The organism is Vibrio sp. OPT24 (assembly GCF_015163545.1).
Taxonomy (GTDB): domain Bacteria; phylum Pseudomonadota; class Gammaproteobacteria; order Enterobacterales; family Vibrionaceae; genus Vibrio; species Vibrio cyclitrophicus.
On sequence record NZ_JADDYI010000020.1, the window covers coordinates 174808 to 232478 of the forward strand.

Below are 57671 nucleotides of genomic sequence, written 5' to 3' on the forward strand. Positions count from 1 at the left end.
ATGTGCGCCCCCATCACTTCTGGTGGGAAGAAGTAACTCATGCCTTTCTGAATGGTTTGGCGTTCTAAGGCATCATTACAATCTGATGCCCAGAAACGATGTGTTCGTTTTAGAATTTCAAAATCGATACGACCACCACCTGAAGAGCAAGATTCAATCTCGACTTCTGGGTGCGCTCGATTTAACTCATCAACAAGACGGTATAGCGCTTTAGTCTGACCATGCACCGCAGCTTTACCTTGATGCCCAGGTTGAACCAACTCTCGGTTCATGTCCCACTTAAGGTAAGTGATGTTGTATCGAGTCAGCAGCGCATTGAGGCGTTCATACAAATAGTTAAAACACGCTTCATTTTGTAGGTCTAACACGTACTGCCAACGACCAGATGGTTGATGATACCCTTGTAAACCAAGCACCCAATCAGGGTGATTTCGGTAAAGATTAGAATCTTGGCTTACCATCTCAGGTTCAACCCAAAGGCCAAACTCCATACCCTGTTGGTTTACATGTTCAATCACAGGTTCTAAGCCATTTGGATATTTCACCTCATCCAAATACCAGTCGCCCAGTGCGGTACGTTCACCATCACGCCCCACAAACCAACCATCATCAATAATGAAACGTTCAACGCCCATCACACCGGCCTCGGTAGCCATCTGCATGATGTATTCAGGTTTATGGTCGAAGTAGATCCCCTCCCAAGTATTTAAATGTACAGGGCGAGGCTTATCGGTAGGGAATTGAATAATATTGTCACGAACAAACTGCTGGAAACGCTGAGCAATACCGTTCAAACCAGAATTGCTGTAACAGCCATAGAGCCAAGGTGTTTGGTAAGTACTCTCAGGTTCTAGAATCGATTCACCCGCAAGCAATAACTCTCCTGCTTGTACAAAACGTCGACCATCACTGCGGACATCAGCACGCATTTGATGGTTGCCACTCCAACCTAAATGGAAGCCCCAAACCAAACCATTTTGCTCTGAGAAACCTTGCGTACCTGCAAACATTCCTGGGAAGTTTTCATGTGAAGTACGACCGCGACGGTTTTCTTGCATGAAGCCACCGTGTTCAAAGCGCTGGCGTTGCGTTTGAAACTCATGACACCAGCGGCCATGGAACGTCATAAGCTCATTAGCATGATTCGGCAATGGCAGCGTTGAAGAAAGTTTATTCAGGCAGTATTTATTACTGCCTTTATTGGTGACGGTTACACGCTTTTGGACGACGTCAGATTCGAAATCCAGTTTGATCTCAACCTGGAGCTCCAATAGAGCAATCTTGTCTTCAAGGAAAAAACTCACTTCTTGCTCTTGAACATCGTAACGAACGGTCTTAAACACGGGTGCCCAATCAAGTCCTTCTCTATGACCTTCAATGCCCGGAGCGTTAAAGTGTCCACTGCCCAACTCAGGGCAAAGAGAAAGTGGCACATCCACATCCAGTCGCGCTTGGGAAATCGGTCTCTCTGTCGAAAGCAGAAGATCTTCATCAATACTTGCGATCTTTGCTCCCCAATGCAAAACCTCTGGAACACGCCCTGATTTAATGATCAAACTATGATTTTTACTCTTTAAGTGAATAAATTCGTTCATTACTAATCTCTATTGTTTTCGTAAACATAATATAAAAATAATAGTGAACTCATAACGCCAAATTAGTATCTAAAATCGACAAAAACGTGATTTAAATTGGCTTTAACATTCGAAAAATTTGCACAAGATCGACTGTTTACGGAAACATTTTTAATGTTTTAAAAGACATTTATTTGAGAGTGCGCAGAGTTTAGTTTGGTAAATTTCGGTAGGCTTATTTCACCCTAAAATATTCGATGAGTAGAGCGATGAGTATCACCTTTAAAGACGTAGCAAAACTGGCAGGGGTATCCACCCAAACAGTATCTCGAGTAACCAATGGCTCACAAGACGTCGCGGAATCCACCCGCAATAAGGTTAACGCCGCCATAAAGCAACTTGGCTATGTGCCCAATAAAGGTGCTCAAATGCTCAGTCGAGCCAAGTCCACCAGCGTTGGCTTAGTCACTCTCGATATGGCCTTACACGGTGCCGCAATGATCGCAAATGGTGTGCGAATGCAGGCTCACGATATGAGTTATGGCGTTGCTTTCTCTGTTGTTTCCGAGCCCAATCTCGCGAATACCCGAGAGGCAATTCGTGAACTGATAGCCCAACAAGTCGACAGCATCATTCTCAATGTGCCTTTAAAGAGTGCCGATGCAGAATTGTTAGTGGATCAATATCAACACCTCAACCTCATTTTCATTGATGTTCCTTCTAACAGCCAAGTGAACTATGTTTGTGGTGACCATGCGGAGGGAGCAAAACTGGCGGCTCAACATCTACTTGAGAGCGGACGAACGGACTTTTTGTTGATCACAGGTCCGAACGAATCCAGCGCCTCAAAGATTCGTCATCAAAGTTGGTTAGCCGCGTTATCAGATGCAGATAGTAAGGTGAAGTATCAATATCAAGGAAACTGGCAAGCAGAAAGTGGTTATCTTGGCGTTCGAGAAGCTGTCGCTAAACAAACCCGATTTGATGCCGTGCTAGTCGCAAGTGACCAAATGGCGTTAGGAGTATTACGCGCGCTACAAGAACTGCAAATCAAAGTGCCCGAAAAAGTCGCGGTCGTCGGCTTTGATGGCATCGAAGACAGCGCTTTTTTTAACCCGCCACTCACCACAATCAAACAAGACTTTACCACGATAGGTCGACAAGCTGTGGTTATTGCAGAGAAGCTCAGCGCGAACTCACAAGATGCCCTATTACAGCAACATATTGAAACTCAACTGATTCACAGAGAGAGTAGCCAATCTAAAGTCACTGCTCACTATGAAAAACAACAGATAGAACAACTATTGAGTAAAATTCACAGCTTACTGCCTGAATAGATGTCAGGGAAAAGAAAAAGCGCTAGGGGGAGCTAGCGCTTCAAGACCAACTAAGTCCGTTTAGCCTGGTAGTTTTTTAAGCTACATCATAAGGATATAACCATTTTTTTACTTAGGTAAATCAAAAAGCCTATTCTTTACGACTGCTTTGAGTCGTAAATTAAGTATAGTCGGATTCTTATAATAAATCGGATTTTTCTAAAATTAATTTATATAAAATTGAAGACTACCCTGCACTATAGACTATTCGGAAATCACAGAAGAGATCGCATTCACAATCAATTTTCTAAGTCGCTTATTTTTATCATCTAAATGTTTAGCCTTTCTATAAACAAGCTGTATATCAAAATCCGGAACATCAATAGGTGGTTTCACCGCCAGCAAAGTTTCTTCGCTGCGCGCGACTAGCTTGGGGACAATACACAACAATTCTCTCCCACGAATCAATCGCTTTACTGTTAAAAAATTACTTGAGGCTATAGCGACCTGTCGACTAAAACCCACTTCTGCCAGTCGACTATCAACGCCCGTTTTTAAATCACCAGAAGGCGACACAAGAGCATGCTCCACAGAAACAAATTGCTCTAAAGACATAGGTAAATCAATAGACAAGACCGATTTATCAAACAAGCAAACATGTTCCTCAGTGTATAAATGCTTTGTTCGATAATGCTTTGGTACCTGACCAAAACTACCGATCGCAATGTCGAGTTTGGCATCTTCAAAAAGTTGTTGATAGTTGCTCCGGTTTACATTGAACAACGCGACTTGGGAGTAAGGAGAAGATTGCTTAATAAGGTCAAACAATATTGGAGCGAACATCTGCTCAGCATAATCAGTGAGACCAATCTTCCAAGTCCCTTTATAAGTCGCGGCATCAAACGATTTAGACAGTAACACCTCTAACTGAATGGTATTGAGTAAAGTCTCTACCGTACTGGATAATTCGATGGCTCGATCGGTCGCCTCCATCCTGCTACCAACACGCTCAAACAAAGGGTCATCAAACAACTTTCGAAGCCGTTGTAAACTATGACTCATTGCTGACTGGCTGACATAACAACGTTCAGCTGCCTTGCTAACGCTATTGGTTTTATACAGCGCCTGTAATGCAATCAACAAGTTAAGGTCGATCCCTTTCCAGTTAAAATCAGCCATAAAACAAAACCTATATTATTCATAGTTATAATTAAAACAATTAATTTGAATCATAGTTTAACTCCACCTAAATTACGCTAAACATTTATCTGGAATCGATCATGCTTTCAATTTTTAAAACCTTTTTCTGGCTTGGCTGGATTAGCTTCGGTGGACCAGCGGCGCATATTGGCTACTTCCGTAAAACATTTGTTGAGAAACTGAATTGGTTGTCCGACGAAGAGTACGGGCAAATAGTCGCACTCAGTCAGTTTCTACCGGGCCCAGGTTCAAGCCAAGTTGGCTTTGCGGTTGGCTACAAAAAAGGAGGCTTGACTGGTGCGATAGCTGCTTTTATCGGCTTCACATCCCCATCGGTCATTCTGATGCTGATATTGGCTTTAGTGAGCAACCAACTATTGGAAGCGCCGTTGTTCAACTCAATCATCCACGGACTAAAGCTGCTCGCAGTTGTGGTTGTAGCTGACGCCACTTTCGGCATGTATAAAAACTTTTGCCAATCAAAGATAGCAACAGCATTGTGTGTGATTACAGCGATTGTCCTGCTGTTAATTCCAGGGATCTGGCCGCAAATTTTTGTACTTCTGTTTGCAGCTATCATTGGCAGCACGTTTTTGACTTCACAAGAGTTAAAGACAGTCCCATCGACACATAAGATATCCATAACGCCGCTTGTTATTTTTGTAGCACTATTGGTTGGTTTACCTCTGTTCAGTGCATATTCTCAAGGCATCGAAGTGTTTGGGTTATTTTACCAAGCAGGCAGCTTAGTCTTCGGTGGCGGTCACGTGGTTCTTCCGTTGCTACAGAATGGTATTGGCGACCAACTGTCTCAAGATACCTTCCTAACAGGCTATGCTGCTGCGCAAGCGGTTCCCGGCCCGATGTTTACGTTAGCTACTTATCTCGGTTATATGTTAATGCCATCAGCACCGATTACAGGTGCACTGCTCGCAACAATTGCCGTGTTCTTACCGGGCTTCTTATTGCTACTAGGTGTACTGAAGAACTGGCAGGCAATTGCGAGTAAACCTTTGGTGGCTGGTGCTCTTACCGGTGTGAATGCAGCAGTTGTTGGTCTATTACTTGCAGCCCTGTATCAACCTATCTTCACCAGCGTAGTAAGTAGTGGCTTAGATTTCGCATTGATCATTGTTGGTGTTTGGCTATTGAAAACCGTGAAGATGCCGATTGTAGGTTTAGTTGGGATATTCATGTTATTTGGTGCCGCTACTGGCCTGTAACATTAAACAGGAAGTAGGAAGCTAACTGCTAGCTTCCTACTCTAATGCTTAGAAACAATTTTAATTCCATGAAAATTGAAGAATAAATTACAATCGATAAGGGGGGCAAAACTCAACGGCCAAAACGAGTTTTGATTGTCAGGAAGGTAATAGTTTAAAAAGGCAATTAAGTTATTACATGGATTAACATGTTCTCTCGCCATTATGTAATCGTAATTCCAGCCCTTTTTTAAACCGTGTTTTCTTGTCGTCATATAACGCCCGATCTTCCAAGCGATTCCTGGATCGGTAGGAATCAAAATAGACAGAGTTCCCCCTGGTTTTAACACTCTTAACCACTCTTTGATCACCAAATGAGGCTCGTATAGGTACTCCAATATATGAGTTGCGATCACGCGATCAAAACTGTTACTTTCAAAATCTAACTCACAAGCATTAGTTACGTTAAAAGTGAGTTTGTCATAAGAATTGATATGGCTGAGTTGCTTATCTGCTACTTCTAGTGCTGATGCATCACCATCACTAACAGGCTTTGTTGCGTAATTCAGTTTAGAGACAGAGCAGCCCCATTTCGCGTATTTCTTAGTCAATACGACAAGTTTCAGGCATACCTAATCCAGTAAGCTTGTTCAACGCTTTTATCATCGCGTAAGTTTCACCCACCTGTGCATTATAATTTATTAAGCTCAATCGTCCTCCTAGTAACTGTTTAACTCGATACATCGCCGTTTCTGAGAGTGAACGTTTGTGGTATCCATACCGCTCTTTCCAATACTTATTTGAGCCGTATAACTTCTGACAACCCACGGCAATATTTCGAGGGTGACCACGCTCCCAGAAGGCTGCTCCTTCTCTTGGGGGAATAAGCGCAATGGCCCCCTTAATCTTAATAGCAGCGTGACACGCTCTCGTGTCGTAAGCGCCATCACCAGACACCTCAAGGATACTTCGGCGTGTTTGTTTCAGTAAGTTCGGGAGTACTTCTCCATCTGTAACCGTCGATAAACTTAGCTCGGCGGCAATGACCTCATGAGTGTTGGTATCGACGGCAATATGAAGCTTTCGCCAGACTCTACGCTTGCCATCCGTCCCGTGTTTTTTGACTTTCCATTCACCTTCGCCATAAACCTTAAGGCCAGTAGCATCAATAGCTAGGTGCTGTATTGCTCCTCTCGCTTTAGTCTTAAATGAAACCTCAACTTGCTTGGCTCTACGACTGATGCAGGTGTAATGCGGACAACTTAACGGTACATGAGCTAACCTAAATATCGAGTCGATAAATCCTTGAAGCGCTCTCAATGGCATAGAAAAAACTCGTTTGACCATAAGTGCTGTCGTGATAGCTAAATCACTGAACCGACGCGGCCTCCCGCGCTTATTCTGTTTGCTTTGCGCCCACCCGCTTATTGCTTCTTCATCAATCCAAAAGGTCAGAGAACCACGGTTAATGACTGATTGGTTGTATTGCTTCCAGTTGGTTGTTTTGTAACGTGGTTTAGGCATAGGGCTACGAGATAGAGTGAACGTAGCTGATCAGATCGTAGGTTCTTGATTGAGTTCCATTGAATTACGCAACAAAGCCCAACTTAAGCACAAAACGCAACATATCTTCGAGACCCATTTCGATCTCGACAGGGACATGAACAACAACAATCAACTGCCAGCCAAACTGTTTACTTCAGAAGTCGTCAACTTTGTTATGGACAACATAAACAAAGAGATCAGAGAAAAAGAAATTGCAGAAAAATGTCACTGTTCAACGACCTACTTTTCTAAAAAGTTTCATCTACACTTTGGAGTAAGCTTTAGGGACTTCGTGTGCGATAAACGAATCCTACTAGCAAAAAAATTGATTGAGGCAGATACCGAATCAAAAATAGCCGTTATCGCTTATCAATGTGGATACAAAGATGTCTCGTATTTCTCAAGAATCTTTAAGAAAAGAACAGGTGTGACACCTGCGAGCTATAGGCGTGCCTGCATGGATAACATAAAACGCTAATTTTACTCCCTAAAAGAAAAAATCATGGTACATTTAACATGATTTTAACAAAAAATAATAACTTAGCGAAAAACATGGAGTTAGACAATGATTCAGCCTAACGAGTTTAGCCAAGAAAAAGCAACAGCTCTCCCTACACCCAATGACATGATTTTAAGATGGGCAGAAGAACGTCCAGATGAAGTCTACTTAAAACAAATAATTAACCGCCAATTTGTTGAGTTCACTTATAAAGAAGTGGCCGACAAAGCACTAAAACTGGCATCAGCATTAGAGGGACTCGGAGCTCAACCCGGTGACCGAGTCGCTCTCGTGTCTAAAAACTGTGCAGAGTGGTTTATCTGTGACCTTGCCATGATGTTAGGAGATTTTGTCAGCGTCCCAATCTTTCCTACTGCTGGCACAGACACCATTCAGTATTGTATTGAGCACAGTGAAAGTAAGATTGTGATTACAGGCAAACTTGATGATCCTGCGGCAACTCAAAAAGTACTCGATGACAATCCGAACTTAGTGAGCATTTCGCTACCATACGATAGCGCTGCGAAGTGCCAACACACTTTTGAACAGCTCATCGATACACACGAGCCATCAACCAAACGTCCTCAACATCACGATGATAAGCTAATGTCACTTGTCTATACGTCTGGTACATCAGGACTACCAAAAGGTGCTATGCTCACCTACGGCGCCTTTACGTGGTCTGTACAAAGGTTGATCGATCATATTGGTATTCAACCTGGCGATCGTTTGTTTTCTTATCTGCCGCTCGCCCATATCACAGAACGCGTTTATATCTTTGGCTCTTCAGTAGCCGGTGGTGTGGTCACCGCTTTCCCAGAGTCGTTAGACACATTTATTGATGATGTAAAAATGCATCGTCCAACTTTGTTTATTTCAGTGCCTCGTTTATGGACTCTATTCCAACAACGAATTCAAGATAAGTTACCGCAGAAAAAACTGAACTTCTTACTTAAAATTCCGTTCGTGAATAACCTCATTAAGAAGAAACTGGCTGATGGTCTGGGGTTAGACCAAGCTCGCGTTCTTGGCTGTGGCTCAGCTCCGGTATCACCAGCTCTACTTGCATGGTATGAGAGTGTTGGCCTACACATTACCGAAGCTTGGGGAATGACTGAGTCTTTCGCCTACAGCACGATTAACTACCCGTTTAGAGCAGACAAAATTGGCACTGTGGGTAATGCTGGTCCGGGCATTGAACTCAAAATTGCAGAAGACGAAGAGATTTTAGTTCGAAGCAAAGGCATGTTCTCTGGTTATTACAAAAATGACATTGCAACTCAAGAATCTTTTAACTCAGAAGGTTGGCTTCATACGGGTGATATTGGTGATATTGACAGCGAAGGCTATTTAACGATTCGTGGGCGTAAGAAAGATACCTTTAAAACCGCGAAAGGCAAGTTTGTCGCTCCTGTACCAATCGAAAATAAACTCTTTGAGTACAGTCGTGTCGAAATGATGTGTTTGATAGGCTTAGGCTTACCTGGCCCTATCCTGCTCGTAGTGCCGCATGACTTCCCTAATTTTGATCGGGCTCGTTACGAAAGAACAAGCAAACGCGTCATTGAAAAAATGAACGAACAGTTAGCTTCGCATGAGAAGATCAAAGGCGTACTGATGATTAAAGAACCGTGGAGTATTGAGAATGGCGTGTTAACACCAACGCTTAAAATCAAACGACATATCCTTGAGCAGAAATATCATGAGGTCGGTCATAACTGGCCGAAAGATAAATTAGTGGTTTGGGAAGAATAGTCAAAATCGAGAAGGAGCCATTTTGGCTCCTTTTTTGTAAGCTTACATTATAAGTACTTAGTACAATCAACAGAATCACTACTCTTGCAATCTAAACCGACGTCATTTCTCATTAGATGACTTAACGATTATGAGCAAACAAGTTGGATGGAAATAGATATCTTTGATATAAGCATGACACCTGGCGTACAAGTTAACTTATGTTTTGATCCTAGCTCACCGAGGAAAGAGCGTATTGCGGCGTTTACTGAATGGCTACATGAAGAAGTTTCTGATATCTCAAAGATCTAGCGTTGGTTTTGGTGTAACTCTTCCTAAGAAGAAAGAGTTCGTCTGATCATCTGAATCACTCCCAAAATGACTTTCTCACCTCTTCATTAGCCTGACCTCGGGTAATACCAACATCTTCAAGTAAATGATCTGACAGTTCAGCTAGGTGCTTTCTCGTTCTACGGTTCTGAAAATAAAGTCTAAATTTAGAATAGAATTCCTTAACTGATAATGATGAAAACAATGCTTGATGACGATTTGTTCTCGCAGTTATCGTGTTCATAACCTTTCTCCTATTGATTCACCGCTTTGTTATGGTCAATAATCGACCAACAACACACTCGCGACAAACGATAGATACTGGTATTCAGTTAAGGAAAACTAATGTGAGAGAGCGAACCCCACCTTTTCAAGGGATCTACTATTTTTATACTGCAGCTGAAACAGGCAGTTTTAAACTCGCGGCTGAAAAGCTGTTTGTCACGGCAGCTGCCGTCAGCCAACAAATTCGTCAACTTGAAGAGTGGTTAGGTGCAGACTTGTTTATTCGTCAGCACCGAAAAATAGTATTAACCCATGAAGGCGAAGTACTGTACCTGCAAGCGAAGAAAGGCTTTGCCCATATTCAAGATGGAGTAAGACGAATTAACCAAGATCCAAACCCTACTCAGCTGTCGATTTCTACCGTGCCTTCCTTTGCTCAGCATTGGCTAGTACCGAGAATTGGCGACTTTCGCGATCGCCACCCTGATCTATCCATGTTAATTGAGCCGACTAACAAGCTAGTCACGTTTGAAGATTCTAATATCGATATCTGCGTTCGATATGGTCATGGAAATTACCCAAATATCGAATCACGCTGGTTGATGGACGAAGTAATTTATCCTGTCTGCCATCCTATTTACCAAGAAACGCATGGAATTCATTGTATAGATGACCTTCACAAAGCCGAACTGATTGAAGATCGCTGGCCAGATATGGATTGGAGTCTCTGGTTACAAGTAGCCGGGGTAAAAGCTGGCCGCACATCATTACAATTTGATGGTTCGCATTTCGTTTTAGAGAGTGCGCTATCTGTTCAAGGAGTCGCCCTTGTTAAGCACAGTTTGGTGTATCGCTATCTACAAGAAAGGAAATTAGTTCGGATAGGTAACATCGCACTTCGGCCTAAATACAATTACTATTTATGTGCACCCGCTGGTTACTTTAACCGTGAAAAGATAAAACGTTTTGAAGCATGGATGCAAAGCCAGGTTCAGCTATTTGGTTATAAAGGGCGGGAGGAGCTTTCTATTATCGATACCGACTACCAGTTGAAATGGTCGGATAATTCACCTGATTAACCTGATATACTTAGCCCAAATAAATGGCGAGAACATCTCATGACACAAGAAAACAACCCACTTCACGGGATCACCTTACAAAAACTACTGACTGAATTAGTTGAACATTACGGTTGGGAAGAACTGAGTTATATGGTGAACATCAACTGTTTTAAAAAAGATCCGAGTATCAAATCTAGCTTAAAGTTTTTGCGTAAAACGGACTGGGCACGTACCAAGGTAGAGCAAATTTACGTACAGTTGAAAACCAATTAATTACCTTTAACACAGCGCACTAATTATGGTACGAAAGTATGAGTAATTAGTGTTCGCTCCAAGCTAAAACTTAATTTCATATTAAAAATCAAACACTAAGAAAATATCGCGTTAGAGTTATTGAATAATATTCAATAAATACTACTATTATTTAACCTAAGATAGCGATATCAAACCCCCTAGCTTACGGATAATTATAGACTTTATGTTTGAATAAATAGAGAGGTCATCATGGAAGCTGGTTCTGAACTCGGTTTGGACATTCATGTACTTACCCGTAATAACTCATACTTACGGGTGATAAAAGACCTACTTGGTTTATCTCTTCCTAATGCTCAAATAACCCATGCTCAGTGCTTCATGCAAATACCCAAACTAGCACCTGAAACTGTAGTTTTATTTGATATTCAGACTATGCCTTGCCCCAAAAGATACGGGTTTATTCTCCATGAACGACACGAGTTCTGGTTAGCGGTAAATGTCAATGACAATACATCGACAATATGGCTAGAAAAAGGTTTTTCGGGACAAGTAGGTCAAAATTTCGAATTCATATCGAAGGCAATACTCTGTGTTTATCAAGAAGATATATGGTTTCCTAGAGCTATTCTAAATAAGCTTGTCTCTTTTTATCAAAATAATGAACCAAGCTTTGAATCTGCTTGCGAAAATTTAGTTAATTATAAAGAGTTAACAAAAAAAGAAAGGGATACTTGCTCATTGATCCTAAAAGGGCTGTCAAACTCTCAGATAGCATCTCAGCAACACGTCAGTATCAACACAGTGAAGACTCACTCATCAAACTTACTTCGTAAATTACACTTACGCTCCAGGTATGAACTTCTTGCTCAGGTAAAAAGCTTTAATTAGATTCCATATAGCAAGGTCACAAGAAATTAGTAAGATCACAAGAAAAGTGGAATATAACAAAACTCATTCTAAACTCACCCTATGTAAGCGATATTTTTCACTCTATGTGATGAGGTTTGGCACTTTGTTCCCTCGTAACCTTTAAAGGTGATGCACGGGTATGCATCTTAAATCAACGAGGGATTGAGTTATGAAAAAGTTACTTCTTGCTACTGCTGTAGCAGCCGCTTCACTTTCTTTTGGCGCTTCTGCGGTTCAATTTAACAATGCGGTGGACTTTACGACACTGAGTAAAACGGACCAAAAAACGATTCGAATCGAAGGGCGAGTTCCGAAACGCTGTCTATTACGAATAGGCAAAAAAGACGTGAAGAATAACGTTCTACGCAAAGCGAACAAAGTACACGAGGATTCATGGTCAAATGGATTCAACAATAAAGAAGTATTAGTGGGTAACTTACGTGCATGGTGTAATTACGGTACTGATTTGGAATTTTCAGTAACGGCTTACCAGCTAAACGGTGTAACCAAGCACAATATGAGTGAGAAAATTGACTACCAAGTAAAAATTGGTTCAGAATCGGTCGCGGATACCGCAAGCGACCACGGCTTGGAAATGACGGCGTCGCCAATACCATCATTGGGCGAACACTTGGTGAACAGCATCAACAAACATCCAATTTATGTTCAACCTGAAGATTCAGGCTTTGCACGAGCAGGTAAATACAAAGGTAAAATTAAAGTGAGTCTTGCTGCGGCAGGTCCAGCAAGCTAAAAGCCGATGACACTTTAAGGATGATGTCTTTTAGACAAATAAAACTTGGCTCGGTTATCGAGCCAAGTTTATTTTATGGAGAAATATCAATGACTAGGATTATAACTCTTCTATTTTCTTTATTTTTCAGCTCAGCCCTTTTCGCGTACGAAGTCAGTCCAATCTATCTAGAACTCGATGATGTTGGTCGAAATGCACAAGGCTTGTACAAAGTGACTAATGTGGAAGAAGAACCAATCCTTCTAGAAGTAAATGTCTACCAAACTGATTTTTCTACTGGCGAAGAAATTTTAACACCAACGGAAGATGAGTTTCTCGTCCTCCCACCTCAAGCTAAAATTGACGGGCTAAAGTCTCAGACTTTCCGCGTACGTTACATGCCAACAGGGCCAATAAAACAAACTGTCACTTACCGTATCGTCTTTTCACAAATTGAACTAGAAAATCAAATAGAGGAAGATGAGGACAGTTCTATTTCCATGTTGCTAGAGTTTGCAACTTTGGTTTTTGTCTCTCCCACATCCAGTAAATCGATTCCAACCACGACAGTTCAAAACAGCCAGGTCGCTATCCGCAACGATGGCAAACGAGTACTGAATATGAATGGTATGGAGTTTAGCTTCTCTGGTGGCAAAGCAAACAAAACAGTTGATTGGGAAGTATTAAGTAAAAAGACAAGCGCTTATTTAATGCCAGGAACGACCGTCAAGTACACTTTACCAAGTGAATTAGGGCAGCCAAAGAAAGTTTCTGTTAAAACAATCGATTAACGAGACTCTCGTGAAGAATCTCATTTTATGCCTCACATTAGTCACAGCCATACAAACCGCGTTTGCGCAAAGTTGGTTATTCCCATTTCCCCTGACTTGGGGTGAGAACACTATAGGTGAAGTGAATGCGTATTCTGATGGTATGACTGTTGGCTCTATTAACGTGGAACAGCTTGCTCAGTCAACTCAAAAGCTGATCAACCCTGAGACACTGACAGCGTTACGAAATTTATCCGAAGAATACATTACGATCAAACAACTGAACCATATGGGCATCAGTGCAACCTTCAACTCTTCCGATCAAAATATTAATTTAGTCATTGATGAAAAGGCTGCAGCTGAGTTCTTGCTGTCGTTTGGTAGCAAGTATGAACCGGCTAAATATTCAGAAAGCACTTTTTGGACAATACAGAATACACTGAATGCGAGTACGGACTACTCCTTATTCAGCGACTCTAATACAGAGGACACGCAAACGTGGCTTGGTGAGTGGTTATTAAAAGCCAATATTGGTGGCGTTCGAGGCGCCAATCTTGACATTTCCGGTTTTGTTAGCGGTGGTAACGATATCAACTCTGATGTGTATCGTGGCGAAGCTCGTCTTTTCTTTGATGAACCTAATACCCCTTTTCGACTAACCTTTGGTGATGTAACCCAAGCAAGTGCTGGACACCTTCCTAGTACACCTCTCGGAGGCATTGCTTTTGAACGTTTGTATCAAGACTTACAACCTACCCGAAATATCCAAAATGGAGGAACTCAACCACTGGTATTGAATGAGAGCGCTGATGTCGAAGTCTATATTAACGACGTTTTTCTCACTGAAATTCGCTTACCCCCGGGGCGATATACACTTGACGACTTGCCTCTCGTTTCTGGTACCAATGACGTTCGATTGGATATAAGTTATCAATCAGGTAGGACCGATACCATCGTTTATAGCCAGTTCTTTAACTCACGTTTGTTACGTGAAGGCATTTCTGATTTTGGCTTCTACTCTGGTTTAACGTCGACGATTGAAGATAACAACTTTAAGTATGACGACGAGCAATGGGTAACTTCTGGCTATTACGACTATGGTGTCAGCGATACCTTAACAATTGGCGGAAACGCTCTGTATCACCCCGAAGGGCAACAAGTCGGCATAATTGCAACAATTGGTTCTGATTGGGGGAACTTGGGGGTTCGAGCCTCTGCACAAAACAACAAGCCCAGTAATGATACAGGTAGTATCTACAGCTTAGATTACTCCCACCAATTATGGGGAACAGACAGTTACGGCTCCCCAAACTTTCGTCTTGGAAGTGAGTATCAAGATAATTATTTTGCATTGCCTTGGCAGATTACGGATGCAAATACTGGGCTCCGCGTCTTTTCAAACTACGTTTTCAGTATTACGGATAACCTTAGTTTAATCCTGAGTGGTGACTACCGTGACTTTGAAGAGTCAGAGGTGCAATGGCAGGCTTCTACGGAAATTGCTTGGCAATTTTACAATCTAGCACTTTCTGCAGGTGTAGAAAAAGAAGAGAACCCAAATGAAAACATTGACGAAACTCGGTTTACTTTTTCTGCAGATTGGGATTGGAACTCTGACAATGGAGAATACAATGCAAATATATCCTACTCCAATGAACCAGATACCTATCGAGCTCAATTTCAACGCCCTTCAGAGGACTATACAGGCAGTTACGGCTATGCGGTGACAGCAGAAGGCGATACTGATTCTCAAGCTTACTCAGTCGAAGGTAATTATGTGGCAAACCGTTTTATCACAGATGCTAAGGTTTCTCACCTAGCATTTGATAGCTCAGCAAGTTACCAAACCGCTTCTTTACGAGCAAGTACAGCGCTTACGTTGGCTGACGGTAACTTAGCTTGGTCACGACCTCTCAATGGACCAGTGGCAATTATTGCCGTCCATGACTCGTTAGATGCTGATGTAGAAATAAATGCGGTTGCAGACGATCCTGCAGAATCGATATCTACCTATACTATCAGTAATGCCGTTCAGTTGTCTGGAGGCCACCAACTGTCCACTGTCTACATTGATGCGCCAGATGCACCTATAGGGTATGACTTTGGCGACCACGAGTACAACATTACGCCAGGAACACAAACGGGCCATCTAATAAAAATCGGTTCTGCAGCATCGAAAACCATCATAGGTAAGATTGAGATCGGGCAAAACAAACCATTAAAACTCATCCAAGGTCAGTTGGTTGGACAACAGAAAACGTATGAATTTTTTACTAATCGATCAGGCAGGTTCGTTGTGGAAGGCGTTGCGCCGGGTAACTACACCATCGTCATAGATGGTTTTATCCCAACAAAATTAAACGTCCCAGAAATCAATGACAACCTGATTTACTTACCAACTTTACTCATTAAAGAGGGATAAACCATGAAACACTTACTTAAGCTCTCAGTGTTCGGTTTAACCATGTTATCTCAACCACTTTGGGCCGAATGCAATGGCAAATGGACACTAAACGTCGACAGAAGCAATATTGAATTTAAGCGAGATTTGGGCGCTTATATTCCTGCTTATCTAGAGTTGTCGCGTGATATTCAGAGCTGTCGATTCCCGATGGCCCTAGTATCGATCAACAATAAACAATCTAGCTACTTAAGTTCAATCGGAGCGAATTTGCCCCTGACAATTCTGGACAAAAACTTTCGTCAATTGAGTCACTTTCCTAGCAAGGGCTTTCAACTACCTCTGGATAATAGCCAAAGGACGAAGTTTTGGATAAAAGTTCCAGAGGCTAAAGTAGCTGCGTCAGGTAACTACACCGGACTTCTTGAAGCCTCTATTTCCCTAAATAGAAAACGAGAGACAAAAAATGCCAAAGTGAAACTCAACGTCCCTGCGTTTGTAGCTTTCAACTCCGTTCCTAACGCACCAAACCTTCAACGCTCAGGTAGCTCAGGTTATCGCTTCCAGCTTGGTGATCTTGAATCTAACCGCACCTATCGCTCCGATTTTGATCTTCTTTCAAACTCGAATGTAAGGTTAGTCGTAAAGCAGAAATATGGTGAATTAAAGCAGAAGTCGGAACCCAATATCTCGATCCCATATACGTTGCGATTTAATAACGCCTTGGTAAACCAGAAGTCAATTTTTACCTTCTCAAACAATGATGAAACCAAACGTTGGGGGGTTCCCCTTGAAGTAATGCTAGGTAACATCGACTTTGCGAGAGCTGGTAAATATCAAGATACGATAACGGTTGAAGTAAAGGCTATGCCATAGAGGCACGTGATAAGCAAACTTACGGTTTAATCAGTGGACAAAGGAAAATACCTCCAAACTGTAACGAACACCGTATATGACTTTATTACTATCCAACGAAAAGGAACTGATGCATTCCCAGTAATTTTAAGTGTTTGGATATAGACACTTAAGATAGGAGAACAACATTGGTTTAGTTGATAACAAAAAGCCCCGCAAGCTTTCACTTGCGGGGCTTTTTAGCTAATTTAGAAAAGGGCTAATTACTTACCAGCTTCTTTTTCTGCTTTAACTTTTGCAATCACTTCGTCAGCAACGTTAGTTGGACATGGTGCGTATTGTGCGAATTCCATAGAGAATTGGCCACGACCAGAAGTGATAGTACGTAGGTGACCGATGTAGCCGAACATCTCAGAAAGAGGTACGTCAGCTTTAATACGAACACCAGTAACGCCAGCTTGTTGATCTTTGATCATGCCACGACGACGGTTAAGGTCACCGATAACATCACCAACGTGATCGTCTGGAGTAAACACGTCAACGTTCATGATAGGCTCAAGAAGTTGCGCGCCAGCTTTAGGCATAGATTGACGGAATGCACCTTTCGCTGCGATTTCAAATGCGATTGCAGATGAATCGACTGCGTGGAAACCACCATCGAAAAGTTCAACTTCAACGTCTAGCGTAGGGAAGCCAGCTAGTACGCCGTTATCCATCATGCCAGCAAAGCCTTTCTCAACTGCAGGCCAGAACTCTTTAGGAACGTTACCGCCCACAACTACAGAGTTGAACTTGAAGCCTGAACCAGGTTCACCTGGTTTGATACGGTAATCGATCTTACCGAATTGACCAGAACCACCAGATTGCTTCTTGTGCGTGTAGCTATCTTCAATTGCTTGAGTGATAGTTTCACGGTAAGCAACTTGAGGAGCACCTACAGTTAGGTCAACGCCGTATGTACGCTTAAGGATATCTACCTTGATGTCTAGGTGAAGCTCACCCATACCTTTCAGGATAGTTTCGCCAGTCTCTTCGTCAGTTTCAACTTGGAAAGATGGATCTTCTGCAACCATTTTACCGATCGCGATACCCATTTTCTCAGAACCGCCTTTATCTTTTGGAGATACAGCGATAGAGATTACTGGAGTTGGGAAGACCATTGGCTCAAGCGTAACTTGATCTTTAGGATCACATAGAGTGTGACCAGTTTGAACGTTCTTCATACCAACGATCGCAATGATGTCACCAGCTTGTGCGCTAGTTAGTTCGTTACGGTCATCTGCTTGCATCTCAACCATACGGCCAACACGCTCAGTCTTACCAGTAAATGAGTTAAGGATCGTGTCACCTTTGTTCAATTTACCAGAGTAAATACGAACGAAAGTTAGAGCACCGAAACGGTCATCCATGATTTTGAATGCAAGAGCTTTGAATGTTTCGTCAGTAGAAACGATAGCGTGTTCGCCAGTTTCTTCGCCGTTTTCATCCATTAGAGGTTGAGGATCAACTTCAGTTGGTGCTGGTAGGTAATCTACTACAGCATCAAGGATAAGTTGCATACCTTTGTTCTTGAACGCAGAACCACAGAACGTTGGGAAGAATGCGATATCACGAGTACCTTTACGGATACAACGCTTGATATCTTCAACAGAAGGCTCTTCACCTTCCATGTAAGCTTCCATTAGGTCGTCGTCTTGCTCTACAGCAGTTTCGATTAGCTCTTCACGGTATTGCTCAACGTCATCAACCATGTCCGCAGGAACATCAGTGATTTCGTAGTTTTCAGGAAGACCAGTGTCATCCCAAACGTATGCTTTACGGCTTAGTAGGTCTACAACACCAACGAACTCGTCTTCACGGCCGATTGGTAGAACCATAATTAGAGGAGTAGCACCTAGAACGTTTTTAACTTGGTCAACAACGTTGTAGAAATCTGCACCCATACGGTCTAGTTTGTTAACGAAGATCAGACGAGATACTTCTGATTCGTTAGCGTAGCGCCAGTTAGTTTCTGATTGAGGTTCAACACCACCAGAACCACAGAATACACCGATACCGCCATCAAGAACTTTAAGAGAACGGTATACTTCAACTGTGAAGTCAACGTGTCCAGGAGTATCGATAACGTTTAGACGGTGATCGTTCCAAAAACAGCTTACAGCTGCTGATTGGATAGTAATACCGCGCTCAGCTTCCTGTTCCATGAAGTCAGTCGTTGATTCGCCATCATGTACTTCACCAGTCTTGTGGATTTGACCAGTTAGCTTAAGGATACGCTCAGTGGTAGTTGTTTTACCCGCATCAACGTGCGCGAAAATACCAATGTTTCTGTATTTCGATAAATCTGCCATTGTCTTACTCTGTTAATAGGATATAAAATGCGCGCAGAGTATATCACAATCTGTGAAGACTGATAGCTTTGCATGCATTTGGGACTAAAAAACTTTGCCTTTTTCTAACATGTAGAAAAAGGCAATCTGTAGAAACAATCTAAGTGATTGTTAAGTTTAGTGCTAACTTAAAGCGCAATTAGCGCTCAAGTTAAACTGATTTTCTGCTGTATAGAGTAGCTGAAGTGGGCTCAATTACAACTCATCAAAAGCATTAATTGCTTCTGATAATTTTTTCACACCGTGGATCTGCATTCCTGGAATGCCACCTTTCGGCATGTTCGCTGCCGGTACAATCGCTTTCTTGAAACCGTGTTTAAAGGCTTCATTAAGACGTTCTTGCCCACTTGGTACCGGTCGAATCTCACCCGCTAAGCCTACCTCGCCAAATACCACCACATCTTTTGGCAATGCGCGGTCTCTGAAACTCGAAAGTAATGCCATCACTAAAGCAAGATCAGCACTGGTTTCGGTTACTTTAACACCACCGACGACATTCACAAACACATCTTGGTCAGCCATTTGTAAGCCCCCGTGTTTATGCAGCACCGCTAATAACAACGAAAGTCTGTTTTGTTCTAAACCAACTGCAACACGGCGCGGATTTGCCAGCTGGGAATAATCCACCAGTGCCTGGATTTCAACAAGAAGTGGACGTGTCCCTTCCCATACCACCATAACAGAACTACCTGACGTTTCTTCTTCGCCTCGAGATAGGAAAATAGCCGATGGATTACTGACTTCTTTAAGGCCTTGGCCTGTCATTGCAAACACACCCAACTCATTGACCGCACCAAAACGGTTTTTGTGACTACGCAGAGTTCTGAATCGACTATCTGTTCCGCCATCGAGCAGTACAGAACAATCGATAATGTGTTCAAGCACTTTTGGTCCCGCCAACGTACCATCTTTAGTGACGTGCCCAACTAAGAACACAGCAACGTTATTCTGCTTCGCGTATCGCGTTAACGCCGTTGCCGACTCACGAACCTGGGCAACACTGCCCGGTGAAGATTGAACATCAGCTACATGCATAACTTGGATTGAGTCGATGACCATGATCTTTGGCTGTTCTTTTTCAGCAACCTGGCAGATCTTATCAACGTTGGTCTCAGAGAGCATCTTTAGGTGCTCTTTTGGCAACCCAAGTCTAGAAGCGCGCATTGCAACCTGCTGTAGGGATTCTTCGCCAGTTACATAAAGTGTCGGTAATTGAGAAGAGAGCTGACACATGGTCTGCAATAACAGCGTTGATTTACCTGCCCCAGGGTTACCACCAATCAGGATCGCAGCGCCAGGAACAACACCACCACCGAGTACGCGATCGAGTTCTTTGAAACCACTGCTAAAACGTGGCACTTCTTGTAGATTAATTTCAGATAATGTCTGAACGCTCGATTCTGTTACAGAACCAGCATAACCAGATAATCTTTCATTGCGCGCTACCTGAGGTGAAGCGGCTAACCTAACTTCTGTAATCGTGTTCCAAGCACCACATGCGTTGCACTGCCCTTGCCAACGTGGAAAGTCAGCGCCACAGTCATTACACACATAAGCTCGTTTTGCCTTAGCCATAAAACCTCAATAATTTGCTTGGTAACTGGTAAATGTTACTATTTTGTGACCTTGTTGACCGTACGCATTAAAATAAACGTTGCAGTCATACCACTTATACTTAAAGATCGATTGAAACTAGCCGATAACATCAATGCACCGTCCATTCTAACAAGAAAAATATGCAGCAATCTGAAATTCTATCTGTAGCAGAACGACTTATCCCGGCTTACCACGCCGAAGATTTCGAATTCCTTCTTTCACAAATGACAGAAGGCGAATCGCCGTCTCTAAAGCTACTCGTTAAAATGGAACTGAATCGTATCATGGCTCCGTGTACAAAGAGCATTGATTTACGCGGGCGTATTGATAATGAATGTCGCCAGTTCACGCTAGACGGCCGTAAACACTGGCTTGATGACATCGCTTTGAATGCTTACCAACGCGGCACTAAAAAGTTTAAAGGTTACACAGAGGGCACGTGGGAGTTGGTAATGACACCACGAACTCAGCCACTTCGCAGTGTTGTTAATATCTCCTCTCAAAATAAACATGACATCACCAATGCGAATAGTCCATATGAAGCAGAAGCGATTAACTTGGGCTACGATTTAAAACGTCAAGAAAACAGACTCAAGATCAGTTCACAGGTTGAAGTGACAACATCTAAAGGTCAAAGCCTACATGGTGTGACAGTTGATATATCTCCGTCAGGCGCAAAATTCAAAGTACCAAGCACCTTTCGATACAATCTTGGTGAAATCATTAGTGTTAAATTCACAGAGTTGGTTGAGAAATCTCTAGAGATCGATGTTAACAAAGCCATTGAATTCCGTGTTTTGGGCATTGATGAATCTTATGAAAACAATGCTGTCAAATTTTTAAGAACCATCAAAGTAAGCGACAACAATATTTTAGCTCGCTTACTCGATGAATCTTTAAATAGTTCAAGTAAAAAAACCAGCCATGAGAACCAAGATAGGGTTATTCGAACTCGTACCCGAGGTATCGAACACACCTACTTAAAACACACCTGTAACCTTCCCCTATTTTTCAGTGGTAGCGAACTAAAACTGGCTCTGCTCACGGATAACAACCATCCATTGTGGCAATACTGGCACGACGAACGAAACCAGCAAGCTTTGGGTACCTTATTCAACGAACAAAGAATGAACTTGCTGGCCAAGCCAGGAGTAAAGGGAACCAGTAACGTTATCTACTCTTTTACTCACGAGCATCAAAATAAGACTTTATTCTACTCGATGATGCTACCGGAGGCCTCTCGCGAACAACGACAACTGTTCTGGCACATCGGTGGTAAGCGTAAAAGCTGGAAAGCGTTCAAGTTCTCTGTCTTTGAGCTATCAGAGACTGAGCGACAATCTTTAGCTAAGCACTCGGATACGCTCGCTCAAAGCTCAGAGCAACTGACGCATTGCGGTATATTGCAAGAGATCGGCGATCACGAAAGCGCTGCGGATTACCTACTGAGTGAAAAACCTCGCATTCCAAGCAGTGAACTGAACCGTTTCCGTCACCCACGTACCGTTGTTGGAAATATTCAAAGTATCTACTTTGACTCTCAAACTCGTCGTAAAGAACCGAGATACAAATTTAAATCTCCTTTGCAACTGGCCTCACAAGATGGCACAACAGCGAATGGACACACTTTGGATATCTCGAAACGTGGACTCAGTATTACTCTTGAGCATCCAATGGTACTCAAGACTAGTGACTCTGTATTAGTGAACTTTAATGAGCTTCAACTCTATGACAAAAATTTGCCATTAAGCACAGTTCCATACCACGTTATTCGAGTAAGTCCTAACGGTCGCAACGTACAATTAGTGATCGAAGAAAACGCGAAGACTATGCGAACCATCGCATTCCTTAACGGGCTTATCGATCAAAACCAAAGCAAACTGATTAAGAAAAAAGAGATACTACCAACGCATTCGTTGCTTGAATCACTGCACAACATTTTGCTGAGCAAGATGGTGAGCAGTCCAATATTCATTGATAAACCAAGCTCAACACTGCGCTGTAAGATCATTGGTGTGAATTTCCCATTGAATAAGCATCTAGCCTTGCTCGCAAAGCTTGGACACAATCAAAAGTTCTCACTCGAACCTATTTTCAAAGGGCACTCTAACTCGCTACTAGCTGAGCCACTAAAAAGGATTGAAGGGGCAGAACCTAAACACCATGACGTCTACATTGCTGCGGTTAAGTTTGGTGACAAGATCCAATCCGTACATACGAAACTGGTCAAAGATTTCACGTCTGCAAAAGAGCGAATCTTATTCATTAAGAAGGCACAGCACTTAGGTGACGTATACGTATTGCGAGTCACGACAGCTCCCATCTTTAATCCACTCACCAGTTTATTCCAATCGGATTTAGAAGAACTTGCACGAATCAGCATGCACCAGGCGAAGAAATTAGAAAATGAGGTCACCGCTTTTATCGGTTATGGTGAGATAGAAGATATTACCGATGAAGTATTGATCCGATTAGAGTTAACACGTTAAACACTGACGTTACACTTAATTTAAAAATCAAAAAGCAGGCGGAAAGCCTGCTTTTTTTGTATCTACTCTGCTATTGCCAAAAACGACCAATAGCGCTGAGAAAGCCCTAAGGTTTGGCTTGCCAGCTAATCTTTTGCTGCTTAGCTAATACACCCGACAAGATACAAAGCACACCACCTAAACCGGCGTAACGCACTGCGGTTTGAGCTTGCTGCTCTACCTTGGGTTTTGCATGGTAAGCTATCCCTAAGCCCGCAGAGCCCATCATCACCAAGTCGTTAGCACCATCACCCACAGCAACCGTGTTATGCAGTTCAAGTTCATACTCTTCCGCTAGCTCAACTAAGATATCCGCTTTAGTCTGCGCCGAAACAACATCACCTAAAACTTCACCCGTCAACTTACCATTAACGATTTCGAGGGTGTTTGACTGAGCGTGGTGAAGATCAAGTGTATCTTTTAGGTAATCTGAGAAGTAAGTAAAGCCACCGGATGCGATAGCAGTTTTCCAGCCAAGTTTATTGAGCGTATTAACAAGTTCAACAAGGTCTGGCATGAATGGCAGAGATTGACGCACTTGCTCAAGAATCGCTTCATCAGCACCTTTAAGTGCTCCAACCCTCTGGCGAAGGCTCTGTTCAAAATCGAGCTCACCTTGCATTGCGCGCTCTGTAATTTCAGAGACTAACTCCCCCACTCCAGCTAACTTAGCGATCTCATCAATACATTCAATTTGAATCGCTGTGGAGTCCATATCCATCACAATCAAACCTGGCTTAGATAAGTCAGGGACCTCGCTAAGGCAAGCATAATCAAGCTTTAGAGCCTGTAGGATTTCTTCATGTAGCGGCGTTAAATTTCCAGACATCAATGCCACTTCGTATTTGCCCACTTTCCAAGTATCTAGAATAGTGTTGTAAGTGCCAGTAAAGAAATCGATGTCATCGAAAGATTGTGGTGATAAGTACTCGCCAAATACGATCCAATTGGCTTTAGCTTTAGCGAGTTGAGAAGCGAAACGAGTCTCGGGAAGTCGAGTTAATAATGTCGTATGCCTTTTAATCGGCAGATATTTCTGAGCGTCCATGTGTATGATTCCTAATTAACTATGCTAAACGTTAACCTATTGCAATTTGAAAACGCAAGTCTCAATATGTCTTAATCATAACATTTGTTATTTCAGGCTTCGTTAAACATGAATGAATCATTGTTCTCAATACGTAACGCTTTACGAATGTTAGCCCTCATTTTGTTGGCTACCATGTTCGTCGTGACGATTAAAAATACGGTCGTGATCAGTAAAGGCAACGAGAAAATCCAAGCAAAACAACTAGAGACACTAACCAAGGTTCTTATCTCTCAGGCATCACTTTCTGCTAGTAAGATGATCACGCAACAAGACCAAGAACGACTGCTTGAACTCACTAATCAGCTGTCTCAAGATCGACTGGTATTCGATACCACCATCTACGATGCAGAGGGTATTCGACTGGCATCGAGCGAAAAAGCACTCTCGGTACGCGAAGTTCTTGGCTTAGACACGCCACTTTCAACAGCAAGTATCGGCAGGCAGCAGTTAGTCGAACCTATCTACTCACCAGAAAAAACGATCATCGGTTTTATTCGTGTGACGTTTGAAACGGGGAAAATGACGGCGATTTCTGATCACCACTATCGAAAAAGCGATCGTTATATGATCGGTATGGTCTTAATGGGCTTCGTCAGTGGTGTGCTGTTCATTATGCTGATTCGCAGAAGACAAACGAAATCTGGCGAGAACTTACTGCTTAAGAATGTAAGCTCTTAACGGCTTAAAGGGATCCAATAAAAAGCCCCGACGCTCAGGCAGCGACGGGGCTTTTTGTTATCTAGTGTCTAAACAAATCATTGAGAATAACGACTAACGCTACATTGGCCCTTAAGCCACCAAAGATTTACTCTTGGTCACCAAGAAGCACAGAATCCAGTGCAATTATCATCATGTCGTTGAAAGTTGTTTGACGTTCGTCTGATGTCGTTTGCTCACCCGTTTTGATGTGATCAGAAACAGTACAAATAGTCAGAGCTTTTGCGCCGTATTCAGCACATACGCCATAGATACCCGCCGCTTCCATCTCTACGCCGACGATGCCGTACTTGTCCATAACTTCGAACATTTCAGGGTCTGGCGTATAGAACAGCTCAGCCGAGAATAGGTTGCCCACTTTTACGTCGACACCGCGAGCTTTGGCTGCCTCTTCTGCCGCGCGCACCATTTTGTAATCTGCGATAGCCGCGAAGTCATGACCTTTAAAGCGAATACGGTTCACTTTTGAGTCGGTACACGCGCCCATGCCAATCACCACATCACGCACTTTGATATCTTCACTCACTGCACCACAACTGCCGACACGAATGATCTTTTTCACACCAAAGTCTTTGATCAGCTCAGTCGCGTAAATAGAACAAGATGGAATGCCCATACCGTGCCCCATGACTGACACCTTACGACCTTTGTAAGTACCGGTGTAACCAAACATATTACGAACATCACACACCTGAACCACTTCTTCTAAGAAGGTTTCAGCAATGTATTTAGCGCGTAGCGGATCGCCTGGCATTAGAACTACGTCAGCGAAATCACCCATTTCAGCATTAATATGTGGAGTAGCCATTGAAAATATCCTTAATCTCAAAACAAAAAAGAAGAGAGAGGTTTCCCTCTCTCTAGCTAACTATTATAAAAAGCTTGTACCGTATCCCATTGGCGATGTGCCAAAGTATGACGCTAAGCTTTGACCGATATCAGCGAAAGTATCACGACGGCCTAGAGAGCCTGCTGGAACCTTGTTACCGTAAACGATCACTGGGATATGTTCACGAGTATGGTCTGAACCCGGCCACGTTGGGTCACAACCGTGGTCTGCCGTTAGGATAAGTACGTCATCTTCTTTCATCATATCGATGATTTCATTGATGCGACCATCGAAGTACTCAAGTGCCGCTGCGTAACCTGCAACATCACGACGGTGGCCGTATGCTGAGTCGAAATCAACGAAGTTAGTGAACACGATAGTGTTGTCGCCCGCTTCAGTGATCGCTTCTTTGGTTGCTTCAAATAGCGCTGGAATACCTGTTGCCTTAGTTTTCTGAGTGATACCACAACCTGCGTAGATATCAGAGATCTTACCGATTGAGTGAACGTTGCCGCCCTTCTCATCAACAAGTTTCTGAAGGATAGTTGCCGCTGGCGGCTCCACAGAAAGATCGCGACGGTTACCAGTACGTTCAAATTGACCTTTACCCGCACCAATAAACGGACGAGCGATAACACGACCAATGTTGTAGTCAGCTAGCTCTTCACGAGCGATCTGACAAAGGTCTAATAGGTTTTGTAGGCCGAATGTCTCTTCATGACAAGCGATCTGGAAGACAGAGTCTGCAGAAGTGTAGAAGATTGGCAAGCCAGTCTTCATGTGCTCTTCACCTAGGTTATCTAGGATTTCCGTACCCGATGAGTGGCAGTTTCCTAAGAATCCAGACAAACCAGCACGCTCAAGAATTCGGTCAGTCAGTTCCTTTGGAAAGCTGTTCTCTTTGTCGGTGAAGTAGCCCCAGTCAAACAATACCGGTACACCTGCGATTTCCCAGTGACCTGATGGCGTATCTTTACCAGAAGACAGCTCAGCAGCGTGACCGTACGCGCCAATGATCTCTGCGTCTGCATCCATACCAGGAGCAAAGCGACCTGTAGACTCTTTGTGAGCCATCGCTAAACCTAGCTTAGACAGGTTTGGCAGCGTTAGTGGACCTTTACGATCCGCGTTGTCTGCAAGGCCTTGATCACAATGGTCAGCAATGTGACCCATTGTATCCGAACCTACATCGCCAAATGTATCTGCATCCGCTGTTTCACCGATACCGAATGAATCTAAAACTAAAATAAATGCTCTTTTCATTTTCTTCACCAACTTATTGCTCTTTGCACCAGAACTCTGTTTATCGGTATACGCGATGTATACCGATACCTGTTATTTACACGTCTTCAGAACGAATCTGACGGTAAACGTCTGGCGTTGCTGTATATTCTCCGCCCACAGTGATTGCATGTTGTAATGCCGTCGCAGCTTCTTGCCACTGTTGTTCATTGCGAGCATGAATCATTGCTAATGGTTTATCGTCGCTTGCTACTTCGCCAAGGCGAATGAAGCTATCAAAACCGACTGCGTAATCAATGCTGTCTGTTGCTACGCGGCGACCACCGCCCATACCAACGACAGCCATACCAATTGCACGCGTATCCATCGCTGATACTACACCGCTTTCGAGTGCGTACACTGGTTTAACAATTTCTGCTTTTTCTAGGTAGTTATCGTAGTTCGTTACGAAATCTGCAGGACCACCAAGGCCCGCTACCATCTTACCGAAGCATTCTGCTGCTTTACCGTTATCCAGTACTGCCATCAGTTTTTCACGCGCTTCATCGGAATCTTTAGCTAGATTACCCAGCACCAACATTTCCGCACACGACGCTAGTGTGATTTCCAACAAACGTGGATTACGGTATTCGCCAGTTAGGAATTGAACCGCTTCACGTACTTCGACTGCGTTACCCGCTGAAGAAGCCAGAACTTGGTTCATATCCGTTAGGATTGCTGTTGTTTTAGTGCCAGCACCGTTTGCTACTGCAACGATAGATTTCGCTAGTTCTTCAGAGGCTTCATACGTAGGCATAAATGCGCCTGAACCTACTTTTACGTCCATCACTAAAGAATCAAGGCCGGCTGCCAGTTTCTTCGAGAGGATTGAAGCTGTGATTAGCGAGATGTTATCTACTGTTGCCGTGATATCACGAGTCGCATAAACGCGCTTATCAGCCGGTGCTAGGTCGCCCGTTTGGCCGATGATCGCCACACCAGCATCTTTGGTTACTGCACCAAATACATCGTTGGTTGGCGTAATATTATAACCAGGGATAGATTCTAATTTATCTAGTGTACCGCCAGTGTGGCCTAAACCACGACCAGAGATCATAGGAACGAAACCGCCACATGCTGCCACCATAGGGCCAAGCATCAGGGAAGTTACGTCACCAACACCACCAGTAGAGTGTTTATCAACGATTGGGCCATCAAAGTTCATGTGGCTCCAATCAATCACCATGCCTGAATCACGCATTGCACATGTTAGTGCGATGCGTTCTGGCATCGTCATTTCATTAAAAAAGATAGCCATTGCGAATGCAGCAATCTGGCCTTCAGAAACCGTGTTTTTAGCGACACCTTGGATGAAGAAGTTAATTTCTTCTGTGGTTAGTACTTCGTTATCACGTTTTCTGCGAATAATTTCTTGAGGTAGATACATTAGTGCCTCCCAAACTCTAGTGAGTATGGTGTGTAGGGAAAGAGGTAATATGGAGTGACTTAACGCCACTCCATCAAACAGACTAAATCTTGTTACACCCGATTGGGATATTAGTATGCTGCTGGATCAGCAGTTTGGTCTGTCACTTCTAATGTATTAAGAAGGTTAGTTAGTAGGCTTGAAGCACCAAAACGGTAGTGCATGTTGTCTGCCCACTCAGCGCCTAGTAGCTCATCAGCCATTGCTAGGTATAGTGCTGCATCTTCAGCAGTACGAACGCCACCAGCAGGTTTGAAACCAACTGTTTTAGCAACGCCCATGTCACGAATAACTTCAAGCATCATGCGCGCGTACTCTGGAGTCGCGTTTACTGGCACTTTACCTGTTGAAGTTTTGATGAAGTCTGCACCAGCTTCGATACAGATTTGAGAAGCTTTCTTGATCAGTGCTTCTTCTTTCAGTTCACCTGTTTCGATGATCACTTTAAGCGTGATGTCACCACAAGCAGCTTTACATTGCTTAACTAGCTCAAAGCCAACTTCTTCGTTGCCAGCAATAAGAGCACGGTATGGGAATACTACGTCAACTTCATCTGCGCCGTACGCTACTGCTGCTTTTGTTTCTGCAACAGCAATTTCGATGTCGTCATTACCATGAGGGAAGTTAGTTACAGTCGCAATGCGTACTTCTGGAGTACCTTGCTCACGCAACGCTTTCTTAGCTGCTGGGATAAAGCGAGGGTAAATACAGATTGCAGCTGTGTTGCCTACTGCAGTCTTCGCGTCATGACAAAGCGCCACTACTTTCTCAGTAGTATCGTCGTCATTTAGCGTAGTTAGGTCCATAAGTTTAAGTGCACGTAGAGCTGCTGCTTTTAAATCGCTCATTTCTATCTCCGATCAATATATTCAAATAGTTAACTACTTCGCCCTCCATCCAGTATAGATGGATATTTTAGTAATGCTCAGTAGCCACAAATGAACGGACTTGGTTCCCTGAAGACTTGATAACTTTCGCTATCAATTGCAATCCTTGTCACCGCACAGTACCAGTTTGGTCTATGGCACAACAAATCAGTCATGTTGTGTCTAACATCTATAGCGTATCGCTAAGTTTGGCTTTATCCCAGAAAAATAACGTCGAGTTGATTTCGAGGTTACGTTCTTGCCAACAGAGACATCCTATCCCTTTAGCTTATACATTATAGGTATCCATCAATAAATTGTAGTGCTCCTTAGAACGCAAACGGTTTGTATCTCAAAAAAACATTCTAGACCCAATATCGAATTCAAACACATGTTCATCTTCATGCTTAAAAATGCAGGGCCTAAAAACAAAAAAGCCCCGCAGCAATTTCTTGCTACGGGGCGATATTATTATGGCGTCTATATATCGATTTCTAACGAATTAGAAAGACAGGAAGAAGCCAGCAATTGTTGCTGCCATCAGGTTAGATAGAGTACCAGCAATAACCGCTTTAACACCCATACGAGCGATGTCGTGGCGACGGCTTGGTGCAATACCACCTAGACCACCTAGAAGAATCGCAATTGAAGAAAGGTTTGCGAAACCACATAGAGCGAATGAGATAATTGCTTGAGTCTTAACAGACATCACTTGACCAGTCGCTTCAACGATTTGAGCGTTGTCACCGATGTATGGTACGAAGTTTAAGTATGCAACGAATTCGTTAACAACTGTCTTCTGACCAATGAAAGAACCAGCGATAGTCGCTTCTTCCCATGGTACACCAATGATGAATGCTAGTGGTGCGAATATCCAACCTAGAAGAAGTTCTAGAGTTAGGTTTTCCATACCAAACCAACCACCGATGCCACCTAGGATACCGTTGATTAGAGCAATTAGACCGATGAATGCTAGTAGCATTGCACCAACGTTAAGAGCTAGTTGTAGACCAACTGATGCGCCACCAGCTGCTGCGTCGATAACGTTAGCTGGTTTGTCATCGCCACCGTCCATTTCGTCAGCGATGTTATCGTCTGGCGTATCTGTCTCAGGTTTGATGATTTTAGCGAATAGTAGGCCACCAGGTGCTGCCATGAATGACGCGGCAACTAGGTACTCTAGAGGAACGCCCATAGATGCGTAACCTGCTAGTACACCACCAGCTACAGAAGCCAAACCACCACACATTACTGCGAATAGTTCAGAGTTAGTCATTTTAGGAACAAATGGACGAACAACTAGAGGCGCTTCCGTTTGACCAACGAAGATGTTTGCAGCTGCAGACATAGACTCGGCGCGAGAAGTACCTAGAGCTTTCTGAAGACCACCACCTAGAACTTTGATTACAACCTGCATTACACCAATGTAGTAAAGTACAGAGATAAGTGCTGAGAAGAAAATCAGAGTTGGTAGTACTTGGAAAGCAAAGATGAAACCGATACCGTCAACTGAGAAGTTAACTAGGCTGCCGAATAGGAAACCAGTACCGTCTTTACCGTAGTCGATCACGTTTGCTACACCAGCAGAGAAACCTGCAAGTAGATCACGACCCCAAGGGATGTAAAGTACGAATGCACCAAGTGCGAATTGGATAGCGAAAGCGCCACCCACTGTTCTTAGATTAATAGCTTTGCGGTTGTCAGATAGTAGTACTGCGATTGCAATCAGTACGACCATACCGACTAGGCTCATAAACAGGCTCATAGTTTATGACTTCCTTATTAGTTATTTATTGGCGTGTTACAAAATGGGGCTATAAAGCGGAGGCAATTATACTCATGCGACCACTAATAAAGTAATGCCGTCCTCACACTTTCGTACAAGATTCATGTACCATTCATACACAAATGTGAACCAAATCACACGCCCAGTGCAATTTACGCAAACGATAAACAAAAACCTTCGATTTTATTCACATATACCGAATGCACGATGGCTATTCTGCCAAATCTGCGTTGCAACCGATTGCTTTGTCTCTTTTCTAATCAAAAAAAGTTCATTCAATATCGTAACTAAATATTTGGAATGATTAATATTTCCCTGGTTTCCATACGTTGGCATGTCCGGAGCATCGGTTTCCAATACCAAGTATTCTAGGGGCAGTTTAGCGATGGTTGTGCGCGTTTTTTGCGCTCTTGGGTAAGTTATCGTTCCACCGACGCCAATATAGAAACCAAGCTTGATCCACTCCAAAGCCTGCTGTTCACTCCCGGAAAAGCCGTGAATAACACCACCTAAGGTGAATTTGTACTGCTTTATTAGCTCAATAAGGCGGTTGTAAGACTTCCTCTCATGAATGATCAAAGGCAACTCAAATACCTTCGCTAGTTCCATTTGTTGGATGAAAAATCGCTCTTGTTTCTCCCTCTCAACGTCCACAAAAAAGTCGAGTCCACACTCCCCAATAGCAACACATTGGCTCGGTTTTGAGGAGAGTAATTGACGAAGTTCTGAAAACTGAACCTCAACAGCTTGCTCTAAAAAGTAAGGATGAAATCCTAAAGCGTAATAAATATTGGGGTTAGATTTAGCGATTTTATCGAGTTTCGACCAGTTACTTTGGCCAATAGAAGGAATAAGAATCTTCTCAACTTGTGCCTGTTTTGCTTCTTTAAGGTAGCTATCAATGCTTTGCTCGGGTGCAGATCCCTGATCAATTACAATATTTTGGCAAAAGACGTCAAAATCCGCATGGCAATGAGTATCAAACAGCGGAGATTCACTTAATGGAGGAGTCATCTTCCCTACTCTCTGTCTGTTTTTCTTGGGGATCACGGCGATAAGCCACACAGCTACGCTTATTTTCAGGTGTTAAACCAAGATCTTTACACCACATGTCGTATCTTCTAATCCAAACTTTTACCCAACCAAACATATTCACCCTCAAACCTCAGCCTTTAACAAAAATAAAACGCATTAAAAAACGCCTACTGCAGAACAATAGACGTTTTTGATTAGCTCGAATAGATCGCGAAGAAATTAGTGCTCGCGCGTTGCTCGGAATTGAACGTCAGGGAAACGTTCAGAAGCTAGGTTCAAGTTCACCATAGTCGGTGCAATGTAAGACAGGTTGTCACCGCCATCTAACGCGAGGTTAGATTGGTTCTTACGTTTGAATTCTTCTAGTTTCTTAGCGTCATCACACTCAACCCAGCGAGCTGTTGCAACGTTAACGCCTTCGTAGATAGCTTCTACGTTATATTCCGCTTTCAAGCGCGCTACAACCACGTCGAACTGAAGTACACCAACCGCACCAACGATCAAATCATTGTTTTGCATAGGACGGAATACTTGTACTGCGCCCTCTTCAGAAAGCTGAACCAGGCCTTTGAGAAGTTGCTTCTGCTTCAGAGGATCACGTAGACGAATACGACGGAACAACTCAGGCGCGAAGTTTGGAATACCTGCAAACTTCAAGCTTTCGCCTTGAGTAAAGGTATCGCCAATCTGGATTGTGCCATGGTTATGCAGACCAATAATGTCACCAGCGTATGCTTTTTCAGCACGCGCACGGTCGCCCGCCATGAAGGTTACCGCATCCGAAATACTTACGTTCTTACCAGTACGAACATGGTTCATCTTCATGCCTTGGTCGTAAGTACCTGATACGATACGCATGAATGCAATACGGTCACGGTGTTTTGGATCCATGTTTGCTTGGATCTTAAACACGAAACCAGAGAATTTCTCTTCTGTCGCTTCTACATCACGCTCATTCGCTTGGCGCGTTTGAGGTGCAGGAGCCCACTTCGTTAGACCATCAAGCATGTGGTCCACACCAAAGTTACCCAATGCAGTACCGAAGTAAACAGGTGTTAGCTCACCAGCAAGGAACAGTTCATGATCAAACTCCGGACAAGCACCAATAACAAGCTCTAGTTCTTCACGTACGCTTTCCGCAAGATCAGCACCTACCGCTTCATCTAGCTCAGGGTTGTCCAAACCTTTAATGATGCGAACTTCTTGAATCTCATGACCGTGGCCAGATTCGTACAAGATCGTTTCGTCACGGTGAATATGGTAAACACCTTTAAACTCTTTACCACAACCGATTGGCCATGAGATTGGAGCACAGGCCATACCTAGCTCGCTTTCCACTTCATCAAGCACTTCCATCGGGTCACGAACATCACGGTCAAGTTTGTTCATAAACGTTACGATTGGAGTATCACGAAGACGTGTTACTTCCATCAGCTTACGAGTACGGTCTTCGACACCTTTAGCAGCATCGATAACCATCAAACAAGAATCAACCGCTGTTAGCGTACGGTACGTATCTTCCGAGAAATCTTCGTGTCCTGGAGTATCGAGTAGGTTTACTAGGCAATCATTGTATGGGAATTGCATTACAGACGTAGTTACCGAGATACCACGTTCTTTTTCCATCTCCATCCAGTCAGATTTAGCGTGCTGGTTAGAGCCACGGCCTTTTACGGTACCCGCTTTTTGAATCGCGTTTCCGAATAAAAGAACTTTTTCAGTAATCGTGGTTTTACCCGCATCCGGGTGAGAGATAATCGCAAACGTTCTACGTTTGCTCACTTCTTGTTGGAAAGACATAGTCGCCCTTTGCTGATCTAAAGCGTAAAAAGGGCAAGTAGATAATACTTGCCCTTGAATTCTGTGTGCGGATTATACAGAAAGCGTATCACTTTCTAAAGGGTCAGTTTACACCCTATTTTTTGGCTAATTTTGTGATTAGCTATCTAGTTAGCGAAAAGACGTAACATGACTAGCTAAAAGACATAAAAAGATAGCTCATAATGATGGCATCTTCGTTGCCTTGTTTAGTTGGATAGTAATTACGACGGCGATCAACTTCGTTGAAGCCTGCCTTTTCGTAAAGATTAAACGCGCTCACATTACTTTCGCGAACTTCCAGCCAAGCGCTTTCAGCATCAGCTTGTTCACATATATCAAGGAAATGTTCAGTTAGTGCCTTACCATAACCTTTGCCTTGCTTGCTTGGGTCTACCGCAATATTAAGCAGCGTCACTTCACCAACAATATTTTGAGCGAAGAAATAGCCCACCACTTGTCCATCAACTTCAAGGACATGATGACAAGCGCCTCGGCTCTCAAGATCCCGGATCATAGTTTCAGACCATGGATGGGAGTGTGCGGCCTGTTCTATCTGCCAAATTGCGTCTAGATGTTGTTGTGAAGTCGGTAAAAATTGATTAGTCATAAGCACAGATTTGTTGCCATAAGTCGCGACGATGTTGGTTATTACCATTAATGTCAGACAGTAATGGAGATTGAAGTGTTTTAGCCTTCAGCTCTTGAGTCGACTCGCAACCAGCAAACCACACCCACTCAACCGCCCCGAAATCCACAGAAGATAGGTGCTGAGGCTGAATATGTAATGCTTGAGATAAGTCGAGCTTGATACTTTTGAGTACTCGCTCAAACATCACAGCAAGATCTTCCTGAGGTTTTTCAGGCGAAACCAACAGTAACTTGCAATCGTTCGAGAGCGAAGTCAATTCAGATTCATAGCCCGCCAAACGCTCTGGGTGGCTAAGCTCCCATTGGCTAATGCCCATCTCTTGCAGGTATTGTGCGTGTGTTTGTGACATATCTAGCGGTGTAACCTTAGGTTGATAGTGGGCGACTTATTAGAGCGGAGTTAAAAACGAGCTCATCAGAGTTGGGCTGATACTAACAAAAAATAAAGGAGCATCAAGCTCCTTTATTTAGTCTAAATCAGTTTGCATCATATTACGTGAGAAATGGACTTATAAGTCGTTGAACTCAGGACTGTAAGCAATCTCACCAGCATGTCCTGCAAGCGCACCTTCAACTAACTCGATAACTTGAAAGGCTCCCTCAGGCACATCCCAAGTGCAGCTCAAACCAAACTCACTCGCCGCCTTAAAACCAAAACGACCGTAGTAAGCAGGATCACCAAGCACAACGCAGGCTGGGTAACCAAAATCAACCAAAGTAGAGAAAGCATCTTCAACTAATGACTTGGCGATACCTTGATTGCGATATTCTTCTTTCACCGCAAGAGGCGCAAGGCCCTGCCAATTATGATCGTGACCATTTAGGGTTATAGGGCTAAACATCAGATGACCAATCACCTCACCCTCGTCTGAACAGGCCACCAACGATAGTGTTAAATGACTATTCTCACGCAGGCTCATAACTAAATTAGCTTCTGCATCTGTTTCAAAAACAGATTTCAATAAACGATCAATGACAAGTATATCTGCCGGTGCTTCAGTTCGAATAAGCATTCATTACCTCACTTTGTGCATCTGGAGATTGTACCCCCTTCTGCACAAAATCAGCTAATTGATTTAACAAAGTTTTCATAGGTGTCGGTAATAAGTCCAAATCGACGCTATCCATCAAGTTTTTGACTTCTAAGCCAAGTTCAGTATCACCTTCAATAGATAACCTACGCTGGAAGAAAAGCGTATCTGGGTCTTCTTTACGGCCAGCAATGAGTACAAGATCGTTAAGATTGCCGCTAAAGCTTACATCTTCATCAACATCTTTATCAGCTACAACTAGTTGCTCATTTTTGTAGCTAATACACCAACTTAACCCCATATCTTTTATTGAGACTTTAAGCCACTTGTCTTCTAAGAACTCAAAGTCACCGTCCTCTAAAGCTTCTTTAAAGACATTTTTCAGAGCTTCCAATAAGGCTCTTTTTTGTACTGTTTTAGGCAATAACTGGACTGGAGATCGCAAAATTGATGCGGCATTTTGAACTAGTTGAGTGCGAATCTTGTTTATCACGTGACTTATCCGTAACTTTGTCAATAATATGGAATGCATCATAAATGATGTTGAGATCTCAGTTACTGTTATGTATCAAATTAACTTCTGTTTGATACTCGACCTTTAATATCCTGAAAATCACAGTTATAGTAACTCAGGTAATGAGAATTACAGCGGATCGCTGCACTCACAGGTAAATATCGATAGTCACACAAAAATTAATAAATATTTATCGATAGTGAATATTCAAGCTCTTGGAGAATTGGTAGTACTTTGATGCCTCCCCAGCAACTACAACATTGGTTTACCCAGCTAACTGCAAACAGTCCGTTCTTTTTTGCAGTACTTGATGCCCAACACAACTATTTTATGGTGAATGAGCGTTACTGCGATATTGCTGGTTTAAGTCAAACCGAGCTTGCTGGGATGAATGACCGCCAAACATTGGGTGAGCAATTCTACCAACATCTTAAGCCGTATTATGAGCGAGCATTCAATGGCGAGGCGATTGAGGCTGAAGTCACTCTCAACGAAACTGACCTCGATACCAGCTTGCACTTTAGCCTCTCCCCTCTAATTAACGGCAAAAAAACCGACTACATCGTCTTTCATGCCTTCGATACCTCAGAAAACCAGGTACTTGTTCGTTCTTTAGAAGAATCCGAAGCAAAATTTCACAAGCTATCTCAACTGCTACCTGATGGGTTACTTCTTGTCGAAAATGATTACATCCTGTCGTCAAACCCGGCCGCAGCAAGGTTACTTGGATTTAACTCGACCACTGAATTGATTGGCGAAGAATTAGGTCGCCTATTTATCGATGAACAAACCAAAACAGTCTTCAACAATAGCCTTAGTTCTATTATTTCAGAGTCTGGTTTAGTTTGCTTAACGGGTGCCCGATGTGGTTTTGAACGTAAGGTTCAATTACATATCGACTCAACTTCTGTCCTTGGTAGTAATACCCAACTTGTCCTGATCCAAGACGCACAAGAAACCACAAAACAATTTACACCCGCTAACAGTGAAGATGCTTACATTGATGCACTGACTAAACTCTATAACCGAGTAGGGTTTACCAAGCGCCTTGAGCAGTTCATTCACAATGAAACTCCAGTTGTGATGCTCTATTTGGACATAGATAATTTCAAGAATATCAATGATTCACTTGGCCATCACATCGGTGACAAAGTGATTAAAGAGGTCGCTTCACGATTAAAACGTTTATTGCCTCGCCAAGCAGTTATTGGCCACTTGGGCGGTGATGAATTTGGTGTAATTCTGCCAGAGCCCGAACACCCTCGAACACCTGAAACGCTCTCTGAGAAGATCATTTCCCTGATCAATCAACCCTTCGATCTTCACCATTTTAGTAAACGCTTAGCCTGCTCTATTGGTAGTGTGAGCTTCCCTCAAGATGGTACAGACGCACGTATCTTGCTGCAAAACGCCGACACAGCTATGTACGAAGCCAAAGATCGTGGTCGTAACCGCCTGATTAAGTTCAACGAACAAATGAACAAAGAAGCGCGTATGCGGCTGTGGCTTGAGATTGAACTGCAGAAAGCACTTCAGCAAAATGGACTTGAGGTTTGGTATCAACCAAAGGTCAATGCCCGTGACTTCACCATCAACGGCGCTGAAGCACTAGTACGTTGGAAGCATCCTGTAGAAGGTTATATTAGCCCTGCGGCATTCATCCCTGTAGCGGAACGTGCTGGTCTTATCGAGCAACTTGGTCGCGTGGTTATGCGTGAAGTATTTGCGACGGTTAAGCGCTGGAAAATGCAAGGTATCCTACCTGGCCGCGTAGCGATCAACCTTTCACCAGAGCAATTCGGCAACCCAAAACTGATTGATTACGTTGAAAAACTACTACGCTCTACAGAATTAGATCCTAGTGCCATTACCTTTGAGCTCACAGAAAGTGCCGTAATGAGTGACAGTGATCACACACTGCAAATGCTGAATGCGATTAAGAAACTAGGCTTTGCTCTGTCTATCGATGATTTTGGTACCGGTTATTCTTCTCTGTCTTACTTGGCTCGCTTCCCAATTGATGAGCTTAAGATAGACCGCGCCTTCATTTCTGATATCGATACACTACCAAAGCAAATCACAGTAATCGAAAACATCATCAACCTTGGTAAATCTCTCGATTTAACTGTGGTTGCGGAAGGTGTCGAAACCAGTGAACAAGCGACGCTACTGTCGAACCTCAACTGTAGCTCCATTCAGGGATTTCATTTCTACCGTCCTCAGCCAAAACAAGATGTTGAAGAGCTATTTGCTCAGAATCGCCGTCACAAAAACTAGTTAAGTGATTCGACTTAATTCTCCCTCATAAGCTAAAACAGAAAAAACGGTCACCAGTCAGTACCTCAAACGGAGTAAAAGCAGATTTATCCATCTAAACCTGCCTTACATCAATTCCGTCATTCATAATTCTTCATAAAATGCTCGCCTCAACTTAATTCTACTGGTAGTGAGCAAATGGAACTCTTATGCCCAGCAGGTAACCTACCTGCTTTGAAAACCGCCATTGATTGCGGTGCGGATGCTGTCTATATCGGATTTAAAGACGATACCAATGCCCGACACTTTGCAGGTCTTAATTTTGCGGGTAAGAAGCTCGATCGTGCCGTGCAATACGTGCATGACCGCAACAAGAAAATTCACGTTGCCTTAAATACTTTTGCTCACCCAAATGGCTTCGAACGATGGACTAACGCCGTAGACAACGCCGCAGCACTGGGGGTTGATGCGCTGATCATTGCAGACATCGCGGTGCTCGAATACGCGGCCAATAAATACCCTGACTTAGAACTGCACCTATCAGTTCAAGCCTCTGCAACCAATGCGGCGGCTATCGACTTCTACCACAAGAACTTCAATGTAAAGCGTGTGGTATTGCCTCGCGTATTGTCGATTCATCAGGTCAAACAGCTTTCTCGTAATATCACTTCTGACGTTGACCTTGAAGTATTCGCCTTTGGTAGCTTGTGCATCATGGCAGAAGGCCGTTGTTACCTCTCTTCCTACATGACAGGCGAATCACCCAATACAGTTGGTGCTTGTTCTCCAGCTAAATACGTTCGCTGGCAAGAAACAGAAACCGGCCTAGAGTCTCGCTTGAATGAAATCCTTATCGATAAGTATGAAGCAGGTGAGAACGCAGGTTACCCAACGCTGTGTAAGGGTCGTTTTGAAGCGGATATCGATGGTGAACGTAAGCGCTATCACGCACTTGAAGAGCCGACTAGTCTAAACACGCTATCCATGTTGCCTGAGCTTTTCGCGGCCAATGTTGCCTCAGTGAAGATTGAAGGTCGCCAACGCAGCCCTGCTTATGTTGAACAAGTGACTCGTACTTGGCGCGCTGCTATCGATCGCTACTTAGCGAATCCTGAACAATACCAAGTAGAACAAGCTTGGAACGCGACACTGGCAAATGTATCTGAAGGTACACAAACCACGCTTGGCGCTTATCACCGTAAATGGCAATAGAGCCAAATGGAGAACTCAATGAAATACGCATTAGGCCCTCTACTTTATTTTTGGCCAAAACAAGATGTTGAAAGCTTCTATGAGCAAGCGAAATCAAGCTCTGCCGACATCATCTACCTAGGTGAAGCCGTGTGTTCAAAGCGTCGTGAGATGAAAGCAAAACACTGGATGGATATTGCCAAAGAGCTGTCGGCTTCAGGCAAGCAAGTCGTACTTTCCACCATGGCATTGCTAGAAGCACCAAGCGAAGTCAACATCATGAAGAAGTACATTGATAACGGTGACTTTGCGATCGAAGCCAACGACGTGTCTGCGATTCAATTAGCAAGCGAAAGCAAAGTGCCTTTTGTGGTTGGCCCGGCGGTTAATACCTACAATGCACGCACTCTGAACCTGTTCTTGAAACAAGGTATGACGCGTTGGTGTATGCCTGTTGAGCTTTCTCGCGAATGGCTAAGCAACGTAATGACACAGTGCGAAGATCTTAATATCCGTAATAAGTTCGAAGTAGAAGTATTTAGCCACGGCTACCTACCACTTGCTTACTCAGCGCGTTGCTTTACCGCTCGCGCGGAAAACAAAGCCAAAGACGATTGCGAAACTTGTTGTATCAAATACCCAACAGGGCTACAAGTCGAAAGTCAAGAAGGCCAGTCGGTATTTAACCTTAACGGCATTCAGACACAATCGGGCTACTGCTACAACCTAGTTAACGATCTACCGAACATGCATGACCTAGTCGATGTGGTTCGTTTAAGCCCACTCGGCATCGATACCTTCTCTGAAATTAATAACTTCAGAGCGAACGAGCAAGGTCAAAAACCGATGAAAATTGAAAGCCGCCAATGCAACGGTTACTGGCATCAACTCGCAGGTTTAGACGTTAAGAACATCTAGTTCCTTAAATTAGAATAATCAGTAACAGATACAAAAAAGGTCTAGCATTCGCTAGACCTTTTATCATTCAGTTTAAGAAAAACGATCTACGCCGTCGCGGTTTCCAGCGGCGCAGCATCGAGCTTCTTTACGTCTTTGTAGAGCATGATCATAACAACTACACTTAACGCGATATTGGACAATGGATACGCAATCCAGATCCCCGGCACACCGTACAACTTAGGCATAATATACAAGAAAGGTAATTGGATAAGCATGTTACCTATCGTCACAAACATCGCCTTGCTGCCCTTGTTCACCGCTTGATAGTAAGCACCCGCTACGACTAAGAAGCCATCAAGAGCCAGTGCAAACATGTGTAGTCGAACACCCAACACGGTGTACTCAACTAGCTGAGGTTCATCTGAGTTAAATACTGACACAAACTCACGTGGGAACGCGTTCAAAAGTAGCACGAACGCAACACCGATCAATACTGAACTCATCATCGCAATCTTAAGTAACTTACGAATGTTCGCTTGATTACGCGCACCATGGTTGTAACTCACTAATGGTTGCATGCCGTTTGCGATGCCTTCAGCAGTGAGGTAGTAAACCGTCACGATGTAGCCCAAAATCGCATAAGCACCAATCATCAACTGGTCGCCATACTGGGAGAACAACGCATTGTGCAGCGCCACCATCATCGAACCATAAGCGTACATAAAGAAGCTTGATGTACCAATCGAGAAGATTTGTGGAATCACATCAAGTTTCAGTCTCAATTCATTCCAGCGTAAACGAAGGTTTGCTCGATGCGAGAAAAAGTAAGCTAAGCCAAGTGCAGTCACTACAAACTGGGCAATCGCTGTTGCTAATGCTGCGCCCATCAACTCCCAACCATATAGAGCGATGAACAGGTAATCGAGTACGATATTAATTACTGCGCCAACGATCATCAGTATCGTTGCTAGATTAGGGCTGTCGTCGTTACGCAGTAAAAACGGCATCGCGATCGAACCCAAAGTGAAGACACTAGCACCAATCAGGATGTGTAAATATTGCAGGCCGAGTTCGTACACACGTCCTTCTGCACCCTGCCAAAATAAGAAATTGTCGGCGAACAAAAACAACACTGCAGAAACAATAGGCGTTATCGCTAGCAACAAGGTTAAACCTGTTGCTAAGATCTGCTTAGCGCCTTGAGTATCTTTTTCACCTTGGTGAATCGAGACAAGCGCCCCCGTACCCACGCCTACTAGCATACCAATACCGAGGATCGACCCAATAACAGGCCACGCGACGTTAATACCCGCAAGTCCATCGGCACCTACATAACGACCAATGAAAATGCCATCTACCACTTGGTAAAGGCCATTAACTAACATAGCTGCTACGGTAGGAATTGTGTATCGCCAGAATTGACGACTAATTGAGTTACTCATTTCTTACTCTACTTTCATTAGTGAGCCACCTATCAATATGACGCGACTCAAATTAGTTAACAAGGCTAACTAAATATCTAAATTGTTTACTTCAAAGCTTTGTATAACAGCTGGTTTAATTGTAAGGATTCCTGTTCAGACAAACGACTTTCTAATATTTGTGCCATTACCTGGTAGATCTTACTCTCTTCTTCCAACCCCACTTCTGCCTTATCGGTCAAAATGACCAATTTAGATCTCGCATCCTCAAGCGAAGCTTTGCGTTCGACGAGGCCTTTTCTTTCTAACCTTTGAACCATGGTAGTCGCTGAAGGTTTAGTAACCTGCATCTCAACCGCAAGATCTGTTAGCCTAATAGGTTCTGGCGACGCCTGAATGACCTTCAAATAATCGTACTCATTGAAGCTCAATTGACAGATAGGATCTTCATTAACTTGAGTTCGCCATATCTTAGAGGCGAAGCGTTCAATCTTTTCTAAATTCTGGTTCAGCATACTTACCCAATCAAAGCATTGCATTTAGTTAGCAAGGCTAACTATTTTAATACTGTGTAATTAAAAAGCAATCGAAATGAAATAGGACATATAAAAAAACCGCTGACAGGCAGCGGCTTCTTAAATTTCTAATATGTATTTTATTTAGCTTTGGCTTCTTCTTCAGCTTCTGCCAGTTTAGCGGCTGCTAGTTTAGACTGCGCCAAATGTTCTGCTTTAAGCGTGCTAAAGATACGGCTTAACTCTAGGAATGAATAGCGATGTTCAACGTATTCATATACGTTAAAAGATACCGCTAGCTTGTACAAAGAGATCGCATTCGCGTAATCACCATTCATGTGGTAGCGCTTAGCAAGGTAGAAGTAAGTCTCTGTTAGGCGCTGTGCAAGTAACGTGTTATCACGAGTACCCGTTAAGATCGCCTTAAAAGCCTGCTCTTCAGTAATATCGTCAAGCATGATCGCAACTAATACCCATCCCCACTGCTCATCACGGCTCTCGTAACGCTTTTGCAAATCAAGCTTGGCTTGCTCTGGAGTGAGTTCATGCTGAATGATATAAAGCCACAGAGCGCGAAACGGATCGCTAGGATCATCGGCGTAGTGCTTCATCATCTCTTCATTGGCTAAATCATAGCGCTCGCCATAGTAGAGTGCGATAGAGCGATTTCGTTCTGCATATGAGTTTGCAGGATCAAGCTCTAACGTCGAATCAAAAGACTCATAAGCGGCATCAAACTCCCCTACTTGCGTAAAGTAAACACCCAAAAGGTTGAAGATATCAGGTTGAGCGGGGTTCAATGAAAGAGACTGATTGAAATCAAGACGTGCTAAATCACGCAGGCCAACGCTGTCGTAGTAGTTACCACGTTCAAACAGCATTTTAGCTCGAACTTCATCGTTCAGATCTGGGCGCTGTAATAACTGACTAAGGCGTGCAATTTGAACTTCTTGTTGAACACTTGGTTGCAGTGGCACTGCCATTGGTGGATAAACCCAACGAGAGGTGTTATCTGATGTTGTCGCACAACCAGTTAGTACAAGCAGTAAACACATACTCGCGGTTTGAAACCATTTCACAAATAATTACTCCTGTTATGACCGCAATAAAAAAGGGGAGCGATATGCTCCCCTTTATAACATGCTTTTTTACCAATGGGTTAGAAATCACTAAAAAGCGATATTCCCATCAATACGCTAAGAATTACTCAGCAGCAGGTGCTTCGCCTTCAGCTGGTGTTTCAACTGCTTCTTTCATGCTTAGACGTACACGGCCTTGACGGTCAATTTCAAGAACCTTAACAGGTACTTCTTGACCTTCAGTTAGGTAGTCAGACACTTTCTCAACGCGCTTGTCAGCGATTTGAGATATGTGTACTAGACCATCTTTACCTGGAAGGATAGTAACGAATGCACCGAAGTCAGCTAGACGAGCAACTTTACCTTGGTAAATGCGGCCAACTTCAACTTCAGCAGTGATCTCTTCGATACGACGGATAGCTTCTTTAGCAGCTGCGCCTTCAGTAGCAGCAATCTTAATCGTGCCATCGTCTTCGATTTCGATTGTAGTACCTGTTTCTTCACAAAGAGCACGGATAACTGCGCCACCTTTACCGATAACATCTTTGATCTTATCAGAGCTGATTTTCATTGTGTGGATACGTGGAGCGAATTCAGAGATATCTTCACGAGCACCAGAGATAGCTTCATCCATTACAGAAAGGATGTGCTTACGTGCACCTTGCGCTTGGTTAAGAGCAATTTGCATGATCTCTTTAGTGATACCTTCGATCTTGATGTCCATTTGAAGTGCAGTGATACCAGCATTAGTACCTGCTACTTTAAAGTCCATGTCGCCTAGGTGATCTTCGTCGCCAAGAATGTCAGAAAGAACAACGAAATCGTCGCCTTCTTTAACAAGACCCATTGCGATACCCGCAACAGAAGCTTTGATTGGAACACCAGCATCCATAAGCGCTAGAGATGTACCACATACAGAAGCCATTGAAGAAGAACCGTTAGATTCTGTGATTTCCGATACAACACGAACTGTGTATGGGAATTCATCAACAGAAGGCATTACAGCTTGGATACCACGTTTAGCAAGCTTACCGTGACCAATTTCACGACGCTTAGGAGAACCAACGAAACCAGTTTCACCTACACAGTATGGAGGGAAGTTGTAGTGTAGAAGGAAGTTATCTTTCTTCTCACCCATTAGGCTATCGATGATTTGTGCATCACGTTGTGTACCAAGCGTTGCAGTAACAAGTGCTTGAGTTTCACCACGAGTGAATAGAGAAGAACCGTGTGTACGTGGAAGAACACCAGTACGTACGTCTAGCGCACGAACCATGTCTTTTTCACGGCCATCGATACGTGGGTTGCCAGCAATGATGCGGCTACGTACTACGTTTTTCTCTAGAGAACCAAGCATGCCGCGGATTTCGCGCTCATCTAGGTTTTCGTCTTGTGCAATTAGAGTTTCAACAACGTCGTTCTTAATTGCGCCAACTTGCTCGTAACGAGCCATTTTCTCAGTGATCTGGTACGCGTCAGATAGACGAGTTTCAGCTTGCTCAGCAACTTTAGCTTTAAGCTCAGTGTTAACTGCTGGCGCTTCCCAGTTCCAAGATGGAGTTGCAACTTCAGCAGCAAACTCGTTGATCGCTTTAATTACAACTTGTTGTTGGTCGTGACCGAAAACAACAGCTGAAAGCATCTCTTCTTCAGATAGGTTATCTGCTTCAGATTCAACCATTAGCACTGCGCCTTCTGTACCAGACACAACTAGGTCTAGTTTAGAGTTTTCAAGCTCAGTATTTGATGGGTTAAGAACAAGTTCGCCATCGATGTGGCCAACACGTGCAGCACCGATAGGACCATTGAATGGTGCACCAGAGATAGCAAGTGCAGCAGACGTTGCGATCATAGTGATCATGTCTGGGTTTACGTCAGGGTTGATAGATACAACCGTAGCGATAACTTGAACTTCGTTTTTGAACGCACTTGGGAAAAGTGGGCGAATTGGACGGTCAATCAGACGAGCTGTTAGTGTTTCGCCTTCAGAAGGACGACCTTCACGCTTAAAGAAGCCACCAGGGATTTTACCCGCAGCGTATGTACGCTCTTGGTAGTTAACTGTTAGAGGGAAGAAATCTTGACCTGCAACAGCTTCTTTCTTAGCAACAACAGAAACGAATACTGATGTATCGTCCATAGTTGCCATTACAGCAGCAGTAGCTTGACGTGCGATTACGCCCGTTTCTAGAGTAACGGTGTGATTACCGTACTGGAACGATTTTACAACTGGTTTTTCAAACATTGTATATCCTTAGCTCTAAAGTCATGACTTTAGATTAAGTGAATAATGACTCAAGATATTACCAATCGCGACTAGTGAAAAGGGACTCGAGATAGTGCTTCTTTGTATGAATTCATACGCCGAATTAGGACCAAATCCGCCTTTGAATAGTCGCGACCTATTGGCCGACATCTGTGACTGTAATCTCTTGAGAAGGTTGATTGCCAAACGTGAAAACGCTATAGGCGGGCGTAGTATAAACTATTTTTATTAGGAGATATATTTCCTATCAGAAAAAGCCAGGTGATATTCTAAGCATCTGGTCTGCCATTTTCTTACAGGCACAAAAAAAGGAGCATAAATGCTCCTTTTCTTCAAACTGTCTTTGCAGACATCGCTATTAGCGACGTAGGCCTAGACGCTTGATTAGGTCTTGGTAACGAGCAAGGTTTTTGCCTTTCAAGTAATCAAGAAGCTTACGACGGCTAGAAACCATACGTAGTAGACCACGACGGCTGTGGTGATCGTGCTTGTGTGCTTTGAAGTGACCTTGTAGGTGGTTGATAGAAGCAGTAAGTAGTGCTACTTGTACTTCTGGTGAACCTGTGTCGCCTTCAGATTGTGCGTATTCTGCAACGATTGCTGCTTTAGTTTCTGCATTCAGAGACATAATTCTCTCCTGATAAGAGTAAGTTTATATTTGTAGCAGCCAATCTCTGATTCAGCCGCTACGCGAGCCGAGGATTATAGGGAAGTTTATGAATTGGTGCAATAACAATCGAACGCCTTAAAACGAAAAAAGCGAACCACTGAATGAAAGGGCTCGCTTTCTTTATCAATTGTTGGCCCTTAAGGACGAACGACTAATATTCTGACTCGATTTAAACGCTACGCTTGTGGCTCTTCATCTCTGAAAACCACCAAGCGCTTAGGTGCAACTCGGCCATCTTCTGCAATCTGAGCAACGCCAACAAACAGCTTTTCTTCACCACTTGTCATACGAACCGTGCCTTCAGTTGGTGCACCAGAAACCTGAACTGGCATGCCGTGCTGAACTAGGTCAGTCAGTTCCGCGTTCAAATTCACTTCTGGTAAGTCTTCTACGGCAGTGTCCATTGGCATCAGAAGTGGATCAAGCAGCTCTTTTGGTGCTATTTCTTGCGCTTGTGCTTGCTCTAGGATCTCGTTTAACTGCTCCAAAGTCACCATACGTTCATAAGGGTACTTTGCTACACCAGTACGACGAAGCATTGTCACGTGAGCACCACAACCTAGCATTTCACCAAGGTCATCGGTAATTGTGCGAATGTAAGTGCCTTTCGAACAATGCACTTCCATTTCAACTTCATCACCTTCAAAGCGAAGCAATTCAATAGAGTACACAGTGATCTTACGAGACTCTCGAGGTACTTCAATACCTGCGCGAGCGTATTCGTACAAAGGCTTACCTTGATACTTCAATGCCGAGAACATTGATGGGATCTGGTCGGTTTCACCCTTAAAGCTTGCAATGCAACGTTCAAGTTGTTCTTGAGTCACATTCACTTCACGAGTTTCAACCACTTCACCATCAGAGTCAGAGGTGTTGGTACGCTCACCAAGCTTAGCGATTACTACGTAGCGCTTATCAGAATCTAGAAGAAACTGAGAAAACTTCGTTGCTTCACCAAGACAAATTGGCAGCATGCCAGTCGCAAGAGGATCCAGAGCACCTGTGTGCCCTGCCTTCTCTGCAAAGTAAATACGCTTTACTTTTTGCAGTGCATCATTAGATGAAATACCAGTAGGCTTATCTAACAGAATTACCCCGTTAATAGGGCGACCTTTACGACGGCGAGCCATTACTCTTCGTCCTTAGACTGAATTTCGTCAGTGCGGCCAGCTTCTTGCTGCTTACGCTTATCGTCGCTTAGAACTTCACTCACTAGGTTAGACATACGCATGCCTTCTACCAATGTGTTGTCGTAAGTAAAACGTACTTCAGGCGTTAGACGGTGGCGAATACGCTTACCAAGAGCCATACGAACTGGCACTTCATGCTCTTTAAGAGCAGCAAGGCACGATTCAGGCGTTTGCTCGCCGATACATAGGAAAGTAACGAATACTTTTGCGTATGCAAGGTCACGAGACACTTCTACGTCTGAGATCGTTACCATACCAATACGTGAGTCACGAACTTCACGTTGTAGGATAAGGGCAAGCTCTTTTTGAAGCTGCTGAGACACACGCTGTGTGCGGCTAAATTCTTTTGACATTTTCTTTTCTCACTTAGAAAGATGGGGGGCTTGGTAATTACCAGCCCCCCATGGTGTATTCAACAACCGATTACTTATTACCATTACTAGTAATGTTAGTAACCTTAGTCAATATGTCGAGTCGTACTGACTGATTAGTCTAGAGTACGTTTAACTTCAACAATTTCGAATACTTCGATCTGGTCACCAACGCGAACGTCGTTGTAGTTCTTAACGCCGACACCACACTCGTAACCATTTTTAACTTCTTGAACGTCATCTTTAAAGCGACGAAGTGACTCTAGTTCACCTTCGTAGATAACAACGTTTTCACGAAGTACACGGATTGGGTTGCTACGCTTAATTGTACCTTCAGTAACAATACAACCAGCGATTGCGCCAAGCTTAGGTGACTTAAATACGTCACGAACTTGTGCAAGACCAATGATCTCTTGACGGAATTCAGGAGCAAGCATACCGCCCATCGCCTGTTTAACTTCGTCAATCAGTTGGTAGATGATTGAGTAGTAACGTAGATCTAGGTTTTCGTTCTGAACCGTACTACGCGCAGTTGCGTCAGCACGAACGTTGAAACCAAGGATGATAGCGTTAGAAGCCGCTGCAAGCGTTGCATCAGTTTCAGTGATACCACCAACACCAGAGCCTACGATGTTCACTTTAACTTCGTCAGTTGACAGTTTCAGTAGAGAATCAGCAATCGCTTCTACAGAACCTTGAACGTCAGCTTTAAGTACAACGTTAAGTTCAGCAACTTCACCAGCCGTCATGTTCGCGAACATGTTCTCTAGTTTCGCTTTTTGTTGGCGAGCTAGTTTAACATCACGGAATTTACCTTGACGGTAGTTTGCAACTTCACGCGCTTTACGCTCATCACGTACAACAGTCGCTTCGTCACCTGAAGCAGGAACGCCAGAAAGACCTAGAATTTCTACAGGGATAGATGGACCTGCAGTTTCAATGTCTTTACCGTTTTCATCACGCATTGCACGAACACGACCGTACTCTTGACCACAAAGAACGATATCGCCTTTGTTTAGAGTACCAGACTGTACTAGTACTGTTGCAACTGGACCACGACCTTTATCAAGACGAGATTCAACAACAACACCAGATGCCATGCCTTCTTTAACTGCTGTAAGCTCAAGAACTTCAGACTGAAGAAGGATTGCTTCTAGAAGACCATCGATGTTTGTACCCTGTTTTGCAGAGATGTGAACGAAGATGTTCTCGCCGCCCCATTCTTCAGGGATAACGTCGTATTGAGCTAGCTCATTCTTAACGTTGTCTGGGTTTGCACCCTCTTTATCGATCTTGTTCACAGCAACAATCAGAGGAACACCTGCCGCTTTCGCGTGCTGGATTGCTTCGATTGTTTGTGGCATTACGCCATCGTCTGCTGCTACTACTAGGACAACGATATCTGTCGCTTGAGCACCACGAGCACGCATAGCGGTAAACGCCGCGTGTCCAGGAGTATCAAGGAACGTGATCATGCCGTTATCAGTATCTACGTGGTAAGCACCAATGTGCTGCGTGATACCGCCAGCTTCGCCAGAAGCAACGTGTGCTTTACGAATGTAATCAAGTGTTGAAGTTTTACCGTGGTCAACGTGACCCATGATAGTAACAACAGGAGCACGACCCTCAGCCGTTGCATTGTTGTCACGGTCAGCTAGTACCGCTTCTTCAAGTTCGTTTTCTTTACGTAGGATAACCTTGTGGCCCATTTCTTCAGCAACAAGTTGTGCTGTTTCTTGGTCAATCACTTGGTTGATAGTCGCCATAGCGCCCATCTTCATCATTACTTTGATAACTTCAGTTGCTTTAACTGACATTTTGCTCGCCAGTTCAGAAACAACGATAGTTTCGCCGATAGCAACGTCAGATTTAGCAACCGTCGCTGACTTATCGAAGCCTTGCTGCATTGAAGTTGGTTTAGCAAGCTTACCTTTACCGCCACGACCACGTTGGTTACGACCGCCACGGTTGTTTGCTGGTTGGTTAGCAGGAGCTGCTTTCTTCTTGCGACGACGAGGTGCTTTCTCGTCTTTCTTATCTGCCGCATCTTCAGCTTCACGAGCGTAAGTAGAAGTAGTCACATGGTAATCCGCAGATTTCTCTTGCTCTTTCTTCTTCTTCTCTTCTTCAGACCAACGTTCTTGGTTCTCTTCAGCTAACTTACGAGCTTCTTCAACAAGCTTAGCTGCTTCAGCTTCTGCTTTACGAGTTGCTTCTTGCTCTTGACGAGCTTTAAGTTCATCCGCTTCTTTTTTCGCTTGTGCGTTAGCGTCTGCATTTTTTGAATTCATGTCTTTTTTAGCCTTTTCAGCTTGTGCGCGTTGAGCCTTCTCTTCAGCATCACGTTTTGCATCCGCTTCACGTGTTACTTTTTCTTCGGCTTCGCGCTGTGCTTTCTCTGCAGCATCACGTTTCGCTTGCTCTTCAGCATCGCGTTGTGCTTTCTCTTCCGCTTCACGATTAGCTAGTTCCTCAGCTTCACGTTTCGCTTCATCTTCAATAGTGCTGCGCTTCACGTAAGTACGTTTTTTACGTACCTCTACTTGAACATCCTTACTCTTACCGCCTCCAGCAGCAACACTTAACGTGCTGCGGGTCTTGCGCTGAAGAGTTAAACGAGTCGGTTCTGTTTCACCAGAAGTATCACCATGCTCCTTTTTTAGGTGCGTTAGCAATGTTTGCTTCTCTGAATCAGTCACTTGATCCGACCCTGATTTCTTCATGCCTGCATCAGCAAGTTGTTCAATTAAGCGGTCAACTGGCGTACCAATCTCTTCACTCAGTGCTTTAACTGTTAATTGTGTCATACCGCTTTCTCTCCTTGCTGAATTATTCTTCGTCGCCGAACCAACAGATGTTACGCGCAGCCATAATTAGCTCGCCTGCACGCTCTGCAGTTAGGTCTTCGATGCCTTCTAGTTCATCAACGCCTTGGTCAGCTAGGTCTTCCAATGTCGCAACGCCTTTTGCTGCTAGCTTGTAAGCCATTTCACGCTCAAGACCTTCAAGTGCAAGTAAGTCTTCAGCAGGCTCAACACCGTCGAAAGTTTCTTCTTTCGCTAGCGCTAGAGTAGTCAGTGCGTCTTTTGCGCGGTTACGTAGTTCTTCAACGATACCTTCGTCTAGACCGTCTACTTCAAGAAGCTCGTTCACAGGAACGTATGCTACTTCTTCAAGCGTAGAGAAGCCTTCTTCAACAAGCATTTGAGCAAAGTCTTCTTCGATGTCTAGGTGCTTCATGAAGTTTTCAATAGAAGCAACAGCTTCTTCTTGGTGCTTCTTCTCGAGATCAGCAACAGTCATCACGTTCAGTTCCCAACCAGTTAGTTGAGAAGCTAGACGTACGTTTTGACCACTACGTCCAATCGCTTGTGCTAGGTTATCCGCTTCAACAGCGATATCCATAGAGTGTGCATCTTCATCAACGATGATAGATGCAACGTCAGCAGGAGCCATAGCGTTGATTACGAATTGAGCAGGGTTATCGTCCCAAAGAACGATATCGATACGCTCACCGCCAAGATCGTTAGAAACAGCTTGTACACGAGCACCACGCATACCAACACACGCACCAACAGGATCGATACGTTTGTCGTTTGTTTTCACAGCGATTTTAGCACGAGAACCAGCGTCACGTGCAGCACCTTTAAGTTCAATTAGCTCTTCACCAATCTCAGGCACTTCAACACGGAATAACTCAGCTAGCATTTCTGGCTTCGAACGAGTAACAAAAAGCTGGAAACCACGAGCTTCTGGTTTAACTGCGTAAAGAAGACCACGAACACGGTCACCTGGACGGAAGTTTTCACGAGGAAGTTGGTCATCACGAAGGATTACCGCTTCAGCGTTGTTACCTAGGTCTAGAATAACGGTATCACGGTTAACTTTCTTAACTGCACCAGTTACTAGCTCGCCTTCGTTATCAATAAACTGTTCAACGATTTGAGCGCGTTCAGCTTCACGTACTTTCTGTACGATAACTTGCTTAGCCGTTTGAGTCGTAATACGGTCAAACGTTACTGATTCGATATCATCTTCAATGAAACCGCCAAGTTCGATCTCTGGGTCATCGTACTTTGCAGCTTCAATAGAGATTTCTTTTGTTGGGAATTCAACTTCCTCAACAGCTTCCCAACGACGGAAAGTTTCGAAATCACCCGTTTTACGGTCGATTTCAACACGAACTTCGATTTCTAATTCGCTTTTCTTTTTTGTTGCCGTTGCAAGCGCGATTTCAAGCGCTTCAAAAATACGCTCACGAGGAACTGCTTTCTCATTAGAAACAGCTTCTACTACCGCCAAAATTTCTTTGTTCATTAATCTAGCCTCTTAAGCTCTTCTCTCTAGGAGAACTAAAATTTAGGGATCAGGTTAGCTTTCGCAATATTGCTAAGGACGAATTCTTCTTCTTGTCCTTCAACCAATACTTTTACTGTCTCGCCTTCGATAGATTGGATATCACCTTTCCATTTACGACGGTTGCCGACAGCCATTTTCAAAACGATGCTTACCTCGTGACCAATAAATTGTTGGTAATGCTCTGCTTTGAACAGTGGTCTCTCTAAACCTGGTGAAGACACTTCAAGGTTATAAGCCACTGAAATTGGATCTTCAACGTCCATTACGGCACTTACTTGGTGACTAACTTCAGCGCAATCATCTACATTGATACCATTTGGTGAATCGATGTAAATACGTAGCGTTGAGTGCTCACCAGCACGAATAAATTCTAATCCAACTAACTCATAACCCGATGCTGCTACTGGAGCGTCAAGCATTTCAGTAAGTTGTCTTTCTAAACCAGTCATTTAACCACTCCAGAAACAAAAAAAGGGCTCAAAGCCCAATTTAAATTCCAAGCAAACATTATCTAAACGCATTTACAAATGCTTAGATAACAAAAAACCCCGTATAAGCCGGGGTTTTTGTTGCTGGACCCTTATATGTTAAGTGCCATCATATTTGATATCACACTTAACTCACAGTGAGGTTCACACTGTGCAAACTTGCTACCAATACAAGCTATATAATAGCATTGAAATTGGTTGCGGGAGCCGGATTTGAACCGACGACCTTCGGGTTATGAGCCCGACGAGCTACCAAACTGCTCCATCCCGCGTCCGACTTGCGAGCATTATACGCCCAACAAGATGTTTTACAAGTTTGTAAACATGGTGCCGAGAGAGGGACTCGAACCCTCACACCCTAAGGCACTAGCACCTCATGCTAGCGTGTCTACCAATTTCACCATCTCGGCATCAAATCTTTACAGCTTATTGTGGAATTTCGTCGCCTTGCGCCGGAATTTCACTCGCTGCATCATCAGCTTGCTGAATTACCTGACCTTGAGTCGGGTCAATCCATTGTGACTCAGTCTTATGTGTAGACATATTACCAAGCACTAAGCTAAGGATAAAAAATGTAGTTGCAAAAACTGCAGTCATTCGGGTAAGGAAATTTCCTGAGCCACCAGCACCAAACACAGTGTTTGAAGCGCCAGCACCGAAAGAGGCTCCCATATCTGCGCCTTTACCTTGTTGAATCAACACTAGGCCAATTACACCAAGCGCTGCCAACAGGTAAATCACAAGTAGAACTGTAAACATTTTTCCACCTATGTTCCTAATTGTTGAGCCAGCGCCGTTCAAAAAACTATTTTTAAGAACAAGGCTAGCGACCTCCTAACTGAAGGCCGAGCAATACTAGCGAATGAGGCGATGGCTGACAAGGAGAATTTGCTAAAAAATAAGCCTTTACCAAGTGAGTGGTCAAAAAAAGGTCAAAAGCGACACAAAACTCATTTTCGCCTCTTTTGACCGTTCTGTAACTCAACCAATCCTAATAACAGGTACATATCATTGCACCTGCTAAATAAAGACTAAATTAGCAGTTTGCTTTTACTGCATCAGCAATTTTAAGTGCCGAAGATTGAACTAACTCAGCGTCTTCGCCTTCTACCATTACGCGCAATAGTGGCTCTGTGCCAGATTTACGTAATAGCACACGGCCTTTCTCGCCAAGTTCCGCTTCCACTTCAACCACAATCGCTTTAACCGCCTCTGCTTCTAGTGGGTTTGAATCTCCGCTGAAGCGAACATTTTCTAGGACTTGAGGGTATAACGTCATACCTTGAGAAAGTTCATTCAATGTCATTTCACTATCGACTACCGAAGCCAGAACTTGCAGAGCAGCAACAATAGCATCGCCCGTCGTTACTTTGTCTAATAGGATAACGTGACCCGAATTTTCTGCACCGATCTTCCAGCCTTTAGCAAGAAGTTGCTCCATTACGTAACGGTCACCAACAGCAGCGCGAACAAACGGAATACCTAACTGCTTAAGGCCGTTTTCCATACCAAGGTTCGTCATTAGTGTACCAACTACGCCACCTTTCAATTCACCACGACGCAGTGCATCACGAGCAATGATGTAAGCGATCTGGTCGCCATCAACCTTGTTCCCTAGCTCATCAACCATGATGATACGATCACCATCACCATCAAAACCAAGGCCTAATGCTGCATTTTCTGCAAGCACTTTCGCTTGCAGAGCACGTACATCCGTTGCGCCTACTTCGTGGTTGATGTTAGTACCATTTGGCTCAACACCAATCGCAATAACTTCAGCTCCTAGCTCTCTGAATACAGCGGGAGCAATGTGGTAAGTCGCACCATGGGCACAATCAACAACAATCTTCATTCCTGCAAGCGTCATCTGATTTGGGAACGTGCTTTTACAAAACTCAATATAACGGCCAGCCGCATCGTTTAAACGTACCGCCTTACCAAGTTCAAATGAATCAACACATTCGATGTCTTTATCCAGTTCCGCTTCAATCGCTAGCTCGATATCGTCTGGCAATTTAGTCCCCTCTGAAGAGAAAAACTTGATGCCATTATCGTAGTAAGGATTATGCGATGCAGAGATAACAATCCCCGCCTCAGCACGGAAAGTTTGCGTTAGATAAGCAACAGCCGGTGTCGGCATTGGCCCCGTAAACGTAGCCTGAAGACCCGCAGCAGCTAAGCCAGCTTCTAAAGCAGACTCAAGCATGTAGCCAGAGATGCGAGTATCTTTACCGATAATCACTTTCTTTGTGCCTTGTTTAGCAAGAACACGACCCGCAGCCCAGCCAAGCTTCAGAACAAAATCAGGTGTAATCGGGTACTGGCCTACTTTGCCACGCACACCATCAGTGCCGAAGTAACGTCTTTTATCAGACATGTTGATTTTCCTTAATTATGATTAGTGATTGTTATTCATCACTTCGATTATCTTCATCGCTTCCAACGTATCTTCGACGTCATGAACACGAATAATTTGTGCACCTTTCATTGCTGCAATGGTCGCACAAGTAACACTGGCGACCATGCAGTCCGCAGGAGCTTTGTCTAATAGCTTAAAAATCATCGATTTTCTCGACATCCCCGCCAAGACAGGTAACCCAAGCGTGTGAAATTTTTCAAGGTGCGCTAATAGGCGGTAATTATGCTCAATGGTTTTACCAAAACCAAAACCGGGATCCAGAATCAACTGCTCTTTTGATATCCCTACAGCCTCACAAGCTTCAACCCTTTCTTGTAAGAAAGCTTCTACATCCGTTAGAACATCGTCGTAACTAGGATTCGCTTGCATAGTTCTTGGCTGACCTTTCATGTGCATCAGGCAAACCGGAACCTTCGCATCAGCGGCAGCTTCTAAAGCACCGGGCTCTTGTAAAGCTCGCACATCATTGATCAAATCAGCACCAGCTTCAACCGCTTGACGCATCACTTCAGCTTTACTGGTATCGATAGAAATCCAGACATCAAATCTAGCTCGAATAGCTTTAATAGCAGGAATAACTCGAGATAATTCTTCTTCTAAGGCAACCTCAGGAGCGCCAGGACGAGTCGACTCACCACCAATGTCAATGATGCTAACACCAGCTTGAATCATTCGTTCAGCTTGTAACAAAGCATTGTCTAATGAACTAAATTTACCACCATCAGAGAAAGAGTCAGGCGTGACATTGAGAATACCCATTACATGTGGGCGGTCTAAAACGAGCGTTTTATTGTGTGCTTTTAATATCATGGAAGGCTGGTCTTAAAGGTAAAAACATCTTGGGCTAGAAACAGAAAAACCCTGAGCGTACTCAGGGTTTTAATTTAAAGCTTAGCGATTAAGAATCTTTGTTTTGAGCATCATCTGATTCAGATTTAACTTCTTCAACTTTCGATTCTTCAGCTTTTGGTTCGGCTGCTTCTTCTGATTTCGCTTCAGGTTTAGCTTCTTCCTTTGCAGGTTCTGCTTTCGCCTGGTCACCCCAACCAGCAGGCTCGCGAATGTCGTCTTTACGTTCCATCAGGTCATCAATCTGACCAGCATCAATCGTTTCAAACTTCATTAGTGCATCTTTCATCGAGTGCATGATATCCATGTTCTCTTCGAGAATTTGCTTCGCACGAGCGTAGTTGCGGTCGATTAAGATACGAATTTCTTCATCGATCAACTTAGTTGTATCGTCAGAAACATGTTTCGCTTGGCTCATGCCACGACCTAGGAAAACTTCGCCTTCTTCTTCAGCATATAAAAGAGGACCCAATTTTTCAGAGAAGCCCCACTGCGTGACCATCTTACGAGCAATATCAGTTGCACGTTCGATATCGTTAGACGCACCAGTCGAAACTTTGTCTTTACCGTAGATAAGTTCTTCAGCAAGACGACCACCGTACAAGCTAGAGATCATTGATTCTAGATGTTGGCGAGACATACTTACGCGGTCTTGCTCAGGTAGGTACATAGTTACACCAAGCGCGCGACCACGTGGAATGATTGAAACCTTGTACACTGGATCGTGTTCTGGTACCAAACGACCAACAATTGCGTGACCCGCTTCGTGGTAAGCCGTTGACTCTTTCACTTCTTCAGACATCACCATCGAACGGCGCTCAGCACCCATCATGATTTTGTCTTTCGCAAGTTCAAACTCGACCATCGAAACATTTCGCTTGTTACCACGAGCAGCAAACAGCGCCGCTTCGTTCACAAGGTTTGCAAGATCTGCACCAGAGAAGCCTGGAGTACCACGAGCAATCAGAGATGGTTCAACATCACCCGACAGTGGAACTTTACGCATGTGTACTTTAAGAATCTGTTCACGACCACGTACATCAGGCAGACCAACCACAACTTGGCGGTCAAAACGACCAGGACGAAGTAATGCAGGGTCTAGTACGTCTGGACGGTTAGTTGCAGCGATAACGATAATACCTTCGTTACCTTCGAAACCATCCATCTCAACCAGCATTTGGTTAAGTGTTTGTTCACGTTCATCGTGACCACCACCAACACCAGCACCACGTTGACGACCTACAGCATCGATTTCATCGATAAAGATGATACAAGGTGCTGCTTTTTTCGCTTGCTCGAACATGTCACGCACACGAGATGCACCAACACCAACAAACATTTCAACGAAATCAGAACCTGAGATAGTAAAGAACGGTACTTTCGCTTCACCAGCAATTGCTTTTGCAAGCAACGTTTTACCAGTACCAGGAGGACCAACCAACAGGATACCAGTAGGAATCTTACCACCTAGCTTTTGGAAACGACTAGGGTCGCGAAGGTAATCAACCAGCTCTTTAACGTCTTCTTTTG

49 protein-coding genes, 2 tRNA genes and 2 pseudogenes (1 of these 53 running past the window's edge) are annotated in these 57671 nt (G+C 43.7%); 17 read left to right on the forward strand and 36 right to left on the reverse strand.

Annotation, left to right across the window (positions count from 1 at the left end):
* Positions 1–1595: alpha-galactosidase (locus tag IQO02_RS06495; RefSeq protein WP_228006016.1), on the reverse strand; the 1595-nt coding region annotated here is incomplete at its 3' end.
* Between the two features lie 248 nt (positions 1596–1843).
* On the opposite strand from IQO02_RS06495, the gene IQO02_RS06500 reads away from it, so the two are divergent.
* Positions 1844–2911, forward strand: a complete 1068-nt coding sequence (locus tag IQO02_RS06500) for a LacI family DNA-binding transcriptional regulator (protein WP_010436267.1) — start codon at positions 1844–1846, stop codon at positions 2909–2911.
* 243 nt (positions 2912–3154) lie between these two features.
* On the opposite strand, the gene IQO02_RS06505 is transcribed toward IQO02_RS06500, so the two are convergent.
* Complete coding sequence (locus IQO02_RS06505; RefSeq protein WP_016787777.1) at positions 3155–4069, reverse strand: LysR family transcriptional regulator; 915 nt, start codon at positions 4067–4069, stop codon at positions 3155–3157.
* Positions 4070–4170: 101 nt separating this feature from the next.
* Here IQO02_RS06505 and chrA point away from each other — a divergent pair, with 101 nt between their 5' ends.
* On the forward strand, positions 4171–5313 hold the full coding sequence (gene chrA, locus IQO02_RS06510) for a chromate efflux transporter (RefSeq protein WP_193838516.1): 1143 nt from the start codon (positions 4171–4173) through the stop codon (positions 5311–5313).
* Positions 5314–5354: 41 nt separating this feature from the next.
* Here chrA and IQO02_RS06515 read toward each other — a convergent pair.
* A pseudogene (locus tag IQO02_RS06515) lies at positions 5355–5840 on the reverse strand (class I SAM-dependent methyltransferase); the annotation flags it as partial.
* A 55-nt stretch (positions 5841–5895) separates the two neighbouring features.
* Positions 5896–6816 carry an IS5 family transposase gene (locus IQO02_RS06520; RefSeq protein ID WP_193838517.1) on the reverse strand — a complete coding sequence of 307 codons (921 nt, stop codon included), beginning with the start codon at positions 6814–6816 and terminating at the stop codon, positions 5896–5898.
* Positions 6817–6895: 79 nt separating this feature from the next.
* On the opposite strand from IQO02_RS06520, the pseudogene IQO02_RS06525 reads away from it, so the two are divergent.
* The 3 genes and pseudogenes from IQO02_RS06525 to IQO02_RS06535 all read left to right on the forward strand — a co-directional run.
* Positions 6896–7315, forward strand: a pseudogene (locus IQO02_RS06525) (helix-turn-helix domain-containing protein); the annotation flags it as partial.
* An 87-nt stretch (positions 7316–7402) separates the two neighbouring features.
* Positions 7403–9091, forward strand: coding sequence for an AMP-binding protein (locus IQO02_RS06530; RefSeq protein WP_010436237.1), 1689 nt, complete (start codon positions 7403–7405; stop codon positions 9089–9091).
* Between the two features lie 147 nt (positions 9092–9238).
* The gene (locus IQO02_RS06535; RefSeq protein ID WP_016790418.1) at positions 9239–9382 is read left to right on the forward strand and encodes a hypothetical protein; all 144 of its coding nucleotides are present in this window, start codon (positions 9239–9241) and stop codon (positions 9380–9382) included.
* A 55-nt stretch (positions 9383–9437) separates the two neighbouring features.
* Here IQO02_RS06535 and IQO02_RS06540 read toward each other — a convergent pair whose 3' ends face one another.
* Complete coding sequence (locus IQO02_RS06540; protein ID WP_010436235.1) at positions 9438–9644, reverse strand: DUF1127 domain-containing protein; 207 nt, start codon at positions 9642–9644, stop codon at positions 9438–9440.
* Positions 9645–9747: 103 nt separating this feature from the next.
* On the opposite strand from IQO02_RS06540, the gene IQO02_RS06545 reads away from it, so the two are divergent.
* From IQO02_RS06545 to IQO02_RS06575, 7 genes are all read left to right on the forward strand, one after another.
* Positions 9748–10704 (forward strand): LysR substrate-binding domain-containing protein, encoded by a 957-nt coding sequence (locus IQO02_RS06545; protein WP_016767633.1) that lies wholly within the window; start codon positions 9748–9750, stop codon positions 10702–10704.
* 39 nt (positions 10705–10743) lie between these two features.
* On the forward strand, positions 10744–10959 hold the full coding sequence (locus IQO02_RS06550; protein ID WP_010436225.1) for a VF530 family DNA-binding protein: 216 nt from the start codon (positions 10744–10746) through the stop codon (positions 10957–10959).
* Between the two features lie 231 nt (positions 10960–11190).
* Positions 11191–11829, forward strand: coding sequence for a helix-turn-helix transcriptional regulator (locus IQO02_RS06555; RefSeq protein ID WP_016790415.1), 639 nt, complete (start codon positions 11191–11193; stop codon positions 11827–11829).
* 190 nt (positions 11830–12019) lie between these two features.
* Positions 12020–12604 carry a hypothetical protein gene (locus IQO02_RS06560; protein WP_010436221.1) on the forward strand — a complete coding sequence of 195 codons (585 nt, stop codon included), beginning with the start codon at positions 12020–12022 and terminating at the stop codon, positions 12602–12604.
* Between the two features lie 89 nt (positions 12605–12693).
* Entirely contained in the window at positions 12694–13374 is a 681-nt protein-coding gene (locus IQO02_RS06565; RefSeq protein ID WP_010436219.1) for a molecular chaperone, read from the forward strand.
* 10 nt (positions 13375–13384) lie between these two features.
* Positions 13385–15775, forward strand: coding sequence for a fimbria/pilus outer membrane usher protein (locus IQO02_RS06570; protein ID WP_016787786.1), 2391 nt, complete (start codon positions 13385–13387; stop codon positions 15773–15775).
* A gap of 3 nt (positions 15776–15778) precedes the next feature.
* A complete protein-coding gene (locus IQO02_RS06575; protein WP_065612571.1) occupies positions 15779–16630 on the forward strand; it encodes a hypothetical protein in 852 nt (283 codons plus the stop codon).
* Positions 16631–16872: 242 nt separating this feature from the next.
* Here the strand turns inward: IQO02_RS06575 and fusA are convergent, their stop codons facing one another.
* Entirely contained in the window at positions 16873–18960 is a 2088-nt protein-coding gene (gene fusA / locus IQO02_RS06580; RefSeq protein ID WP_010436214.1) for an elongation factor G, read from the reverse strand.
* A gap of 234 nt (positions 18961–19194) precedes the next feature.
* Positions 19195–20574 (reverse strand): DNA repair protein RadA, encoded by a 1380-nt coding sequence (gene radA, locus IQO02_RS06585; protein WP_010436213.1) that lies wholly within the window; start codon positions 20572–20574, stop codon positions 19195–19197.
* Between the two features lie 161 nt (positions 20575–20735).
* Between radA and IQO02_RS06590 the strand changes: the two genes are divergently transcribed.
* The gene (locus tag IQO02_RS06590; protein ID WP_010436212.1) at positions 20736–23084 is read left to right on the forward strand and encodes a PilZ domain-containing protein; all 2349 of its coding nucleotides are present in this window, start codon (positions 20736–20738) and stop codon (positions 23082–23084) included.
* Positions 23085–23190: 106 nt separating this feature from the next.
* On the opposite strand, the gene serB is transcribed toward IQO02_RS06590, so the two are convergent.
* Positions 23191–24171, reverse strand: a complete 981-nt coding sequence (serB, locus tag IQO02_RS06595) for a phosphoserine phosphatase (protein ID WP_010436210.1) — start codon at positions 24169–24171, stop codon at positions 23191–23193.
* A gap of 108 nt (positions 24172–24279) precedes the next feature.
* Here serB and IQO02_RS06600 point away from each other — a divergent pair, with 108 nt between their 5' ends.
* Positions 24280–24891 carry a YtjB family periplasmic protein gene (locus tag IQO02_RS06600; RefSeq protein WP_010436208.1) on the forward strand — a complete coding sequence of 204 codons (612 nt, stop codon included), beginning with the start codon at positions 24280–24282 and terminating at the stop codon, positions 24889–24891.
* A gap of 127 nt (positions 24892–25018) precedes the next feature.
* Here IQO02_RS06600 and deoD read toward each other — a convergent pair whose 3' ends face one another.
* From deoD to ubiT, 12 genes are all read right to left on the reverse strand, one after another.
* Positions 25019–25738: a purine-nucleoside phosphorylase gene (deoD, locus tag IQO02_RS06605; RefSeq protein WP_065612570.1), complete on the reverse strand. Its 720-nt coding sequence runs from the start codon at positions 25736–25738 to the stop codon at positions 25019–25021.
* A gap of 63 nt (positions 25739–25801) precedes the next feature.
* Positions 25802–27022: a phosphopentomutase gene (locus tag IQO02_RS06610; protein ID WP_016787790.1), complete on the reverse strand. Its 1221-nt coding sequence runs from the start codon at positions 27020–27022 to the stop codon at positions 25802–25804.
* 76 nt (positions 27023–27098) lie between these two features.
* Positions 27099–28427 (reverse strand): thymidine phosphorylase, encoded by a 1329-nt coding sequence (gene deoA, locus IQO02_RS06615; protein WP_016789356.1) that lies wholly within the window; start codon positions 28425–28427, stop codon positions 27099–27101.
* Positions 28428–28537: 110 nt separating this feature from the next.
* Complete coding sequence (gene deoC, locus IQO02_RS06620) at positions 28538–29314, reverse strand: deoxyribose-phosphate aldolase (RefSeq protein ID WP_010436196.1); 777 nt, start codon at positions 29312–29314, stop codon at positions 28538–28540.
* 520 nt (positions 29315–29834) lie between these two features.
* The gene (locus IQO02_RS06625; RefSeq protein WP_010436193.1) at positions 29835–31097 is read right to left on the reverse strand and encodes a NupC/NupG family nucleoside CNT transporter; all 1263 of its coding nucleotides are present in this window, start codon (positions 31095–31097) and stop codon (positions 29835–29837) included.
* Between the two features lie 204 nt (positions 31098–31301).
* Positions 31302–32183: a TatD family hydrolase gene (locus tag IQO02_RS06630; RefSeq protein ID WP_371963907.1), complete on the reverse strand. Its 882-nt coding sequence runs from the start codon at positions 32181–32183 to the stop codon at positions 31302–31304.
* Positions 32113–32268 carry a DUF5363 domain-containing protein gene (locus IQO02_RS22080; RefSeq protein WP_228006017.1) on the reverse strand — a complete coding sequence of 52 codons (156 nt, stop codon included), beginning with the start codon at positions 32266–32268 and terminating at the stop codon, positions 32113–32115. Before IQO02_RS22080 ends, IQO02_RS06630 begins: the two co-directional genes overlap by 71 nt.
* 104 nt (positions 32269–32372) lie before the next feature.
* The gene (prfC, locus tag IQO02_RS06635; RefSeq protein WP_010436189.1) at positions 32373–33953 is read right to left on the reverse strand and encodes a peptide chain release factor 3; all 1581 of its coding nucleotides are present in this window, start codon (positions 33951–33953) and stop codon (positions 32373–32375) included.
* Positions 33954–34125: 172 nt separating this feature from the next.
* Complete coding sequence (gene rimI / locus IQO02_RS06640; RefSeq protein WP_016791357.1) at positions 34126–34581, reverse strand: ribosomal protein S18-alanine N-acetyltransferase; 456 nt, start codon at positions 34579–34581, stop codon at positions 34126–34128.
* Positions 34574–34972, reverse strand: coding sequence for a DNA polymerase III subunit psi (locus IQO02_RS06645; protein ID WP_010436184.1), 399 nt, complete (start codon positions 34970–34972; stop codon positions 34574–34576). Before IQO02_RS06645 ends, rimI begins: the two co-directional genes overlap by 8 nt.
* Positions 34973–35131: 159 nt before the next feature.
* A complete protein-coding gene (locus IQO02_RS06650; RefSeq protein ID WP_016796139.1) occupies positions 35132–35635 on the reverse strand; it encodes a GNAT family N-acetyltransferase in 504 nt (167 codons plus the stop codon).
* Positions 35619–36146, reverse strand: a complete 528-nt coding sequence (gene ubiT / locus IQO02_RS06655) for a ubiquinone anaerobic biosynthesis accessory factor UbiT (protein WP_193838519.1) — start codon at positions 36144–36146, stop codon at positions 35619–35621. Before ubiT ends, IQO02_RS06650 begins: the two co-directional genes overlap by 17 nt.
* A 258-nt stretch (positions 36147–36404) precedes the next feature.
* Between ubiT and IQO02_RS06660 the strand changes: the two genes are divergently transcribed.
* The 3 genes from IQO02_RS06660 (at position 36405) to IQO02_RS06670 (ending at position 40532) form a co-directional block, all read left to right on the forward strand.
* Entirely contained in the window at positions 36405–38444 is a 2040-nt protein-coding gene (locus IQO02_RS06660) for a bifunctional diguanylate cyclase/phosphodiesterase (RefSeq protein WP_010436176.1), read from the forward strand.
* 177 nt (positions 38445–38621) lie between these two features.
* On the forward strand, positions 38622–39635 hold the full coding sequence (ubiU, locus tag IQO02_RS06665) for a ubiquinone anaerobic biosynthesis protein UbiU (RefSeq protein ID WP_016767827.1): 1014 nt from the start codon (positions 38622–38624) through the stop codon (positions 39633–39635).
* 18 nt (positions 39636–39653) lie between these two features.
* Positions 39654–40532, forward strand: a complete 879-nt coding sequence (locus IQO02_RS06670) for a U32 family peptidase (RefSeq protein ID WP_016767826.1) — start codon at positions 39654–39656, stop codon at positions 40530–40532.
* Between the two features lie 86 nt (positions 40533–40618).
* Here IQO02_RS06670 and IQO02_RS06675 read toward each other — a convergent pair whose 3' ends face one another.
* From IQO02_RS06675 to ftsH, 16 genes are all read right to left on the reverse strand, one after another.
* Positions 40619–41956 (reverse strand): MATE family efflux transporter, encoded by a 1338-nt coding sequence (locus IQO02_RS06675; protein ID WP_016787795.1) that lies wholly within the window; start codon positions 41954–41956, stop codon positions 40619–40621.
* 86 nt (positions 41957–42042) lie between these two features.
* Complete coding sequence (locus IQO02_RS06680; protein WP_010436149.1) at positions 42043–42450, reverse strand: MarR family winged helix-turn-helix transcriptional regulator; 408 nt, start codon at positions 42448–42450, stop codon at positions 42043–42045.
* A 140-nt stretch (positions 42451–42590) separates the two neighbouring features.
* Positions 42591–43529 (reverse strand): lipoprotein NlpI, encoded by a 939-nt coding sequence (nlpI, locus tag IQO02_RS06685; protein WP_010436147.1) that lies wholly within the window; start codon positions 43527–43529, stop codon positions 42591–42593.
* 124 nt (positions 43530–43653) lie between these two features.
* Positions 43654–45774 carry a polyribonucleotide nucleotidyltransferase gene (gene pnp, locus IQO02_RS06690; protein ID WP_010436145.1) on the reverse strand — a complete coding sequence of 707 codons (2121 nt, stop codon included), beginning with the start codon at positions 45772–45774 and terminating at the stop codon, positions 43654–43656.
* Positions 45775–46153: 379 nt separating this feature from the next.
* Positions 46154–46423 (reverse strand): 30S ribosomal protein S15, encoded by a 270-nt coding sequence (gene rpsO, locus IQO02_RS06695; protein ID WP_010436144.1) that lies wholly within the window; start codon positions 46421–46423, stop codon positions 46154–46156.
* Between the two features lie 218 nt (positions 46424–46641).
* Positions 46642–47595, reverse strand: a complete 954-nt coding sequence (truB, locus tag IQO02_RS06700; RefSeq protein ID WP_010436141.1) for a tRNA pseudouridine(55) synthase TruB — start codon at positions 47593–47595, stop codon at positions 46642–46644.
* Positions 47595–48008, reverse strand: coding sequence for a 30S ribosome-binding factor RbfA (rbfA, locus tag IQO02_RS06705; protein ID WP_010436137.1), 414 nt, complete (start codon positions 48006–48008; stop codon positions 47595–47597). The genes truB and rbfA overlap by 1 nt, the downstream gene beginning before the upstream one ends.
* A gap of 134 nt (positions 48009–48142) precedes the next feature.
* Positions 48143–50833: a translation initiation factor IF-2 gene (gene infB, locus IQO02_RS06710; protein WP_010436135.1), complete on the reverse strand. Its 2691-nt coding sequence runs from the start codon at positions 50831–50833 to the stop codon at positions 48143–48145.
* Between the two features lie 22 nt (positions 50834–50855).
* Positions 50856–52343, reverse strand: coding sequence for a transcription termination factor NusA (gene nusA / locus IQO02_RS06715; RefSeq protein WP_010436132.1), 1488 nt, complete (start codon positions 52341–52343; stop codon positions 50856–50858).
* A gap of 35 nt (positions 52344–52378) precedes the next feature.
* Positions 52379–52834 carry a ribosome maturation factor RimP gene (gene rimP, locus IQO02_RS06720; RefSeq protein WP_004738265.1) on the reverse strand — a complete coding sequence of 152 codons (456 nt, stop codon included), beginning with the start codon at positions 52832–52834 and terminating at the stop codon, positions 52379–52381.
* 234 nt (positions 52835–53068) lie between these two features.
* Positions 53069–53145: transfer RNA gene (locus tag IQO02_RS06725), tRNA-Met, on the reverse strand.
* Between the two features lie 53 nt (positions 53146–53198).
* Positions 53199–53283, reverse strand: a tRNA-Leu gene (locus tag IQO02_RS06730).
* Between the two features lie 16 nt (positions 53284–53299).
* Positions 53300–53632: a preprotein translocase subunit SecG gene (gene secG / locus IQO02_RS06735; RefSeq protein WP_010436124.1), complete on the reverse strand. Its 333-nt coding sequence runs from the start codon at positions 53630–53632 to the stop codon at positions 53300–53302.
* 277 nt (positions 53633–53909) lie between these two features.
* Complete coding sequence (glmM, locus tag IQO02_RS06740; RefSeq protein ID WP_102282761.1) at positions 53910–55250, reverse strand: phosphoglucosamine mutase; 1341 nt, start codon at positions 55248–55250, stop codon at positions 53910–53912.
* Between the two features lie 21 nt (positions 55251–55271).
* Positions 55272–56102 (reverse strand): dihydropteroate synthase, encoded by an 831-nt coding sequence (gene folP, locus IQO02_RS06745; protein WP_016767298.1) that lies wholly within the window; start codon positions 56100–56102, stop codon positions 55272–55274.
* 88 nt (positions 56103–56190) lie between these two features.
* Positions 56191–57671 carry the 3' portion of an ATP-dependent zinc metalloprotease FtsH gene (gene ftsH / locus IQO02_RS06750; RefSeq protein WP_016767297.1) on the reverse strand. The gene runs 484 nt beyond the window's last position, so 1481 of the gene's 1965 nt are visible here — the last part of the coding sequence; its start codon lies off the right edge, out of view; its stop codon occupies positions 56191–56193.

Bases quoted from the DNA above. Each gene is read 5' to 3' on its own strand.
- IQO02_RS22080 (WP_228006017.1), bottom strand. From the start codon at position 32,268: ATGTTTGGTTGGGTAAAAGTTTGGATTAGAAGATACGACATGTGGTGT.
- prfC (WP_010436189.1), bottom strand. From the start codon at position 33,953: ATGTCTTTCCAACAAGAAGTGAGCAAACGTAGAACGTTTGCGATTATC.
- deoC (WP_010436196.1), bottom strand. From the start codon at position 29,314: ATGAGCGATTTAAAAGCAGCAGCTCTACGTGCACTTAAACTTATGGAC.
- folP (WP_016767298.1), bottom strand. From the start codon at position 56,102: ATGATATTAAAAGCACACAATAAAACGCTCGTTTTAGACCGCCCACAT.
- IQO02_RS06540 (WP_010436235.1), bottom strand. From the start codon at position 9,644: ATGAACACGATAACTGCGAGAACAAATCGTCATCAAGCATTGTTTTCA.
- truB (WP_010436141.1), bottom strand. From the start codon at position 47,595: ATGGCTCGCCGTCGTAAAGGTCGCCCTATTAACGGGGTAATTCTGTTA.
- chrA (WP_193838516.1), top strand. From the start codon at position 4,171: ATGCTTTCAATTTTTAAAACCTTTTTCTGGCTTGGCTGGATTAGCTTC.
- rpsO (WP_010436144.1), bottom strand. From the start codon at position 46,423: ATGTCTCTGAATGCAGAAACTAAAGCAGCAATCGTTGCAGAATACGCA.
- IQO02_RS06560 (WP_010436221.1), top strand. From the start codon at position 12,020: ATGAAAAAGTTACTTCTTGCTACTGCTGTAGCAGCCGCTTCACTTTCT.
- radA (WP_010436213.1), bottom strand. From the start codon at position 20,574: ATGGCTAAGGCAAAACGAGCTTATGTGTGTAATGACTGTGGCGCTGAC.
- rimP (WP_004738265.1), bottom strand. From the start codon at position 52,834: ATGACTGGTTTAGAAAGACAACTTACTGAAATGCTTGACGCTCCAGTA.
- ubiU (WP_016767827.1), top strand. From the start codon at position 38,622: ATGGAACTCTTATGCCCAGCAGGTAACCTACCTGCTTTGAAAACCGCC.
- IQO02_RS06565 (WP_010436219.1), top strand. From the start codon at position 12,694: ATGACTAGGATTATAACTCTTCTATTTTCTTTATTTTTCAGCTCAGCC.
- fusA (WP_010436214.1), bottom strand. From the start codon at position 18,960: ATGGCAGATTTATCGAAATACAGAAACATTGGTATTTTCGCGCACGTT.
- IQO02_RS06505 (WP_016787777.1), bottom strand. From the start codon at position 4,069: ATGGCTGATTTTAACTGGAAAGGGATCGACCTTAACTTGTTGATTGCA.
- IQO02_RS06555 (WP_016790415.1), top strand. From the start codon at position 11,191: ATGGAAGCTGGTTCTGAACTCGGTTTGGACATTCATGTACTTACCCGT.
- IQO02_RS06660 (WP_010436176.1), top strand. From the start codon at position 36,405: ATGCCTCCCCAGCAACTACAACATTGGTTTACCCAGCTAACTGCAAAC.
- IQO02_RS06610 (WP_016787790.1), bottom strand. From the start codon at position 27,022: ATGAAAAGAGCATTTATTTTAGTTTTAGATTCATTCGGTATCGGTGAA.
- IQO02_RS06600 (WP_010436208.1), top strand. From the start codon at position 24,280: ATGAATGAATCATTGTTCTCAATACGTAACGCTTTACGAATGTTAGCC.
- rimI (WP_016791357.1), bottom strand. From the start codon at position 34,581: ATGACTAATCAATTTTTACCGACTTCACAACAACATCTAGACGCAATT.
- IQO02_RS06650 (WP_016796139.1), bottom strand. From the start codon at position 35,635: ATGCTTATTCGAACTGAAGCACCGGCAGATATACTTGTCATTGATCGT.
- IQO02_RS06680 (WP_010436149.1), bottom strand. From the start codon at position 42,450: ATGCTGAACCAGAATTTAGAAAAGATTGAACGCTTCGCCTCTAAGATA.
- serB (WP_010436210.1), bottom strand. From the start codon at position 24,171: ATGGACGCTCAGAAATATCTGCCGATTAAAAGGCATACGACATTATTA.
- IQO02_RS06625 (WP_010436193.1), bottom strand. From the start codon at position 31,097: ATGAGCCTGTTTATGAGCCTAGTCGGTATGGTCGTACTGATTGCAATC.
- IQO02_RS06500 (WP_010436267.1), top strand. From the start codon at position 1,844: ATGAGTATCACCTTTAAAGACGTAGCAAAACTGGCAGGGGTATCCACC.
- deoD (WP_065612570.1), bottom strand. From the start codon at position 25,738: ATGGCTACTCCACATATTAATGCTGAAATGGGTGATTTCGCTGACGTA.
- IQO02_RS06645 (WP_010436184.1), bottom strand. From the start codon at position 34,972: ATGTCACAAACACACGCACAATACCTGCAAGAGATGGGCATTAGCCAA.
- IQO02_RS06575 (WP_065612571.1), top strand. From the start codon at position 15,779: ATGAAACACTTACTTAAGCTCTCAGTGTTCGGTTTAACCATGTTATCT.
- IQO02_RS06550 (WP_010436225.1), top strand. From the start codon at position 10,744: ATGACACAAGAAAACAACCCACTTCACGGGATCACCTTACAAAAACTA.
- IQO02_RS06535 (WP_016790418.1), top strand. From the start codon at position 9,239: ATGGAAATAGATATCTTTGATATAAGCATGACACCTGGCGTACAAGTT.
- IQO02_RS06590 (WP_010436212.1), top strand. From the start codon at position 20,736: ATGCAGCAATCTGAAATTCTATCTGTAGCAGAACGACTTATCCCGGCT.
- IQO02_RS06520 (WP_193838517.1), bottom strand. From the start codon at position 6,816: ATGCCTAAACCACGTTACAAAACAACCAACTGGAAGCAATACAACCAA.
- nusA (WP_010436132.1), bottom strand. From the start codon at position 52,343: ATGAACAAAGAAATTTTGGCGGTAGTAGAAGCTGTTTCTAATGAGAAA.
- glmM (WP_102282761.1), bottom strand. From the start codon at position 55,250: ATGTCTGATAAAAGACGTTACTTCGGCACTGATGGTGTGCGTGGCAAA.
- IQO02_RS06670 (WP_016767826.1), top strand. From the start codon at position 39,654: ATGAAATACGCATTAGGCCCTCTACTTTATTTTTGGCCAAAACAAGAT.
- rbfA (WP_010436137.1), bottom strand. From the start codon at position 48,008: ATGTCAAAAGAATTTAGCCGCACACAGCGTGTGTCTCAGCAGCTTCAA.
- IQO02_RS06675 (WP_016787795.1), bottom strand. From the start codon at position 41,956: ATGAGTAACTCAATTAGTCGTCAATTCTGGCGATACACAATTCCTACC.
- IQO02_RS06530 (WP_010436237.1), top strand. From the start codon at position 7,403: ATGATTCAGCCTAACGAGTTTAGCCAAGAAAAAGCAACAGCTCTCCCT.
- infB (WP_010436135.1), bottom strand. From the start codon at position 50,833: ATGACACAATTAACAGTTAAAGCACTGAGTGAAGAGATTGGTACGCCA.
- secG (WP_010436124.1), bottom strand. From the start codon at position 53,632: ATGTTTACAGTTCTACTTGTGATTTACCTGTTGGCAGCGCTTGGTGTA.
- pnp (WP_010436145.1), bottom strand. From the start codon at position 45,774: ATGTTTGAAAAACCAGTTGTAAAATCGTTCCAGTACGGTAATCACACC.
- deoA (WP_016789356.1), bottom strand. From the start codon at position 28,427: ATGTATCTACCTCAAGAAATTATTCGCAGAAAACGTGATAACGAAGTA.